The sequence below is a fragment of the Poseidonocella sp. HB161398 genome, from assembly GCF_005870025.1.
GTDB lineage: Bacteria > Pseudomonadota > Alphaproteobacteria > Rhodobacterales > Rhodobacteraceae > Mangrovicoccus.
The window spans coordinates 55632-112361 of record NZ_VATA01000007.1 but is presented as its reverse complement, the minus strand read 5'-3'; the positions used below and the strand labels follow the sequence as shown (position 1 = coordinate 112361).

General features: G+C 68.9%; 52 protein-coding genes (2 of these 52 running past the window's edge). 38 read left to right on the top strand and 14 right to left on the bottom strand.

The genetic code is table 11. The annotated features are described in order from the left end of the window. The 3 genes in view from FGX59_RS08080 to FGX59_RS08070 are tightly spaced (at most 10 nt apart) and all read right to left on the bottom strand, a layout consistent with a single transcriptional unit that may run on beyond the window. On the bottom strand, positions 1 to 486 hold the 5' portion of the coding sequence (locus tag FGX59_RS08080) for an ABC transporter ATP-binding protein (protein WP_138466020.1). The gene continues 420 nt to the left of window position 1, outside the view; the window shows 486 of its 906 coding nt (coding positions 1–486); it begins with the start codon at positions 484 to 486; its stop codon lies off the left edge, out of view. Positions 487 to 496: 10 nt separating this feature from the next. Then, positions 497 to 1333 carry a nitrate ABC transporter permease gene (ntrB, locus tag FGX59_RS08075; RefSeq protein WP_138466019.1) on the bottom strand — a complete coding sequence of 279 codons (837 nt, stop codon included), beginning with the start codon at positions 1331 to 1333 and terminating at the stop codon, positions 497 to 499. Between the two features lie 3 nt (positions 1334 to 1336). After that, entirely contained in the window at positions 1337 to 2713 is a 1377-nt protein-coding gene (locus tag FGX59_RS08070) for a CmpA/NrtA family ABC transporter substrate-binding protein (RefSeq protein ID WP_138466018.1), read from the bottom strand. Positions 2714 to 2919: 206 nt separating this feature from the next. On the opposite strand from FGX59_RS08070, the gene FGX59_RS08065 reads away from it, so the two are divergent. From FGX59_RS08065 to FGX59_RS08005, 13 genes are all read left to right on the top strand, one after another. After that, positions 2920 to 4776, top strand: coding sequence for a sigma 54-interacting transcriptional regulator (locus tag FGX59_RS08065; protein WP_138466017.1), 1857 nt, complete (start codon positions 2920 to 2922; stop codon positions 4774 to 4776). A 420-nt stretch (positions 4777 to 5196) separates the two neighbouring features. Continuing rightward, positions 5197 to 6393 (top strand): acyl-CoA dehydrogenase family protein, encoded by a 1197-nt coding sequence (locus FGX59_RS08060; RefSeq protein WP_138466016.1) that lies wholly within the window; start codon positions 5197 to 5199, stop codon positions 6391 to 6393. Continuing rightward, a complete protein-coding gene (locus FGX59_RS08055; RefSeq protein WP_138466015.1) occupies positions 6390 to 6911 on the top strand; it encodes a V4R domain-containing protein in 522 nt (173 codons plus the stop codon). The genes FGX59_RS08060 and FGX59_RS08055 overlap by 4 nt, the downstream gene beginning before the upstream one ends. A 92-nt stretch (positions 6912 to 7003) precedes the next feature. Next, positions 7004 to 7960, top strand: coding sequence for an ABC transporter substrate-binding protein (locus FGX59_RS08050; protein ID WP_171060557.1), 957 nt, complete (start codon positions 7004 to 7006; stop codon positions 7958 to 7960). Further along, positions 7957 to 8754: an ABC transporter ATP-binding protein gene (locus FGX59_RS08045; protein WP_138466013.1), complete on the top strand. Its 798-nt coding sequence runs from the start codon at positions 7957 to 7959 to the stop codon at positions 8752 to 8754. Before FGX59_RS08050 ends, FGX59_RS08045 begins: the two co-directional genes overlap by 4 nt. Continuing rightward, positions 8751 to 9557: an ABC transporter permease gene (locus tag FGX59_RS08040; RefSeq protein WP_206078313.1), complete on the top strand. Its 807-nt coding sequence runs from the start codon at positions 8751 to 8753 to the stop codon at positions 9555 to 9557. Before FGX59_RS08045 ends, FGX59_RS08040 begins: the two co-directional genes overlap by 4 nt. 98 nt (positions 9558 to 9655) lie before the next feature. Continuing rightward, entirely contained in the window at positions 9656 to 10915 is a 1260-nt protein-coding gene (locus FGX59_RS08035; RefSeq protein ID WP_138466012.1) for a Rieske 2Fe-2S domain-containing protein, read from the top strand. Between the two features lie 9 nt (positions 10916 to 10924). Then, complete coding sequence (locus FGX59_RS08030; RefSeq protein ID WP_206078312.1) at positions 10925 to 11413, top strand: aromatic-ring-hydroxylating dioxygenase subunit beta; 489 nt, start codon at positions 10925 to 10927, stop codon at positions 11411 to 11413. Positions 11414 to 11461: 48 nt separating this feature from the next. Beyond that, positions 11462 to 12409 (top strand): PDR/VanB family oxidoreductase, encoded by a 948-nt coding sequence (locus FGX59_RS08025; protein WP_138466011.1) that lies wholly within the window; start codon positions 11462 to 11464, stop codon positions 12407 to 12409. 5 nt (positions 12410 to 12414) lie between these two features. Then, on the top strand, positions 12415 to 12933 hold the full coding sequence (locus tag FGX59_RS08020) for a flavin reductase (RefSeq protein WP_138466010.1): 519 nt from the start codon (positions 12415 to 12417) through the stop codon (positions 12931 to 12933). After that, positions 12930 to 13505 carry a nuclear transport factor 2 family protein gene (locus FGX59_RS08015; RefSeq protein WP_138466009.1) on the top strand — a complete coding sequence of 192 codons (576 nt, stop codon included), beginning with the start codon at positions 12930 to 12932 and terminating at the stop codon, positions 13503 to 13505. The genes FGX59_RS08020 and FGX59_RS08015 overlap by 4 nt, the downstream gene beginning before the upstream one ends. Before the next feature lie 10 nt (positions 13506 to 13515). Continuing rightward, positions 13516 to 13737 (top strand): hypothetical protein, encoded by a 222-nt coding sequence (locus FGX59_RS08010; protein WP_138466008.1) that lies wholly within the window; start codon positions 13516 to 13518, stop codon positions 13735 to 13737. Beyond that, a complete protein-coding gene (locus tag FGX59_RS08005) occupies positions 13734 to 14834 on the top strand; it encodes an amidase (protein ID WP_138466007.1) in 1101 nt (366 codons plus the stop codon). The genes FGX59_RS08010 and FGX59_RS08005 overlap by 4 nt, the downstream gene beginning before the upstream one ends. On the opposite strand, the gene FGX59_RS08000 is transcribed toward FGX59_RS08005, so the two are convergent. Then, complete coding sequence (locus FGX59_RS08000) at positions 14824 to 15420, bottom strand: flavin reductase family protein (protein ID WP_138466006.1); 597 nt, start codon at positions 15418 to 15420, stop codon at positions 14824 to 14826. The genes FGX59_RS08005 and FGX59_RS08000 overlap by 11 nt on opposite strands. A gap of 84 nt (positions 15421 to 15504) precedes the next feature. On the opposite strand from FGX59_RS08000, the gene FGX59_RS07995 reads away from it, so the two are divergent. Together FGX59_RS07995 and FGX59_RS07990 are read left to right on the top strand one after the other, a co-directional pair. Beyond that, the gene (locus FGX59_RS07995; RefSeq protein ID WP_138466005.1) at positions 15505 to 16422 is read left to right on the top strand and encodes a LysR family transcriptional regulator; all 918 of its coding nucleotides are present in this window, start codon (positions 15505 to 15507) and stop codon (positions 16420 to 16422) included. Between the two features lie 168 nt (positions 16423 to 16590). Beyond that, the gene (locus FGX59_RS07990) at positions 16591 to 17340 is read left to right on the top strand and encodes an SDR family NAD(P)-dependent oxidoreductase (protein WP_138466004.1); all 750 of its coding nucleotides are present in this window, start codon (positions 16591 to 16593) and stop codon (positions 17338 to 17340) included. Between the two features lie 21 nt (positions 17341 to 17361). On the opposite strand, the gene FGX59_RS07985 is transcribed toward FGX59_RS07990, so the two are convergent. After that, positions 17362 to 18267, bottom strand: coding sequence for a LysR family transcriptional regulator (locus tag FGX59_RS07985; RefSeq protein ID WP_138466003.1), 906 nt, complete (start codon positions 18265 to 18267; stop codon positions 17362 to 17364). Between the two features lie 358 nt (positions 18268 to 18625). Here FGX59_RS07985 and FGX59_RS07980 point away from each other — a divergent pair, with 358 nt between their 5' ends. The 17 genes from FGX59_RS07980 to FGX59_RS07900 all read left to right on the top strand — a co-directional run bounded on the left by FGX59_RS07980 (position 18626) and on the right by FGX59_RS07900 (position 38326). Then, positions 18626 to 19705: an LLM class flavin-dependent oxidoreductase gene (locus FGX59_RS07980; protein WP_138466002.1), complete on the top strand. Its 1080-nt coding sequence runs from the start codon at positions 18626 to 18628 to the stop codon at positions 19703 to 19705. 61 nt (positions 19706 to 19766) lie between these two features. Beyond that, entirely contained in the window at positions 19767 to 20135 is a 369-nt protein-coding gene (locus tag FGX59_RS07975) for a VOC family protein (RefSeq protein WP_138466001.1), read from the top strand. A 4-nt stretch (positions 20136 to 20139) separates the two neighbouring features. Then, positions 20140 to 20940, top strand: coding sequence for an aspartate/glutamate racemase family protein (locus FGX59_RS07970; RefSeq protein WP_138466000.1), 801 nt, complete (start codon positions 20140 to 20142; stop codon positions 20938 to 20940). 77 nt (positions 20941 to 21017) lie between these two features. Then, complete coding sequence (locus FGX59_RS07965; protein WP_138465999.1) at positions 21018 to 22055, top strand: amino acid ABC transporter substrate-binding protein; 1038 nt, start codon at positions 21018 to 21020, stop codon at positions 22053 to 22055. Between the two features lie 74 nt (positions 22056 to 22129). After that, entirely contained in the window at positions 22130 to 23290 is a 1161-nt protein-coding gene (locus FGX59_RS07960; protein WP_138465998.1) for an ABC transporter permease subunit, read from the top strand. A gap of 10 nt (positions 23291 to 23300) precedes the next feature. Continuing rightward, on the top strand, positions 23301 to 24389 hold the full coding sequence (locus tag FGX59_RS07955; RefSeq protein ID WP_138465997.1) for an amino acid ABC transporter permease: 1089 nt from the start codon (positions 23301 to 23303) through the stop codon (positions 24387 to 24389). A gap of 11 nt (positions 24390 to 24400) precedes the next feature. Further along, positions 24401 to 25144 (top strand): amino acid ABC transporter ATP-binding protein, encoded by a 744-nt coding sequence (locus FGX59_RS07950; protein ID WP_138465996.1) that lies wholly within the window; start codon positions 24401 to 24403, stop codon positions 25142 to 25144. A 35-nt stretch (positions 25145 to 25179) separates the two neighbouring features. After that, a complete protein-coding gene (locus tag FGX59_RS07945; protein ID WP_138465995.1) occupies positions 25180 to 26520 on the top strand; it encodes an FAD-binding oxidoreductase in 1341 nt (446 codons plus the stop codon). A gap of 492 nt (positions 26521 to 27012) precedes the next feature. Next, on the top strand, positions 27013 to 29325 hold the full coding sequence (locus tag FGX59_RS07940) for a cache domain-containing protein (RefSeq protein WP_138465994.1): 2313 nt from the start codon (positions 27013 to 27015) through the stop codon (positions 29323 to 29325). Between the two features lie 47 nt (positions 29326 to 29372). Further along, complete coding sequence (locus FGX59_RS07935) at positions 29373 to 30014, top strand: response regulator transcription factor (protein WP_138465993.1); 642 nt, start codon at positions 29373 to 29375, stop codon at positions 30012 to 30014. A gap of 2075 nt (positions 30015 to 32089) precedes the next feature. After that, a complete protein-coding gene (locus FGX59_RS07930; protein ID WP_138465992.1) occupies positions 32090 to 33178 on the top strand; it encodes an ABC transporter ATP-binding protein in 1089 nt (362 codons plus the stop codon). 9 nt (positions 33179 to 33187) lie between these two features. Further along, positions 33188 to 34261, top strand: coding sequence for an ABC transporter ATP-binding protein (locus tag FGX59_RS07925; RefSeq protein ID WP_138465991.1), 1074 nt, complete (start codon positions 33188 to 33190; stop codon positions 34259 to 34261). A 48-nt stretch (positions 34262 to 34309) separates the two neighbouring features. Further along, positions 34310 to 35179 (top strand): carbohydrate ABC transporter permease, encoded by an 870-nt coding sequence (locus FGX59_RS07920; protein ID WP_138465990.1) that lies wholly within the window; start codon positions 34310 to 34312, stop codon positions 35177 to 35179. A 1-nt stretch (position 35180) separates the two neighbouring features. Continuing rightward, complete coding sequence (locus FGX59_RS07915) at positions 35181 to 36032, top strand: carbohydrate ABC transporter permease (protein ID WP_138465989.1); 852 nt, start codon at positions 35181 to 35183, stop codon at positions 36030 to 36032. Next, the gene (locus FGX59_RS07910) at positions 36032 to 36256 is read left to right on the top strand and encodes a DUF1413 domain-containing protein (protein WP_138465988.1); all 225 of its coding nucleotides are present in this window, start codon (positions 36032 to 36034) and stop codon (positions 36254 to 36256) included. Before FGX59_RS07915 ends, FGX59_RS07910 begins: the two co-directional genes overlap by 1 nt. A gap of 1 nt (position 36257) precedes the next feature. Beyond that, on the top strand, positions 36258 to 36533 hold the full coding sequence (locus tag FGX59_RS07905) for a DUF2160 domain-containing protein (RefSeq protein WP_138465987.1): 276 nt from the start codon (positions 36258 to 36260) through the stop codon (positions 36531 to 36533). Positions 36534 to 36607: 74 nt separating this feature from the next. Next, positions 36608 to 38326, top strand: coding sequence for an ABC transporter substrate-binding protein (locus FGX59_RS07900; protein ID WP_138465986.1), 1719 nt, complete (start codon positions 36608 to 36610; stop codon positions 38324 to 38326). A 1350-nt stretch (positions 38327 to 39676) separates the two neighbouring features. Here FGX59_RS07900 and FGX59_RS39280 read toward each other — a convergent pair. Next, the gene (locus FGX59_RS39280) at positions 39677 to 39799 is read right to left on the bottom strand and encodes a hypothetical protein (protein ID WP_255471553.1); all 123 of its coding nucleotides are present in this window, start codon (positions 39797 to 39799) and stop codon (positions 39677 to 39679) included. Positions 39800 to 40757: 958 nt separating this feature from the next. Between FGX59_RS39280 and FGX59_RS07880 the strand changes: the two genes are divergently transcribed. Further along, positions 40758 to 41363, top strand: coding sequence for a YitT family protein (locus FGX59_RS07880; protein WP_138465985.1), 606 nt, complete (start codon positions 40758 to 40760; stop codon positions 41361 to 41363). A gap of 550 nt (positions 41364 to 41913) precedes the next feature. Here the strand turns inward: FGX59_RS07880 and FGX59_RS37515 are convergent. The 3 genes from FGX59_RS37515 to FGX59_RS07870 form a co-directional block, all read right to left on the bottom strand. Further along, positions 41914 to 42081, bottom strand: a complete 168-nt coding sequence (locus FGX59_RS37515) for a hypothetical protein (RefSeq protein ID WP_171060556.1) — start codon at positions 42079 to 42081, stop codon at positions 41914 to 41916. Positions 42082 to 42622: 541 nt separating this feature from the next. Beyond that, entirely contained in the window at positions 42623 to 44545 is a 1923-nt protein-coding gene (locus FGX59_RS07875) for an FAD-dependent monooxygenase (RefSeq protein ID WP_138465984.1), read from the bottom strand. A gap of 211 nt (positions 44546 to 44756) precedes the next feature. Next, on the bottom strand, positions 44757 to 45188 hold the full coding sequence (locus tag FGX59_RS07870; protein WP_138465983.1) for a MarR family winged helix-turn-helix transcriptional regulator: 432 nt from the start codon (positions 45186 to 45188) through the stop codon (positions 44757 to 44759). A gap of 228 nt (positions 45189 to 45416) precedes the next feature. Here FGX59_RS07870 and FGX59_RS07865 point away from each other — a divergent pair, with 228 nt between their 5' ends. Genes FGX59_RS07865 through FGX59_RS07855 form a run of 3 tightly spaced genes read left to right on the top strand, consistent with a single transcriptional unit; the run spans position 45417 to position 48391 of the window. Then, positions 45417 to 46451, top strand: a complete 1035-nt coding sequence (locus FGX59_RS07865; protein ID WP_138465982.1) for a TRAP transporter substrate-binding protein — start codon at positions 45417 to 45419, stop codon at positions 46449 to 46451. Positions 46452 to 46509: 58 nt separating this feature from the next. After that, positions 46510 to 47007: a TRAP transporter small permease gene (locus FGX59_RS07860; protein ID WP_138465981.1), complete on the top strand. Its 498-nt coding sequence runs from the start codon at positions 46510 to 46512 to the stop codon at positions 47005 to 47007. After that, complete coding sequence (locus tag FGX59_RS07855) at positions 47000 to 48391, top strand: TRAP transporter large permease (RefSeq protein ID WP_138465980.1); 1392 nt, start codon at positions 47000 to 47002, stop codon at positions 48389 to 48391. Before FGX59_RS07860 ends, FGX59_RS07855 begins: the two co-directional genes overlap by 8 nt. A 659-nt stretch (positions 48392 to 49050) precedes the next feature. Here the strand turns inward: FGX59_RS07855 and FGX59_RS07850 are convergent. Continuing rightward, positions 49051 to 49950: a LysR substrate-binding domain-containing protein gene (locus FGX59_RS07850; protein WP_138465979.1), complete on the bottom strand. Its 900-nt coding sequence runs from the start codon at positions 49948 to 49950 to the stop codon at positions 49051 to 49053. Positions 49951 to 50105: 155 nt separating this feature from the next. Here FGX59_RS07850 and FGX59_RS07845 point away from each other — a divergent pair, with 155 nt between their 5' ends. Both FGX59_RS07845 and FGX59_RS07840 read left to right on the top strand, forming a co-directional pair. After that, positions 50106 to 51344, top strand: coding sequence for an aromatic ring-hydroxylating dioxygenase subunit alpha (locus FGX59_RS07845; RefSeq protein WP_138465978.1), 1239 nt, complete (start codon positions 50106 to 50108; stop codon positions 51342 to 51344). 9 nt (positions 51345 to 51353) lie between these two features. After that, positions 51354 to 52436, top strand: a complete 1083-nt coding sequence (locus tag FGX59_RS07840; protein ID WP_138465977.1) for a hybrid-cluster NAD(P)-dependent oxidoreductase — start codon at positions 51354 to 51356, stop codon at positions 52434 to 52436. A 581-nt stretch (positions 52437 to 53017) separates the two neighbouring features. Here the strand turns inward: FGX59_RS07840 and FGX59_RS07835 are convergent. The 4 genes in view from FGX59_RS07835 to FGX59_RS07820 are tightly spaced (at most 17 nt apart) and all read right to left on the bottom strand, a layout consistent with a single transcriptional unit that may run on beyond the window. Continuing rightward, positions 53018 to 54427 (bottom strand): L-serine ammonia-lyase, encoded by a 1410-nt coding sequence (locus FGX59_RS07835; RefSeq protein WP_138465976.1) that lies wholly within the window; start codon positions 54425 to 54427, stop codon positions 53018 to 53020. A 3-nt stretch (positions 54428 to 54430) separates the two neighbouring features. Beyond that, positions 54431 to 55699, bottom strand: a complete 1269-nt coding sequence (gene glyA, locus FGX59_RS07830) for a serine hydroxymethyltransferase (protein WP_138465975.1) — start codon at positions 55697 to 55699, stop codon at positions 54431 to 54433. Positions 55700 to 55716: 17 nt separating this feature from the next. Continuing rightward, on the bottom strand, positions 55717 to 56271 hold the full coding sequence (locus FGX59_RS07825; RefSeq protein ID WP_138465974.1) for a sarcosine oxidase subunit gamma family protein: 555 nt from the start codon (positions 56269 to 56271) through the stop codon (positions 55717 to 55719). A 16-nt stretch (positions 56272 to 56287) separates the two neighbouring features. Then, on the bottom strand, positions 56288 to 56730 hold the final stretch of the coding sequence (locus FGX59_RS07820; protein ID WP_138465973.1) for a sarcosine oxidase subunit alpha. The gene runs 2548 nt beyond the window's last position; the window shows 443 of its 2991 coding nt (coding positions 2549–2991); the start codon falls outside the window, past its right edge; it ends in the stop codon at positions 56288 to 56290.

Genomic DNA, 56730 nt, shown 5'->3' with positions numbered 1-56730 from the left:
CAGGAGCTTGGGGTGGTTGGCGAAGGCCCGTGCGATCGAGACCCGCTGGCGCATGCCGCCCGAAAGCTGCGAGGGCTTGCGGTGGATCGTGTCGCCCTCGAGCCCGACCATCGCCAGATAGGCGCGGGCGTGCTCTTCGACCTTGGCCTTCGGCCAGTCCGGATAGCGGGCGCGCACGCCGAAGGTCACGTTCTTCAGCGTCGAGAGCCAGGGCAGCAGCGAGTAGTTCTGGAACACCACCCCGCGGTCGAGCGACGGGCCCGAGACCTCGTAGCCGTCCATCTTGACCACGCCCGAGCTGGGCTCGGCGAGCCCGGCGAGGATGTTCATGATCGTCGACTTGCCGCAGCCGGAATGGCCGAGGATGCAGACGAACTCGCCCTTCTCGATGCCGAAGCTGGCCTTCTCGAAGACGGTCAGCTGCCCGCCCTTCCCGTCCGGGAAAGTCTGGGTCAGGTTCTCGATCGAAAGAAACGGTCTGGACATGTGCCTGCTCCTATTCCGCGTAGGCGACGGCGCGCTGGAGGATGCCGAAAGCCGCGTCGAGCAGCATGCCGACGACGCCGATCACCAGGATCGAGAAGATCACCGAGGTCAGGTCGAGATTGTTCCACTCGTTCCAGACGTAGTAGCCGATGCCGGTCCCGCCGACGAGCATCTCGGCGGCGACGATCACCAGCCAGGCGATGCCGATGGAGATGCGCATGCCGGTGATGATGGTGGGCGCCGCGGCGGGCAGGATCACGGCGAAGGCGGTGCGCAGGCTGCCCAGCTCGTGGGTGCGCGCCACGTTGATCCAGTCGCTGCGCACCCCGGCCACGCCGAAGGCGGTGTTGATCAGCATCGGCCAGATCGAGCAGATGAAGATCACGAAGATCGCGCTGGCCTCGCTGTCCTGGATCACGAAAAGCGCCAGCGGCATCCAGGCCAGCGGCGAGATCGGCCGCAGCACCTGGATGAAGGGGTTGAACGCCTTGTAGGCGACCTGGCTCATGCCGATCAGGAATCCCGCCGGGATCGCGACCAGCGCGGCCAGGACATAGCCCGTCAGCACGCGGTAGATCGAATAGCCGATCTGGATGCCGATGCCCTTGTCGTTCGGCCCGGCATCGTAGAACGGATCCGAGAGCTGCTCCCAGGCCTTGGCGAGGACCTGCGAGGGCGGCGGCACCCCGGCCTTCGGCGCGCCGCCGCCGGTCAGCCGCTCGTATTCGGTCAGCTCGCCCGCCGCTTCCTGGGCGGGAATGGCTGCCTCCCAGACGAGGAGGCCGACGATCAGCATGGCGACGGACAGCACCATCGCCCGCTGGTTCACGGAGAGCGACGGGCCCATCGCTCAGCTCTTCCCGATGGCGAAGCTCGCCACGTAGCCTTCGGGATCGGCCGGGTCGAAGGTCTTGCCCATGATCGTGTGCGACTTGTAGGTGATGTCGGGCGCGTCATAGCCCAGCTCGTTCATCACCTTCTTCGCATCGGCGGCCAGATAGACCTGCTCGGCCACCCCGGCATAGTCGACATCGCCCTCGATATAGCCCCAGCGCTTCATCTGGGTCAGGATCCACACGCCCATCGAATGCCAGGGGAAGGGGTCGAAATCGATCCGGTCGGGCACGCGCTTCACTTCGCCCAGCCCGTCGGCATAGGTCCCGGTCAGCACCTGCTCGATCACCGGCACCGGCTGGTTGAGGTAGTTCGCCGGGGCGATCGCCTCGGAGATCTCCTTGCGGTTCTCGGGGTCGGACGCGTATTGCGTCGCGTCGATGATGGATTTCAGCAGCGCCCCGTAGGTGTTCGGCAGCTCGGTCGCGAAGCTCGCCGGCGCGGCGAAGGCGCAGCAGGGATGGCCCTCCCAGATGTCCTTGGTCAGGGTGTGGATGAAGCCGATCTTCTCCCAGACGGCGCGCTGGTTGAACGGGTCGGGCGAGAGATAGCCGTCGAGATTGCCCGCCCGCAGGTTGGCGACCATTTCGGGCGGCGGCACCACGCGGATCTGGATGTCGACATCCGGGTCGAGCCCGTGCTCGGCCACGTAGTAGCGCAGCAGGAAATTGTGCATCGAGTATTCGAAGGGCACGCCGAAGGTGAAGCCCTTCCACTGCTTGGGGTCGCGCTTGTCGAGATGCTCGTTCGACAGCACGATCGCCTGGCCGTTGATGTTCTCGACCGCGGGCATGATGTAGGGCGCCGCGACCGAGCCCGCGCCCAGCGTCATCGCCAGCGGCATCGGCGTCAGCATGTGGCTGGCATCGTATTCCCCCGAAAGCGACTTGTCGCGCGCCACCGCCCAGCCGGCCGTCTTGATGACCTTGGCGTTCAGCCCGTGCCTTTCGTAGAATCCCATCGGCTGCGCCATGATGATCGGCGTGGCGCAGGTGATCGGCACGAAGCCGATATTCAGGTCGGTCTTCTCCGGCGGGCCGAGCTCGTCGAGGATGGCGGCCTTGGCGGCCTCGAGCGGGAAGACCGAGGCCAGCGCCGCGGCCACCGTGCCGCCGCCGAGCATCCCCATGAAGGAGCGCCGGCCGATCTCGCTCTGGCCGAAGACCGAACGGACCACCGCGCTCTCGACCGCGCGCTCCAGCATCTCGTCGCGCGACATGGCCGGTGCCGCCTGCGGGGCGCCGTGCCGGGCGCAGTCGCCGCAGCCGCAATCCGCGCCGTGACGCAGGTCGGTTCCGGCGGAAAACGGGTCTCCGAGGCTCTTGGTCGTCATCTTCGCACTCCCCTGTTCTGTCATTGCTTGATCCCATCGTGCCGAGACGAAACAGGCGCCGATAGAGCATGATTAATATTTGCGCACAGGAATAAACCTACTGATTTCCGTTGGTTGCGGGAACGCTCCTGTCCCGTGAATTACGAGATGTCGTAATTTACGAGATTTCGTTACCTCCCGCCGCGCCGCGGCAATAGCCTGCCGCCATGACCGCAGACGCCCCTGCTCCCGATTCCCTGATCGCCGCGCTGCCCGAGGCCGCGCTGATGCTCGACACCGCCGCCGACCGGATCATCGGCTGGAACGACCACGCCGCGCGGCTGCTCGGGCTCGGCCCGCAGGAGCGACCGGCCTTCTCGGCCTTCGTCGGCGCCGACCTGCCGCGCTTTGTCGTCTTCGTCGAAGAGGTCGACCACCGCGGCGAGGGCTGGACCCGCGAGATCTCGGTCACGCCGCAGGGACAGCCCGCCCGGCGCTGCGAGATGCGCGGCCGCCACCTGCCCGGCAGGCCGGGGATCCTGCTGCTGATGCTGATCGATCTCGAGGCCTTCGAGGCCCGCACCCAGATCGCCGAGGCCGCCGAGCTGCAGCGGGCGGGCGTGCATGAATGGAAGCGCGCCGAGGGCTTCTTCTCCGAGCTGGAGCGACAGAACCAGCTGATCCTCAACGCCGCGGGCGAAGGCATCTACGGGGTGAATGCCGAGGGCAAGACCACCTTCGTCAACCGCGCCGCGCAGGAGATGCTGGGCTGGACCAGCGAGGATCTGCTGGGCAGCGACATCCATTCGAAGATCCACCACCACCATCTGAACGGCGAGGCGTATTCCGCGCAGCACTGCCCGATCTACCGCTCCTTCCGCTTCGAGCAGGTCAACCGCATCGGGGACGAGGTGTTCTGGCGCAAGGACGGGCGGCCGATCCGGGTCGAATACGTCTCCACCCCGATCTACGACCAGCGCGTGCTGGCCGGGGCCGTCGTCATCTTCCGCGACATCACCGAGCGCCACGAGAACGAGCGGAAGCTGCGCGAGGCGCTCGGCGAGGTGGCGGCGCTGCGCGACCGGCTGGAGCAGGAGAATGCCTATCTGCAGGAGGCGATCACCAGCGAGCGGGCGCATCACGCCATCATCGGCCGCTCGGCGGGGATCCGGCAGGTGGTGGCGCGGATTGACCTGGTGGCCCGAACGGATGCGACCGTGCTGATTACCGGCGAGGCGGGCACCGGCAAGGGGCTGGTGGCGACCGAGATCCACAAGGCCAGCGCGCGGTCGCGGCGGCCGCTGATCCAGTTCAAATGCACCTCGGTCGCGCCCGAGGAGGTCGAGGCCGAGCTCTTCGGCCAGGTGCGCGGCGCCCCGAACGGCGCCACCCGCGACAAGCCCGGCAAGCTGGAGCTGGCCCATGGCGGCACGCTTTTCCTCGATGATGCCGGCGAGCTGCCGCTCGACATCCAGGGCAAGCTGCTGCACGCGCTGCAGAGCGGCGCGGTCACGCGGCTGGGGGACACGCGCGAGAAGCCGCTGGAGCTGCGGGTGATCGCCGCCACCTCCCTGCCCGGCGAGGAGCTGCGCCGCAGCGGCAAGCTGCGCGAGGATCTCTACATGTTCTTCAACGTCTTCCCGATCGCCTGCCTGCCGCTGCGCGAGCGGCCCGAGGACATCCCGCTGCTGGCGACGCATCTGCTGGAGATCGCCTGCCGCCGGCTCAACCGCGCCATGCCGGTCGTCACCGAGCGCGCGATCCAGCAGCTGCAGGCCTATGACTGGCCGGGCAATGTCCGCGAGCTGCACAACGTGATGGAGCGCGCGGCGATCGTCTCGAAGGATGCCAAGCTGGTGATCGAGCTGGCCCAGTCCGGGGCCGGGCCGCGCGCGCCCGTGGCCGGCTACCGCAGCGAGGCGCAGATGCAGGAGCTCCTGCGCGCCAACCTGATCGCGGCGCTGCGCGAGACCGGCGGCCGCATCTCGGGCGCCTCCGGCGCGGCGGCGCTTCTCGGGGTGAAGCCGACGACGCTCTATTCGCGGATGAAGGCCTACGGCATCGCGGCGTCGGACTGGGCCTGACGGGCGCCGGGACCCGCGGCGCGATTCCCCGCAGAAGGGCGCGGCGGCCGGGCCAGGCCGGCAGTCCGCCGATGCCGGCGTCCTTTGCCGGTCCAGCTCAAATATGCATCACCCAGGTCGTTTTCCGGGCAGTCTCGCGCGGATTGCATGGCATGCCGGGCGCGCCGTCCCGCTATACCCTGCCCGGCCGGCCCCTTTGACGGAGGCCCGCTATCCGGCGGCAGGGACCGCCGGAGACAGCCTGATTTCATTTGCAAAAGCCGCGCCGCGCCCGCCGGGCGGCAGGCCTTGCCCGGGCCTTGGGCATCCCGGGGCTCGCCATGGAATTAATCTGGTGCATTCTGTAAATTATAACAAGTCATTTCATTAATTCGACCTCCTGCGCCTTGATCCACATCAAGCGACAACACGGGGTTGAACATGAACAAGATCAATGTGGCGCGGCCCGTGGCCGGAGACGGGGCGGCCGGAGAGGCCGATCTCTCGCGGCTGACCGAGACGCCCGCCTTCCACGAGCTGCTGGCCGAGATCCGCGCCCGCCGAGACGAGATCCACAAGGGCCGCCACGTGCCGCGCGACATCGTCGCCAAGATGAAGGCCGCGCGCATCTTCCGCGCCGCGACCCCCTCGAAATTCGGCGGCGACGCGATGGCGCCGCACCATTTCCTGAAGATGGTGGAGAAGATCGGCGAGGCCGACGGCTCCGCCGCCTGGGTCGCCGCCTTCGGCTCGGCCAATACCTATATCGCCGCCCTGCCCGAGGAGACCCAGGCCGAGATCTACGCCGGCGGTCCCGACCAGGTCTATGCCGGCGGGCTCTACCCGCTGCAGAAGGCCGAGCGCGTCGAGGGCGGCTGGAAGGTCTCGGGGCGGTGGAAATTCGCCTCCGGCTGCATGGGCGCAGACTGGATCGGCGTCGGCATCACCGGCGGCAGCGCCGAGGGCGGCGCGCCGCAGGTGCTGATGGCAGTGGCGCCCGCCGCCGAGGTCGAGATTGTCGAGACCTGGGACGTGATGGGCATGCTGGGCACCGGCAGCCATGACACGGTGGTCACGGACAAGGTCTATGCCGATGCCTGGACCTGCGCCCGCGGCTCGCAGGGCATCTTCGCCGACCGGCTCTACCGCTACCCGCCGCTGGCCTACCAGGCGCAGGTCCATGCCGCCTGCAATCTGGGCCTGGCGCGCGCCGCGCTCGACCTCGCGGCCGGGATGGCGGGGGGCGCCAAGCTGATGCCCGGGGCCGCACGGCTGGCCGAGCGCGGCTATTTCCGCTCCGGCCTGGCAGAAAGCGAGGCCAGGGTCCGCGCCGCGCGCTCGCTCTACTACGAGATGGCCGAACAGGCCTGGGACGAGCTCGCGGGACGCGAGGAGGTCACGCTCGAGACCAACAACCTGCTGCGGCTCTCCGCGAGCCATGCCGCGCGCGCCTCGGCCGAGGCGATCCAGGCCTGCTTCCGCATCTCGGGGATGGCCTCTATCCAGGAGGGCCACCCGATGCAGCGCATCCTGCGCGACTGCCTCGTCGTCACCCAGCATGCCGCGCTGAACGACCAGACGATCGAGAATGCCGGCGCCGTTCTGGCGGGGATGCCCGCCCCGGCGGGCTACCCGTGAACGGCACCCTCGATCTGGCGGCGGGCTTCCACGCCCGGCTGGCGGTCGACCGGGCCGCGGGCGAGCTGCGCGACGGGGCGATCCGCTACCTGATGATGCGGCCCGACGCGCTGATGGGGCTCTTCGCCCGGCTCGCGCCCGAGCACCGCGCCCCGGCGCTCGAGGCGCTGGCGGCCTCGGTGGCCGAACATGGCGGGCGCTCGGCCGCGGCCTACCGCGACAGCGGCGCCGCCGATCCGGAGGCGATGATGCAGGTCATCGCCGCCACCTCCGCCGATCTCGGCTGGGGCGTCTGGAGCTTCGCGCGCCAGGGCCCGCGCCGGATCGAGGTGACGGTCGCCAACAGCCCCTTCGCGGCGGGGATCGGCCGGGCGGGTGCGCCCGTCTGCGCCCCGGTCCGCGGCATGCTGGCGGCGATCGGACCCCTTCTGCTCGGCTGCGACCGCGCCGAGGTGGCGGAGACCCGGTGCCGCGCCGTCACCGGCGAGGGCCCCTGCCGCTTCGCCGTCACCGGATGACACCCGCCCGGGACCGCCGCGGCCCCGGGCTCCAGGACAGAGACAAGACCAAGACAGACCTCTTCCCAGACAAGATACCAACAGGACATGACATGACCAAATCGCTGATCTCCCGGCGCGCCGTGCTTGCCTCCTCGGCCGGACTGGCCGCAACCGGTTTCCTGCCCGCAGCCCCGGCGCTGGCCGCCGCCCCCGCCATCCGCATCGCCGTCGGCTCCGACCCGGTCTTCGCCGGCTTCTTCGTCGCCCGGCACGAGGGCTTCTTCGAGGAGGAGGGCGTGAAGGTGAAGCTGCAGACCTATTCCGGCGGCGGCGAGGCGATGAACGCGCTGGTCGCGGGCCAGGCCGATCTGGCGGCGGCCTCGGAATCGACGATCATGGTGCGGATGAACCGCGCCGAGCTGCGGCCGCTGGCGGTGGTCTACACCTCGGGGCGCTACGTCAAGCTCGCGCTGCGCGAGGGCATCGGGGACCCGTCGCAGATCCGCAAGTTCGGCACCGTGCCGGGCTCGATCGCGGATTACTGCGCGGGGCTGACGATGAAGGCCTTCGATCTGGATCCGGCTTCGGTCGCGATGGTGCCCTCGGGCCCGCCCGAACTGCCGGCGCTGCTGGTGCGCGGCGATATCGACGCCTTCTTCGCCTGGGAGCCCTGGCCCTCCACCGCCGTGGCGCAGGGCGCGCATATCGCGCTGACCTCGCGCGACGTGGGCTATACCGACACGATCTGGGCGACGGCCTCCGCGGCGATGCTGGAAAGCGACCCCGCGGCGCTTCAGGCCGTGCTGCGCGCCGTGGCGCGGGCCAGCGAGATCACCCGGAGCGATCCCGAGCGCGCCGCCAAGGGCGTCAAGGCCGAGACCCGCATCCCGGTCGAGACCACGCTCAAGGTCTCGCAGGACATGACGCTGCTGGTCAGGGACTTCACCGACGCGGATTACGAGAGTTTCGCGGGCATCGCCGGCTTCCTGGCCGCAAATGGCGTCACCGACGCGCTGGTGCCCTGGCAGGACGCCATGCAGCGCGGCTTCTGGAAGGACGAGGCATGAGCCGCGGCGCCCAGATCAGGCTCGACCATGTCGGCATCTCCTTCGGCGACGCGCAGATTGTCTCGAACGTCAATCTCGACATCCGCCCGGGCGAGTTCGTCTGCCTGCTCGGACCCTCGGGTTGCGGCAAGTCCACGCTGCTGAACGCCATCGCGGGGTTCCTGCCGGTCTCCGGCGGGATCGCCGTCGGCGGCACGGCGGTGACCGAGCCCGGGCGCGACCGCGGCGTGGTCTTCCAGTCGGCGGAGGTGCTCTTCCCCTGGCTGACCATCCGCGAGAATGTCGAATACGGGCTGAAGCTCGCCGGGGTGCCGGCGCCCGAGCGGCGCCGCAAGGCCGACCACTATGTCGCCATGGTGGGGCTCAGCCACGCCGCCGACAAGTTCCCCAAGCAGCTTTCGGGCGGCATGCGCCAGCGCGCGCAGATCGCGCGGGTGCTGATCAACGAGCCCTCGGTCGTGCTGATGGACGAGCCCTTCGGCGCGCTCGACGCCCAGACCCGCGAGGTGCTGCAGACCGAGCTCGACCGGATCTGGCGGGCCACTGGCTGCACCATCGTCTTCGTCACCCATGACATCTGGGAGGCGATCCTGCTCGCCGACCGCGTGGTGGTGATTACTGCCGGCCCGCGGGCCGGGATCAAGACCATCGAACCGATCAGCCTGGCCCATCCGCGCGATGCGGCCAGCCCCGAATGCCTCGAGCTGTTCCGCCGCCTGCGCGACGATATCGGCGAGGAGGTCCAGCGCGCGCTGGAGCAGCAGGGGCTGAAGCAAGAGGAACCCGCAACGTGACCGATGCCACCCAGAACGCGCCCGCCCGCGGCGGACTAGCCGGGCTCGCCTTCGGCCCGAAGATGCGTCCGGTGCTGATCGGCGTCGCCTCGGTCGTCTGCGGCATCCTGCTGTGGCACCTGGGCGCGGCGAACACCTCGCCGCTCTTCCTGCCCTCGCCCGCCACCGTCGCCCGCGCGGCGGCCGAGATGGCGATGGACGGCTCGCTTTTCGCCGCGATCGGCGCTTCCGCCTGGCGGATCCTGGCGGGCTGGGTCGCGGGCGTCGTGATCGGCGTGCCGCTCGGCCTCTTCATGGGCCGGTTCCAGATCGTGCGGCTGGTCTGCGATCCCTGGATCGAGTTCTTCCGCTTCATCCCGCCGATCGCCTTCGTGACCCTCGCGGTCATCTGGCTGGGGCCGGGCGAGCTGACCAAGATCGCGCTGATCTTCTACTGCACGGTCTTCATCGTCACGATCAACACCATCGCCGGGGTGAATGCGGTCAACCCGCTGAGGCTGCAGGCGGCGCGCTCGATGGGGGCGGGCCGGCTGAGCGAGATGACCACCGTCATCTTCCCTTCCGCCGTGCCCTTCATGATCACCGGCGCGCGGATCGCGATGGGGAACTCCTTCCTGACCGTGGTCTCCGCCGAGATCGTCTCGGCCCAGACCGGGCTCGGCGCGATGATCTGGACGGCGCGGAATTTCGGCCGGACCGACTGGGTCTTCGTCGGCATCATCGCGCTCGGCGTGCTGGGCTACATCTTCGACCGCGCCTTCCGCGCGGCCACCCGCAAGTGGTTCGCCCGCTTCCTGTTCTGAGCTGACCCCCTTCCTCTCCACCCGCTTTGCCGGCGGCCCCTCCGGGCCGCCGCACGGGGAGGCTCTGCCCGCCTTTCCCCCTGACACGAGGACAAAAGATGAAAGACATCGCCACGCCCTTCGCCGAGCGCGTCCGGGACGACCGCGCCCTGACCACGCTCTATACCGACCCCGCGCTCTTCGACGAGGAGATGGAGAAGATCTTCGCCCGCACCTGGGTCTGGGTCGCCCATGACAGCGAGATCCCCGATCCCGGCAGCTACACGATGGCCAAGGTCGGGCCCGAGCCGGTCATCGTCACCCGCGACCGCAAGCGCAACGTCCATGTCCTGCTGAACCGCTGCCGCCACCGCGCCGCGACGGTCTGCGAGGTGAAGAAGGGCAAGACCAACAGCTTCGTCTGCCCCTATCACGGCTGGGCCTACGGGCTCGACGGCAGCCTGCGCGGCGTGCCCTACGAGGAAAGCTATGCCGGCAAGCTGGAGCGCGGCAAGCTCGGCCTGAAATCGCTGCGCACCGAAAGCTACAACGGCCTGATCTTCGCCACCTTCAATGACGGCATCGAGCCGCTGGAGGACTTCCTGGCCGGGGCGAAGAAATGGATCGACCTCTTCATGAAGCAGGGCGCCGGCTATCCGGTGAAGACCCAGGGCGAGCACAGGTTCACCTTCCCCGGCAACTGGAAGATCCAGCTGGAGAACACCACCGACGCCTACCATTTCCCGCTGGTCCACAAGCCCTTCCTCAAGCTGACCGATGTCGAGACCGAGGAGCAGTTCGACATCATGAACAAGGGCGGCTGGGTCGAGGATCTGGGCAATGGCCATTCGGTCATGATCATGATGCCCGAGCTCGTCGACCTGGAGGAGAACCTCGACGCGCCGGTGCCGGAGAAATTCGCCGGGCTGGCAGAGGCGCTGCGCGAAGAGGGCCATGAGGAACGCCAGATCCGCCGCATCATCCGCGCGGTCGGCGGCGCCGGGTTCAACGTCAACCTCTTCCCCAATCTCGGCTGCTCGGCCGCCTTCTTCCGCGTGCTCCAGCCGGTCTCGGTGACGGAAACCGAAGTGCGCCATTTCGCGCTCGGCATGGAGGGCGGACCGGAGATCGCCAACCGCGAGCGGCTGCGCATCCACGAGTTCTTCCAGGGCCCGATGGGCTTCGGCAGCCCCGACGATGCCGAGGTCTGGGACCGGGTGCAGCAGGGCGCGCAGGGCGGCCAGGATCTGTGGCTGCTGCTGAACCGCTCTACCGAGACCGAGGAGCCGACGCCCGAGGGCACGGTGAAGGGCGATGTCAGCTCGGAGATCGGCATGCGCGCCGCCTACCGGCAATGGAAGAAGATGATGGAGGCCTGAGAGATGGACATGATGACCCAAGCGAAGGACGCGGCGCTGTTCGAGGCGATGGCCTATGCCTGGCTCGAGGCCGACCGGCTCGACCACCGCGAATTCGATGACTGGCTGGGGATGTGGAGCGGGGACGGGCTCTATGTCGTGCCGGTGGAGCCCGCCGCGACCGATTTCGCCGCGCATCTGAACTACGCCTATGACGATGCCCAGATGCGCGCCAAGCGGGTGGAGCGGATGACCGGCGGGGACAGCGTCTCGGCCTCGCCGCTGGCGCGCACGGTGCGGTCGCTGTCGCGCTTCCGGCTGGTCTCGGATGACGGCAGCCGGCTGGAGCTGCGCTGCATGCAGAGCCTGACCGAGTACCGCCGCGAGCGGCTGAAGACCCATGTCGCCGATCTGGACTTCATCCTCGAGCGCCATGGCGGCAGCTTCCGCATCCTCCGCAAGGTGGTCCGGCTGATCAATGCCGACCACGCGCTTTCGGGCATTTCCTACATCCTCTGACAGTGCCGCGGCCCCGCCTTTGCGGGGTCGCCGGACAGGGACCGACCCATGATTGACGTCACCATCACCAGACGCGAGACGCAAGGACGGGACATCGTCGTGCTCGATCTCGCCGCCGCCGACGGCGCGCCCCTGCCCGCCTTCGAGGCCGGCGCCCATATCGATGTCGAGATCGCCCCCGGCCTGACCCGGCAGTATTCTCTGTGCGGCGATCCGGCCGAGCACGGCCGCTACCGCATCGGCGTGCTGAAGGACGCCGCCTCGCGCGGCGGCTCCGCGGCGATCCATGACGGCTTCGCGCAGGGCCAGACGGTGCGCATCGGCGCGCCGCGCAACCTCTTCCCGCTCGACGCGGGGGCGCCCGGGGCGGTGCTTCTCGGCGGCGGGATCGGCGTCACGCCGATGATCGCCATGGCCCATGCGCTGCATGCTGCGGGCACGCCCTTCACGCTGCACTATTTCGCCCGCGAGCTGGCCGGGGCCGCCTTCCTCGACGAGCTCGCACAGCTGCCCTTCGCGGCTGCGGTCACGCTCCATTCCGATGCGGGCGAGGCCACCCCGGCCTTCGATCCCGCGACCGACCTGCCCGCGCCTGGCAGCGGCGCGCATGTCTATATCTGCGGCCCCGCGGGCTTCATGGAGCACATGGAGGCGCAGGCGCGCGCAGGCGGCTTTGCGCCGGGCGCGATCCACCGCGAGTTCTTCTCCGCCGCGCCCGATGCCCAAGGCGGCAGCTTCGAGCTGGAGCTCGCCCGCAGCGGCCGCACCATCGAGGTCGCCGAGGGCCAGACCATCGTCGCCGCGCTGGCCGCGATCGGCATCAAGGTCGATGTCTCCTGCGAGCAGGGCATCTGCGGCACCTGCCTGTGCGACGTGCTCGAGGGCGAGCCCGACCACCGCGACAGCTTCCTGACCGGGGAGGAGCGCGCCGAGGGCGACCAGATGATGCTGTGCTGCTCGCGCGCGAAGACCCCGCGGCTGGTGATCGACCTGTGAGCGCCATGGACCGTCCCGCCCCCGATGCCGCCGGCTTCCGCGCGGCCATGTCCCGCCTCGGCGCCGCGGTGAATATCGTCACCACCGACGGCCCGGCCGGACGGCACGGCATCACCGCCTCTGCCGTCTGCTCGGTCACCGACGCGCCGCCGACGCTGCTGGTCTGCGTCAACCACCGCTCCAGCGCCCATGACGTGATCCTCGCCAATGGCGCGCTCTGCGTGAACGTTCTGGCCGAGGGCCATGTCGGCCTGGCCATGCGCTTCGGCCGCCCGGGCCTCGACCCGGCGGAGCGCTTCGCCGCCGCCAGCTGGCAGGCGCTCGCCACCGGCGCCCCGGCGCTCGACGGCGCCGCCGTCGCGCTCGACTGCCGGATCAGCGGCACGCGCCGGATCGGCACCCATAGCGTGATCTTCGCCGCCGTCGCCGAGATCCGCCTTGCCGGGGCCGCCAGCGGCCTCGTCTATTTCGACCGCAACTTCCACAGCCTCGGGCCGGATGCCGCCCGGAAGGACCTGACATGACCCTGACCGACCCCCAGACCGCCATCGCCGCGCTGACCGCCCGCGTCGCCATCCTCGAGGCCGAGGCAGAGGTGCGCCGCGTCCAGGCGCGCTACATGTTCCTCTGCGACACCCCGCTGCCGGAATACGGCGTCGGCGATGACGCGGAGCGGATCGACCGGATCATGGAGCTCTTCGCCGAGGAGGCCGTCTGGGAGGGCGTCGGCGAATACTACGACAGCCAGTTCGGCCGCGCCGAGGGCAAGGCCGCGGTGCGCCGCCATTTCGAAGGGTTCTGGGGCCAGAAGCAGGATCCGGCACTGATCCTGAACTGCCACTACCTGACCTCCGAGCAGATCCATGTCGCCCCCGACGGGCTGACCGCCGAGGGGCAGTGGGTGCACATGCAGCCCTGGCTCTTCTCCGACGGCAAGGCGCTGCTGCGCTCCTCGCGGCTGAACAACGGCTTCCGCAAATGCGCGGACGGCGTCTGGCGTTTCACCCGCAACCGCACCGAGAACGTCTTCGTCGCGCCCCTGCCCGCGACCTGGGCCTCGGACTACCCGTCGGCCTCCGTGCTGATGAAGCCCTGAGGCGGCGGCGATGGGACATCACACCCGGATGTGGCAGGTCTATGCCTATGGCGGGACCGAGGTCACGGTGATCCAGCAATGGACCGACCCGTTCGGCACGGCGATGCTCAGGGTCGGGATCGAGCGCGGCGGCGAGGTCCTGGCGCTCGGCATGGCCGAGGCGGAGTTCCTTGCCGAAGCGGCCTTCCTGCGCGAAGACGGGGCGGAGATCACCGAAGGGGCACGGCCATGACGACCTATGTGGAGCGGCTCGCGCTGGGGCCCGCCGACGGGATGCCGGTCGCGGTCAAGGACACGATCGACATCAAGGGCCGCCCGACGCGCGCGGGCTGCCCGGCGCTCGCGGACGCCCCGCCCGCGGAAGAACATGCCGAGGCGGTGGCGCGGATGCTCGCCGCCGGGGCGCGGATCACCGGCAAGACGGTGCTGCACGAACTCGCCTTCGGCGTCTCGGGGATCAACGACCATGCCGGGACGGCGCTCAATGCGCAGTTTCCCGCGCTGATCCCCGGCGGCTCCTCCTCGGGCAGCGCGGCCGCCGTGGCCGAGGGCAGCGCCCGCGTGGCGCTCGGCACGGATACCGGCGGCTCGGTCCGCATCCCCGCCGCCTGCTGCGGCGTCTGGGGGATGAAGCCGAGCTTCGGGCTGGTCAGCCGCCGGGGCGTGATGCCGCCCGAAAGCAGCCTCGACTGCGTCGGCCCCTTCGCGGCGACGCTTGCCGATCTGCAATGGGCCATGTCGGTCCTCGCCCCGGGCTTCGCGCCGCAGCGGATCGGCAGCGCGCGGATCGGCTGGATCGCGGGACAGGCCGAGCCCGCCATCGAGGCGGCCCTGCGCGCCGCGCTCGACCGGCCGGAGATCACGGTGGCGGAGGTGGCGCTGACGCAGCTCGGTGCCGCGTTCGAGGCCGGGCTGACCGTCATCAATGCCGAGAACTGGGCGGCGCTCGGCCCGCTCCTTGCCACCGGTCTTGTCAGTCCGGATGTCGCCGGGCGGATCCGCGCGGGGGCGGAGTTGACCCCGGCGGACCTGGCAGCGGCCGAGGCCGTCCGCGCGGCTGCCACGGCCGAGATCGACGCGGCGCTTGCCTCGGTGGACCTCCTCGCCCTGCCGACGCTCGCCGCCCCGCCGCCGTCGCTGGAGCTGGCACGGCGCGATCCGTCGGCCGTGGCAGTGACGCGCAATGTCCGCGCCTTCAACCTGATCGGCCACCCGGCGCTGGCCGTGCCGATGGGCAGCCTTGCGGGCGCGCCGCTCTCGCTGCAGCTCGTCGGGCCGAAGGGCGGCGACGCGCTGGTCTGCGCCGCCGCCGCGCTGATCACAGGGTGAAGCGGTCGCGCACGGTGGCGAAATGCGGCCCGCCCAGCCGCGCCAGCGCGTCGATCCGGCCGGCATCCACGCGGTGCCGGTCGTCGACCGCATCGGCGCGGATCGAGATGCCCAGCACCTCGCCCAGCAGGATGTCGCGCGCCGTGCCCAGATCCACTTGCGAGACGAAGCGGCATTCCAGTGCCACCGGCGCCGCGGCGATCCGCGGGCAGGCGACATGGCGCCCGGGGCGGGTCTCCAGCCCGGCCAGCGCGATCTCGTCCACGCCGGGCGCTTCGGGCGCGGCCATCCGCTCCACCGCCGCGGCCAGGGCGACATCGGGGATGTGCAGGATGAAGGCGCCGGTCTCCAGGATGTTCCGCGCCGTGTCCTTGCGCCTGCCATCGGGGCGCTTCTCGATCCCCAGCGCCACGGTCGCGGGGTCATGGCCGAGCACGCCGAAGAAGCTGAAGGGCGCCGCATTCGCCGCGCCCTCTGCCGAGCAGGTCGTCACCAGCGCGATCGGCCGCGGCAGGATCGCGCCGGAAAGCAGCTTGTAGGTCTCGGCCGGGGCAAGCGCAGCCATGTCGAAATCACGGAAATCCATGGGCGGGGCAGCGTCCTTCATCTGGGAAGCCGCACGCTAGGACAGCCGCGTTGATCGATGAACTGAATTCTCCTAATCAGACCCATGAGCCGGATTAATTTCAACACCTTCGACCTGAACCTCGTCCGCGTCTTCCTGGCGCTCTGGGAACAGCGCTCGGTCACCGGCGCGGCGGAACGGCTGCACCTGACCCAGCCGGCGGTCAGCCATGCGCTGAACCGGCTGCGCGAGCAGTTCGACGATCCGCTCTTCACCCGGGTCGGGCGGCGGATGGAGCCGACGGCGGCGGCGCGGCGGCTCTACGGCCCGTTCAAGACCTGCATCGACACCCTGCGCGAAACCATGTCGAGCCATGGCGCCTTCGACCCGGACAGCTCGGACCGGGTCTTCACCATCGCCATGTCGGACATCTCGGAAAGCTACGTGCTGCCGCGGGTGCTGGGGCCGCTGACCGAACTGGCGCCGGGGGTGCGGATCCGCTCGGTCCAGCTCGAGGCGGAGACGATCGAGGCGCGGCTGCGCTCGGGCCAGGTCGACATGGCCTTCGGCTACCTGCCCGCGCTGCAGCCGCCGGAATTCGACAGCCATTTCCTGCTCGAGGACCGCTTCCTGTGCCTGCTGCGCCGCGACCATCCCTGGCAGGGCGGCGCGCTGACCGAGGCCACGATCGGCCAGCTCGACTTCGTCGAGGTGGCGGTGCGGGCGACCGGCTACGAGATGGTCCGCTCGGTCCTGCTGCAGCACAGCCTGGAGCACAATATCCGCGCCCAGATCGAGCATTTCTCGGTGCTGCCCGAGATCGTCCGCGCCACCGACCTGGCCGCCATCTATCCCGCCTCGGTGGCCGAGCGGCTGGTGGCGGGCGGCGACTTCCGCGCCGTCGACCTGCCCGCGCTGCTGCCGGCCATCGACGTGCGGGCGCATTTCCATTCGGGCTTCCGCAGCGATCCGGGCATTTCCTGGCTCAGCGGGCTGATGCGCGGGATCTTCGCGCCGGGATGAACGGGGCGGCGGCTATCCGTTGCTTCAGAAGATGGAAGAACTTCATTCTGCCCCGGCATGGTCCTGATCTAAGACCGGTATCAGGGCCCGGCCGCGCGCCTCCGCGCCACGGCCGCCCGGTGCCTGTCCATGAGCACGAGTATCACATCAGCAGGAGAGTTGGACGGAATGAAGGATTTGTCGGTCTTGATCGTCGGCGGCGGCGCCGGCCTGGGAGCGCTTCTGGCAAGCATGGCAGTGGCGGAGGGCGCATCGGCGATCGGCGTGATCGATATCGACGCCGCGGCCGCCGGGGCGGCACTGGCGCCTGCGCTGGCCGCGGGGATCCCGGCGGCCTCGGCGGGCTGCGACATCCGCACGGCGGAGGCCAGCCATGCCGCCTTCGGCGAGATCGCGGAAAAGCTCGGGCGGATCGACACGCTGGTCAATTCCGCCGCCGTCTATCCGCGCCGCCCGATCCTCGAGATCAGCGACGAGGACTGGGACATGGCCAATGCGGTCAACGTCAAGGGCACCTACCACATGATGGTCGCCGCGGTGCGCCACATGCAGGCCCGCCCGCCCGAGGGGCTGGTGCGCGGGCGGATCGTCAACATCACCTCGGTCGACGCGTTCAAGGCGCATCCGCAGAACGCCTATTACGCCGCGACCAAGGCGGCGGTCGCCTCGCTGACCCGCAGCATGGCCCATGCCGTCGCCGCCGAGGGCATCCTGGTCAATTCCGTGGCGCCCGCGGGCATGGCCACGGAGAAGGCGCGCCAGTCGGGCTTCCTGGCCGAGCTCGCCAAGGCCAGCCCGGTCGGCCGCGCCGCCGAGCCGGAGGAAATCGCCCAATGGGTGATGATGGCCGGCGGGCCGCGCAACACCTACATGACCGGCGAGAACATGATCGTCTCGGGCGGCTACATCTACGCCTGACCCGGTCTCCGGCCGCCCGGGCTATTCCAGGAACATCTCGGGCGTGCCGATCCGCGCGGCATCGTCGCGCATCGTCGCGCAGGCATCGACGAAGGCCTGCACCGCCAGGCTGCGCGGGCCCGAGCGGTTCCACAGCACCCCGATCTGCCGGTACCCGCCATCGGGCAGGACCCGCTTGCCCAGCTTCAGCCCCTCGGGCCAGGGCGGCGCCCAGTCGGGCACCACCGCCACGCCCAGCCGGCGGCTGACCAGCGAGGCGATGGCGTCGAGCGCGTCGAGCTCCAGCCATTCCTTCACTTTCAGCTGGTTCTGCCGCAGGTAGCGGTCGACGATGCTGCCGCCCCACTGGCTGCGGTCGTAGCGAATGAAGGGGTGGCTGGTGATGACCTCGTGCGGATTGTCCAGCGCCACGCCCTCGGGCGCGATCAGCAGCAGCGGCTCCTGCCGGATCGCCATCCAGCCGGTCGATTTCGGCATGGCGAATTGCGGCTGCACGATCAGCGCCGCGTCGATCTTGCCCGAGGCGACCTCGTGATAAAGAGGGATCGAGGCGCCGGGCTGCACGAAATACTCGATCCCGGGATAGAGCCCGCGCAGCTTGCCGACGATCTCGGGTAGCAGCCCGGTCAGCGCGCTGGCCGTCGCCCCGATCAGCAGCCGCCCGGCCGGCTCGTCATTGGCGGCGATCGAGGACAGGTCGCGGGCGCTTTCGATCAGGCTGCGCGCATGGGGCAGGATCGCCAGCCCCGAGGCCGTCGGCCGCACCGTCCGCCCGGCCCGCACCACCAGCGGGCGGCCGAGGATCTGCTCGAGTTTCTGCAGTCTCTGCGCCAGTGCGGCGGGCGTCAGGTTGAGGCGCCGCGCGGCCTCCGCGATCGAGCCGCATTCGGCGACCGTGACGAAACTTTCCAGGAAACGGATATCCATAACGAAAGCATATATTTCTTTTAAACTCACAAAGACTAGGTTTTTTTTCGCTCCCGGCCATGCGTAGCTTGCAGGAATGCTGCAACCGCGAAATCCGCGGCGACGGCAGGCGAAGACATTCTGGGATCAGAATATCCATCTATTGCAGCCTGTTGCACCTTACCTGTCGTGGCAAAGCCCCGCGGCGGGGCGGAGTTTCACTGCGGTAATTCTGCGGCACAGCATGGCTGGCGCCGCAACAGCGAAACCATTGTCCGCCCGACGCGCGGGCAATCCGGACCCGCGCGTCCGGGACAGGGAAACAAAGAGATTGCGGGCGGCCCCAAGGTCGCTGCCGCAGCACGAAAAGGAGATATCCATGAGATTCGGCCTGTTCTGCCTGATGTCCGTCCACGACAATCCGGGCGGCGTCGGCGGCGTGATCCGCGACGCGGAGCGCCTGGTGCAGATGGCGGACGAGATCGGCTTCGAGACCGCATGGTTTGCCGAGCACCACTTCTCGAACTACTCGATCTCGGTCTCCCCGCTGATGATGGGCGCGCGCTTCAGCGGCCTGACCAAGCAGATCCGCATGGGCACCGGCGTCATCGTGCTGCCGCTCTACCATCCGATGCGCGTCGCGCAGGAGATCGCGCTGCTCGACCAGATGACCGAGGGGCGGATCGCCATCGGCATCGGCTCGGGCTACCAGCCCTACGAGTTCAACCGCTACGGCCAGGACGTGGCGCGCAAGACCGACATCTTCCTCGAATACTGGTGCGTCCTGGAACAGGCGCTGACCACCGGCGAGGTCGAGTTCGACGGCGAATTCGTGCAGATCCCCAAGACCTTCCTGACCGCCCGCCCGCGCCAGGGCATGCCCGACCTCTACCTGACAGCCGCCGATCCGCGGGTGCTCAAGCGCTTCGACCGGCACAAGCCGGTCTCCTTCGCCACCGCCGGGGCGGCGGGCTCCCCGAAGCTCTACGGGCTCTACGACAATCTCTGCAACGCCTGGAAGGCGGCCGAGATGGACAGCCCCATGGCCTTCGCGCCGCAGCAGTACATCCATGTCACCGACAGCCGCGAGCAGGCGCTGAAGGCGGCCGAGCATGCCCGCCGGGTCGCCCGCGGCGTCGTCCTGCTGCGCGATCCCGACCTGGAGCTCGAGGGCTCGCACCTGGTCAGCCGCCCGGTGCCGGGCGAGGTGCCGCTGGAGGAGACCGCGCAGAACATCATCTGCGGCGACGCCCATCACGTGGCCGAGCAGATCGTCGCCGATGTCCGCCGCATGGACCCGGTCCATTACAGCACCTTCTTCAATTTCGGCGACATGCCGATCGAGATGGCCGCCGGCTCGCTGGAGCGCTTCGGCAAGGAGGTGATCCCGCTGGTGGAGAAGGAGGTCGGCCCGCTCGACGCCTTCGGCACCCAGCCCGCCCTGGCCAAGGCCGGCTGATGGCGGGCCCCCGCGCCGCGTCCGGCGCCGCCCCGGCGGCGCCCCGCCGGGGGAGGCGCCCATGCGGCTGATCACCGGCATCCGCACCTGCTATGTCCCCGCCGAGGACGTGCCCGCCATGCGGCAGTTCTACGAGGAGACGCTGGGCCTCTCGCTGCGCTTCGCCGACGAGGACCACTGGGTGCAGTATGGGCTGAAGGGCACGGATTTCGCCATCGCCGGCCCGCGCGAGACCCCGAGCGGCCCGCCCGGCCATGTCGTGGTCTTCGACGTCTCCGACATGGCGGCGCTGGTCGAACGGCTCGAGGCCACCGGCCAGACCCCCGACATCCGCGACATGGGCGGCCACGGCAAGGTGCTGACGGTGTTCGACCCCGCCGGCCAGCCCGTCCAGTTCTTCGCGCGCAACGCCCCCGGGCCAGAGGAGTGACCCCTTGAGGATCTGCTGGATCAATACCGACAGCCGCAATCCCGCGCTGGAGCCGATGTACGCGAAGGTCGATGCCATGGTGCGCCAGCCGCTGCATCCGGGCACCGAGGTGAAGTGGCGCTTCCCGGTGAAGGCCGGCGACTACCTGCGCTCGCTCTATGCCGAGCATCTCAACTCGGTGCTGGTCGTCGAAGAGGCGATCCGCGCGGAGGAAGAGGGCTTCGACGCGGTCTTCATCGCCTGCTGGAACGACCCGCTCTGGGAGGCGCGCGAGATGCTGTCGATCCCGGTCGGCTCGGTCAGCGAGCAGGCGATGCTGGCGGCGCTGACGATGGGGCGGCGCTTTGCCGTCGTCACCGTCTCGGACAAGACCACCGTCGCGATCGAGCGCGACATCCGCGCCTATGCGCTCGGGGACCGGGCGATAACCCGTCCGGTCCGCGCGATCGCGCCCGAATCCGATCTCGGCGCGATCCTCGCGGCCACCGATCCCGAACGCGTCGCGGCGGAGATCGTGCCGCGCTGGAACAAGGTGGCAGAGGAGTGCGTGCGCGACGGCGCCGAGGTGGTGCTGATCGGCTGCACCTTCTACGGCCCGCTGCTGCGCGCGGCGGGCTATACCGAGGTGCCCGGCACCGGCGTTCCGGTTGTCGATGCTGCCACTGTCGGGCTGAAGCAGACCGAGACCATGGCCGAGATCGCCCGCGCGACGGGCTATGTCAAAAGCACCCGGCTGGCGCTGCGCCCGCCGGTTCCCGAGCGCATTTCCAACGCCCGCAGGAAGCTGGGCCTGATCGGCGGCTGAGCCCGTCCCGGTGCCCGTCCGGCCGCGCCGGGCGGGGCAGACAACAAAAAAACAAGCTAGCCAACAGAGAGTGACACATGAAGAAACCCGCCCTGCGCGCCCTCGCCGTCCTATGCGGCGCGGCGCTGAGCCTCGCCACGCTCCTGCCCGCCTCCGCCGACACGCTCGACGAGGTCAAGGAGCGCGGCGCGCTGAACTGCACCGGCCATAACGGCTCCTATCTCGGCCTGGCCGAGGTCGACGACACCGGCAACTGGAAGGGGCTCGACATCGATTTCTGCCGCGCCCTGGCGACGGCGGTCTTCGGCACCTACGAGGGCCATCTGAACATCGTGCCGATCAGCTGGGCGCAGCGCTGGCCGCTGCTGCAATCGGGCGAGCTCGACGTGGTGGTGAAATCCTCCGACTGGACCGCCAGCCGCGATTCCGAGCTGGGCCTGCAGTTCAGCAGCGTCTATGTCTTCACCTCGCAGAAGGTCATGGCCCACAAGGAGCTGGGCGCCGAGACGCTGGCCGATCTCGACGGCGGCTCGATCTGCGTCCCGGCGGGCACCTCGACCGAGAAGCTGCTGGCCAGCTACCTCGCCGCGCATGGCATCGACATGGAGATCATCGCCTCGGAGAAGACCGAGGAGAGCCAGGCCGCCTATCTGTCCGGGCGCTGCGACGCCTATGCCGAATGGGACGTGCAGCTTGCCGTGGCGCGGCTGAACGCCGAGAACGAGGCCGACCACGTCATCCTGCCCGACACCTTCGCGGCCGGTCCCTGCGGCATGGTGGTGCGCGAGAATGACGACCACTGGCTCGACATCGTCAACTTCACCCTCTCGACCATGCTGACCGCCGAGCAGGCCGGCGTCACCCAGGCCAATGTCGACGAGATGAAGGCCAATCCGCCGACCCCGGACATCGCCAAGATGCTGGGCGTCACCCCGGGCTATGGCAGCCGCGTCGGCCTGTCGGACAGCTTCGGCTACGACATCATCAAGGCGGTCGGCAACTACAACGACGTCTGGGAGCGCAATCTCGGCCAGGGCTCGCCCTACAAGCTGGCGCGCGGCCCGAACGAGCTGTGGCAGAACGGCGGCGTCCTCTTCCCGATGATCATGGACTGATCCGGAGCCCCTCCGCCAAGCCCCATGTCCCGCCCCGGCGGGACATGGCCCGGGACCGAAGAAGAGGAGAGCCCATGTTCCAGACCCGGCACCAGAGGGCCTTCTGGCTCCAGGCCGCCATCGGCGCGGCCCTGATCGCCGCCGCCCTGCTGCTCGTGCGCGCCATCCACATCTCGCTCGAGGCGCGCGGCCTGTCCTCGGGCTTCGCCTTTCTCGAGCGCTCCACCGGCTGGGACGTCGCCTTCAGCCTGATCCCCTACACCCCCGCCGATCCCTACTGGCGGGTGCTGCTCGTGGGGCTCCTCAACACCGTCTTCCTCGGCGCGATCGGCCTGTCCCTGGCGACGCTGATCGGCATCGCCGTCGGCATCCTGCGGATCTCGAAGAACCCGGTCATCGCCTTCCTCGGCACCGCCTATGTCGAGCTGCTGCGCAACGTGCCGCTGATCCTGCAGGTCTTCTTCTGGTACGCGATCTTCATCCACCTGCCGCGCCCGCGCGAGGCGGTCACCGTGCTCGAGGGCATCATCCTGACCTCGCGCGGCGTCTTCCTGCCGGGGCTGAACCTGCAGCCGGGCATCGCGCTGGCCGCGGCGGCGGTCTTCCTCGGCCTGCTGCTCGCCGCGCTCGTCCTCGCGCTCCTGCCGCGGCCGTCGATCGGCGCGCGGATCTGGCTGCCGCGCGCGGTCCGGGCCTGCCTGCTCGGCGCGGTCCTCGGCGCCGGCGCGCTGCTCTGGGCGGGACGGATGCCCGAGATGCCCTTCATTCAGGTCGCCTACCTCAAGGGCCTGAACTTCAGGGGCGGCATCCGCCTCTCGCCCGAGCTGGCGGCGCTGATCACCGCGATCGCGCTCTATGGCGGCGCCTTCATCGGCGAGATCATCCGCGCGGGCTTCCTGGCGGTCGGCCATGGCCAGATCGAGGCCGCCCAGGCGCTGGGGCTGGGCCCCTGGAAGGTGATGGCGCGGGTGCGCCTGCCCCTGGCGCTGCGCAGCGTGCTGCCGACCCTGACGAACCAGTATGTCTGGCTGCTGAAGGCCACCACCATGGGCATCGTCGTCGGCTTCTCGGATCTCTTCCTGGTGATCTCCACCGCGATCAACCAGTCGGGCCAGACGCTGGAGCTGATCGGCATCCTGATGGCCGGGTTCCTGATCCTCAACAACGCGCTGGCCGCGGCAATGAACCTGGTGAACCGCCGCATCGCGCTGCGCGGCACCCAGATCCGGACATGAGAGGCCAGCCATGAGCGAAGTTTCCGGCGACCTTCCCCTCGACGCCCCGGCCGGGCGCGGCAGCGCGGTCTACGACGACCTGAAATCGCGGTTCTTCCCGACGCCGCTCAGCGGGCTCGCCACCCTCGCGGGGCTGGCGCTGGCGGGCTGGATCCTGTGGCACGCGCTGCAATGGGCGCTGTTCGACGCGGTCTTCACCGGCCCGCCCGAGGCCTGCCGCGAGGCCGCCGGCGCCTGCTGGGCGGTGATCCATGCGCGCTGGCGGCTGATGTTCTTCGGCCTCTACCCGCATGAGGAGCACTGGCGCTCGGCGCTGGCCTGCCTGCTTTTCCTCGGCGTCATCGGGGCGAGCTGCATGCCGCGCCTCTGGCAGGCCGGGCGGCTGGCGGTGCTGTGGATCGCGGGCTTCGCGGGGTTCCTGCTGCTGATGCGCGGCGGGGTCCTCGGCCTCTCCTACGTGCCGCAGGAGAAATGGGGCGGGCTGACGCTGTCGATCTTCATCTTCGTGGCGACCGTGCTGATCGGCATGCCGCTGGCGGTGGCGCTGGCGCTCCTGCGGCGCGCCTCGCTGCCCTTGGTGGCGCGGCTCGCGGGGCTCTTGATCGACGGCATCCGCTCGCTGCCCTTGATCACCATCCTCTTCGCGCTGGCCGTGGTGCTGCCGATCCTGGCGCCCGGCGCGCTCGGCTCCAAGCTGACGCGGGTGATCCTCGGCATGGCGCTCTTCTTCGCCGCCTACCAGGCCGAGATCATCCGCTCGGGCATCCAGTCGCTGCCCGCGGGCCAGGAGGAGGCCGCCAAGGCGCTGGGGCTGCACTACTGGCGGCGGATGGCCAAGGTGATCCTGCCGCAGGCCTTCCGCCGCGCCCTGCCGCCGACGATCAGCCAGCTCGCCATCATCTTCATGGAGGTCGCCATGGTGATGATCGTCGGCATCTTCGACTTCCTCGCCTCGGGCAATGCCGCCTACGGATCGGGCGAGTGGAACTTCGCCAATGTCGAGGTCTATGTCTTCATCGCCCTCGTCTATTTCGTCTTCGTCTTCAGCCTCTCGCGATACGGCGCCTATCTGGAACGCCGCATGCGGGTCGGCAAATAGGAGCCTCCGGAATGACCGCGCAGCCCGCCATCCGCATCGACCGGCTCGACAAGTTCTACGGCCACTACCAGGCGCTCTCGCAGGTCTCGCTCAGCGTGGCCAAGGGCGAGAAGGTGGTGATCTGCGGGCCCTCGGGCTCGGGCAAGTCGACGCTGATCCGCTGCATCAACCGCCTCGAGGAGCATGACGCCGGCACGATCGACGTGCTCGGCACCCCGCTCGACGACCGCACCGCGCAGATCGACGGCATCCGCCGCGAGGTCGGCATGGTGTTCCAGAACTTCAACCTCTTCCCGCACATGACCATCCTCGAGAACTGCGCCATGGCGCCGATGCTGGTGCGCCGCCAGCCGCGCCGCGAGGCCGAGGCGGCGGCGATGCATTTCCTCGAGAAGGTGCGCATCCCCGAGCAGGCGCTGAAATACCCCGGCGAGCTCTCGGGCGGCCAGCAGCAGCGCGTCGCCATCGCCCGCGCCCTGTGCATGCGGCCCACGATCATGCTCTTCGACGAGCCGACCTCGGCGCTCGACCCCGAGATGGTCTCGGAGGTGCTCGACGTCATGGTCGCGCTGGCCAAGGAGGGGATGACCATGGTCTGCGTCACCCACGAGATGGGCTTCGCCCGCCAGGTGGCCGACCGGGTGATCTTCATGGACCGCGGCACGATCGTCGAGACCGCCCCGCCGGGCGCGTTCTTCGGCAATCCCCGCCACGAGCGCACCCGCGCCTTCCTCTCGCAGGTGCTGGCGCACTGAGCGCCCCGCCGCCTTCCCCTCCAGGAGACCCGAAGATGTCCACCGCCGATTGGATCGATACCAGCATGCAGGGCGTGGCCTGGCTGCGCACCGCGAAGGAGGCGCATCGCGACCGGCCGCCGCTTGCCGAAGACATCGACGTCGATCTGGCGATTGTCGGCGGCGGCTTCACCGGGCTCAATGCCGCCATCGCGGCGGCCCGCGCCGGGCTCTCGGTCGCCGTGCTCGAGGGCGGGATCACCGGGGTCGGCGCCTCGGGGCGCAGCGGCGGCTATGCGGTGCCGAACCATCCCCACGGGCTGACCCCCGCCCAGGCAGAGGCGCATCTGGGCCCGAAGAAGGGCGCGGCCTTCAACGCGCTGGTGCTCGAGGGGCCGGATCTGCTGGCCCGCACAGTCGAGCGCTACGGCATCCGCAGCGACTACCAGCAGCGCGGCTGGATCCTGCCGGCCCATTCAGAGAAGTCGCTGAAGAAGGTGAAGACCGCCCATGACCAGTGGACCGCGCTGGGGGCGCAGCTCGACTGGCTCGATGCCGGCGAGGTGCGGGCGGCGACCGGCGCCGCGGGCTATCTCGGCGGCTGGCGCAACGCCTCGGGCGGGACGGTCAATCCCTTCGGCCAGTCGCAGGGCCTGGCCCGCGCCGCCGAGGAGGAAGGCGCCCGCATCCACGAATCCTCCCGCGTCGTCAACGTCGCGCAGAAGGCGGCGGGCGAGGTCCTCCTCGAGGTCCGCGTGCCGGGCGGGAGCCACACGGTCCGGGCCGCGAAGGTGCTGATCGCCACCAATGCCTATACCGACGATGTCACGCCCGGGCTCTCGCGCAGCGTCATCCCGGTCTATCTCTATACCTGCGCGACCCATCCCCTGCCCGAGGAGCTGCGCGCGGCCATCGTGCCCGGCTGCAGCTGCTTCACCGACCTGCGCGACGCCACGGGCTTCGCCCGGCTCGACCCGGCGGGCCGGCTGATCGCCGGCGGCGCGGTCTTCGCCTCCTCGACCGATCCGCGCGGCTACGGGCTGAGGCATTCGCGCGAGACGGTGCTGCGGCTCTTCCCGCATCTCGCCGCCATCGGCCCGGACTTCCAGGACTACTGGGAGGGCCATGTCTGCATCACCGAGCCCTATATCCCGCATGTCCAGCGGATCGACCGCGACGTCTTCTCGCTGCTCGGCTGCTCCACCCGCGGCGTGGCGCTGATGCAGGCGCTGGGGCGGATGATGGGCGAGGTCTTCGGCGGCACGCGCGAGCTGGGCGAGGTGCCGGTCGAGATCGTCGAGGGCACCCGCACCATCCGGCTGCATGGCGTCAAGACCCGCGCCGGGCGCAACATCTTCCCGCTCTACCGGATGAAGGACCGGCTCGGCCTGACCTGAGCCCGCCATCCGCCGGAAAGACGCCCCCCGCCCTCCGCCGAGAACGGGGCCGGGCGCGCATGCCTCCGTGACCGGTGATCCCCCTGCCGGCCCGTCCGGCCCTGCCGGTGCGGGCGCCCGGCGGGGGCCGTCCACATGCGCTCTGCACCCCTTCCGGCGGCGCTTTCCGCCCGTCGGGTTCCGCCCCTCTGCGGCATAGGCAATTCTGCCTACGCAATCACGCCAATGGCGGTGCCCGGGGGGCGGAGGTATTGTGACGCCTATTGAAATAGTAAACAACGCTTGGTTTTTAGGGCGCCTTACCGGCTCCGAAATGGATTTCCTGTCAGTGTGTTGTTCATGTCGTGCACTCCGCCTTTAGGGGCGGAGTGCACTTTTTGTGTCGATGGGGCTGCCGCGCCCGGCTACGAGGGCCGGACGGACAAGACAATGAAGCGCCTGCCGGGAACCGCGTGCCCCGAAGGCCAGACATGCCAGAGGAGGCATACCGAAGTGAGAAAGTCGCTTGGCGTCGTGCTTGCGCTGGCTCTGGCCGGCCTGCAGCTCGTCGCGGTGACCTTCGTCGTCTTCTCCTCCTACTTCACCTCCGAGCGGACGCTGCTTGCGCATGCCCGCAGCCAGCTGGTCGATGTCGGCGTCAACGTGATCCAGAATGCCAGCTGGTTCCTGTCCCCGGCCCGCGGCGCGAGCGAGCTCTCGACCGCGCTGGCCGAGAACCGGATCGTCCGCCGCGAGGAAGTCGGCGACCTCGAGGGCCTGCTCTTCCAGCAGCTGCGGACCGCGCCGCAATTCGCGGGCGCCTATTACGGCGACGAGGAGGGCAACTTCCTCTATGTCATGCGCCGGGGCGAGGACCGCTACCTCACCAAGATCATAGATGCCGATGCGCCGGCGGCGACCCGCACCGAGCTGATCCGCCGCTCCGGCGACTTCTCCGAGCTCGACCGCCGGTTCGATCCGCTGGACGACTACGACCCGCGCACGCGCCCCTGGTACCAATCGGCCCGGGCCGAGCTGCACAGCATCTGGACCGATCCCTACATCTTCTTCACCTCGCAGGTCCCCGGCATCACCGCGGCCACCCCGGTCGAGGGCGCGGGCCACAATGTCCAGGGGGTGATCGGCGTCGATATAGAGATCGACGAGCTCTCCCGCTTCCTCGCCAAGCTGCAGATCGGCGTCACCGGCGCGGCCTATGTGCTGAACCGCAACGGCGATGTCATCGCCCATCCCAATCCGGCGCTGCTGAAGACGGTCGGCGCGGCGGGCGACCTGCGCTTCCCCTCGATCCGCACGATCGACGATCCGCTCGCCCGCGCCGCCTTCGGCAACCGGCCGATCGAGAACGGCATCGACTTCGAGACCCGGATCGAGAGCGATTTCGAATATGGCGGGCTGCAATATGTCTCGCTCATCATGCCCTTCGGCCTCGACGACATCCCCTGGACCATCGTCGTCTACGCCCCCGAGAACGACTTCATCGGCACGCTGAAGAAGAACCGCGCGCAGAACACGCTGATCGCGATCGGCATCGCGGCGATCACCGCGGTGATCGGCCTGGCGCTGGCCAACCGGATCTACGCGCCGGTCCGCGCCTTCGCCGTCCGTTCGGCGCTGATCTCGCAGGGCGAGATCTCGCCCGACGAGCCGATGCCCGAAACCTACCGCGAGCTCGAGGATGCCAATACCGCGCTCGTCAACCAGATCCGGCAGCGCAAGAAGACCGAGACCGAATACCGGATGACCTTCGAGCTGGCCTCGCGCGGGGTGGCCTATATCGACGGGGCCAGCGGGCGCATCCTGCGCGTGAACACCCGCTTCGCGGAAATCCTCGGCCATGGCACCGAAGAGCTCGAGGGGCGGCCCTTCCAGTCGCTCCTGGCCGCCGACGAGACCGATCTGCTGGCGCGGGTCGGCGCCAACACGGAGAAGCACCATGCCTTCAGCTTCGAGGCGCGCGCACTGCGCCGCGACCGGGCGGCGGTCTGGATCCGCCTGAACGGCATCTGCTTCGACGATGCCAGCGGCGGCAGCGGCTACATCCTGGCGACGATCGACGACATCACCAAGGTGCGCGAGTCCGAGGAGAAGATCGAGAAGCTGAACCAGGAGATCGCGCTGGTCTCGCGCCAGCAGCTGATGGGCGAGCTGGCGACCGGGCTCGCGCACGAGCTGAACCAGCCGCTGACCGCGATCACCCAGGACGTGGATGCCGCGCTGTTCCTGGTGGAGAACTGGCCGGAGCGGACCTGCGAGATCCGCGAGCTGCTGACCGAGATCGACCAGTACGCCCATCAGGCCGGCGACATCATCCGGGCGCTGCGCGCGCTGATCCGCAAGGACGCCACCAGCGCGACGGATTTCGGCATCTTCGAGCTGCTCGAGCAGGCCAAGCGCCTGATCCAGACCGAGGCGCGGCAGAACGGGCTGGAGATCTCGGTCTCGGGCGGCGCCGAGATCGGCGTCCATGCCGACCGCGCGCAGATCGGCCAGGTGGTGGTGAACCTCCTGCGCAACGCGGTCGAGGCGATCTCGGCGGGCGATTGCGCCGAGCGCCAGATCCGGGTCTCGGCACGGATCGCGGGCGATCTGGCCGAGGTCACGGTCGAGGATACCGGGCCGGGGATCGCCGCGAATTTCGATCCCTTCGTGCAGTTCGAGTCGACCAAGCCGGACGGGCTGGGCCTCGGCCTGTCGCTCAGCCGGTCGCTGGTCGAGGCGAATGGGGGGACGATCTGGCATGACGCCGCGAAGCAGGGGGGATGCTTCACATTCACGCTTCCACGGAAAGGACTGTCCGCATGAAAGGACTGGCTTCATGAAAGGACTGGCCTCATGAAAGGACTGGCCGCATGATCGACGATCCGGACGCCGGCCCCCTCATCTACCTGGTGGATGACGACGAGACCATCCGCACCTCCCTGTCGCGCGCGCTCGACCTGCGCGGCTACAGGGTCCGCACCTTCGCCTCCGCGCAGGCGTTCCTCGACGGCTATGACGGCACGTCGCCGGGCTGCCTGCTGCTCGATTACGGCATGCCGCAAACCAACGGGCTGCAGCTGCAGAAGCACCTGCGCGAGAGCGGGATCGACCTGCCGGTGATCTTCATCACCGGCCATGGCGGGGTGCCGGAGTCGGTCCAGGCGATGAAGATGGGCGCGATCGACTTCCTCGAGAAGCCGTTCAAGCAATCCGCGCTGATCGACCGGATCGAGACCGCGCTGGAGATCGGCCGCGAGCGCAGCGCCGCCAAGCGCGCGCGCCAGGAGTTCCGCTCCCGGTTCGACTCGCTGACCGAGCGGGAGCGGGAGATCGCCAGCCGGATGGTCGCCAACCCCGCACAGTCCTCCTCGAAGGAGGTCGGCCGCCAGCTGGGCATCAGCCCGCGCACGGTCGACCACCACAGGGCGCGCATCTTCGAGAAGATGTGCGTGAACTCGATGGCGGAGCTGCTGGAGATCAGCCTGAAGGCCGCGACCTCCGGCGATCCCTGATCCCGCCGCGCCCCTGCCAGGCGGCATGCGGCCCCTGCCCCGCGCCGGGGCGCTGCCGCCTTCGGCCCGTCCGCCAGGGCCATCGCCGACGGCGTCCTGCCCCGCGCGAGATGAAGCACCGTCCGGCCCCGTGACGAAAGAGCTGACGGAGGGACTGGATGCCGCGCTTGAAGATGTCGGCCTGACCGTCTTTCGCGGGCGCCTGTCGCGATCCGCCGCAGCCGCGCGGACCGGAACGCGCTCCGCCCGGGAGACGGCCCGCGTGCCGGACGGAGCGCGTCCGCTGCCTGAGCCGCTGCCAGGGCCGGTGGCCGCCGCGAGCGCAGGGTCCGCGCCCGGCAGGACCATCAGCCTCTGCATGCCGGAAGCCGTGGCCAGCGCCCTGGCTCCGGCGCCGATGGCCGCCATCCGGCCGTTGCCGCCTTCCGCTCCGAGGCCATGCCGGACAGGCGCCTGCGCCTGCGATGCCGAAGGCCGCCGCTGCCCTTCGCGGGCAGGACGGCTAGGTCCGTCCGGATGCCGTGGCGGCCGGTTCCGGCCCGGATGCCACGTGCCATGCGGACGCCAAGACCTTGACTGACCAGCCACCTCCGACCGCTCCCGCGCCCGGTGCAGGGCCTGAAGATGGCGTTGCCCTTCCGATTTGATGGCGGCGAACGGCATCGCAGGCGCGCCGCGGCGTCGGCCGTCGCCCCGGCCTCCCGGTTATCCCTTCGCCGGGGCTTTCATCCATTGGATGAACGCCTGATCGGCTCCGCCGTGCACCTTCGCACAGGGCCCGGCAGATAGCGGCGGCTCATGTCCTTACCCGCGACAAAGCCGCCCGAAGTGATGCGAGCCGCCATAAGCTCTCTCGCGGCGGCGCAGGACGGAAGCCCGGCCGGAAGACCGGGCATGCGATCCAACCCGAGACGCTTGCGGAACACGACCGCCCCGGCGGCGTCCAGTCCCGCAGGACGGCGAACGCTCTTGCCCGGAGCCATCCCAGAGCCCTGATGTCCCCTGCATGCTCTGCTTTCCAAACATGCACGCCAGGATCTCCACGGATCGGCGGCAAGGGTGGTCATCCCTGTTGCTCGCGGGCGTTTTGCCAAACGGGATTGGCGGACAGCCAGCCCCGGTCGCAGTGCCACGCCGCATGCCGGGCCGCGCATTGGAGACGCCACGGCTGGCGAGCGCCCCTGCGTACCGCCGCCGAAACCCGGCCGTTTCGCGATGTGCAGGCGCGGAATTTGAGATCCCCCATGGCGTTCCGGGGATCCGCCCCTCTGAGGTCCCGACCCGCCGCGGAAGCCGGGCTGCCGGGGCCTTCGATACGGCGGCGGTTGCGGTTCCAGCCAGGGTGCCTGTCCGTTTCAGCCGCCGCTCCCTTGCAGGCAACCAGTGACAGCCGCGCCGCACCTATTTGCCTGTACCCTCCTTGCGCGGGACCGGCTCCGCCAGGAGAGGGCGGCCCCCGGGGAAGGCCCGGAGCCGTGGCCCGAGGCCCGCTCGGCCTCGGCGCGGAGGATGGCCGTGCACGCTTCTGCCGAACGAGGTGCGAACCCGCCGATCCCGAAGACAGGCGCAGCGGCGGGCGGCATCCATGCGCGGCGAGACGGCGGGGCGCGGGGCGTGCAGAGGGTCGCGGCCGGTCCGGGATGCGGCCGGCGCCAAGATCGCCGCCGGTGGCCGGGACGGGGCCACTTTCCGCAGGCGGGACGCAGCGGCACAGCCGGTAAAACGAAAATAACCGAAAGAAGCTTGTTGCGTTCTTGCGCGCTTTCGGACAGCGTATCGGCAAGCAGGCTTTGAGGAGAGGACCTGTGATACATGTCATGACAGGCACAGGACCGGCAGGCCGGACCGCGCGCGCCGGGCCGGGCCCGGGCGGGGCTGCCTTGACGTGAACGCGAAGCGGCCTTGACGGCGGCCGGGCTCCGGTGGCTGATGAAAAGGCGAATATATGCGCCGCGCCGGGCTCTTGGCGCGGGGCCGCGCCCGGTCCGGAACGCAACCGCCGCAGAAGCGGATCGCGACGGACCGGAAAGAGGAGCGCCGCCCGGCAAGGGGCGGCGCAGCAAGGGAGGGGACCGATGACGCTCGAACTCAGGGGCGTGTCCAGGGTCGTGGAGGGACAGATCCATGTCCACCCGGCCGATCTGGTGCTGGAAAAGGGCACGATGAATGTCCTTCTGGGGCCGACCACGGCGGGCAAGACCTCGCTGATGCGGCTGATGGCCGGGCTGGACGTGCCGACGTCGGGCCGGGTGATCTGGGAGGGCAAGGACGTCACCGGACTGCGCGTGCAGGATCGCGGCGTCGCCATGGTCTACCAGCAATTCATCAACTACCCGTCGATGAGCGTCTACGACAACATCGCCTCGCCGATGCGGCTCCTCGGCCTGCCGAAGGACGAGATCGACGCGAGGGTGCGCGAGACAGCGGCGCTGATGAAGCTGTCCGAGATGCTCGGCCGCCGCCCGCTGGAGCTGTCGGGCGGGCAGCAGCAGCGCTGCGCTTTGGCCCGGGCGCTGGTCAAGAATGCCGGCCTCGTGCTGCTCGACGAGCCGCTGGCCAATCTCGACTACAAGCTGCGCGAGGAGCTGCGCGTCGAGATCCCGCGGATCTTCGAGGCCTCGGGCAGCATCTTCGTCTATGCCACCACCGAGCCCGAGGAGGCGCTGCTGCTCGGCGGCAATGTCGCCACGCTCTGGGAAGGGCGGATCACCCAGTTCGGGCCGACGCCCGAGGTCTACCGCCAGCCGGTCGATGCGGTGACCGCGCGGGTCTTCTCCGATCCGCCGATGAACTTCCTGCAAGTCGAGAAGCAGGGCAGCCGCCTCGGCTTCGGAGACGGCCAGGGCACGGAGGCGAAGGGCAGCCTCGCCGCCCTGCCCGACGGGCGCTACACCGCGGGCTTCCGCGCCAACCATCTGGAGATCCGCCAGCACGCGCCCGACGCGATGCGCTTCACCGCGACGCTCTCGGTGACCGAGCTGACCGGGTCGGAGACCTTCGTCCATCTCGACCATCACGGCGAGCGCTGGGTCGGGCTGATCCACGGGGTGCATGACCTGGGTATCGGCGAGCGGCTCGATGTCTGGCTCGACCCGCGCCATGTCTACATCTTCGGCGAGGATGGCGGGCTGATCGCGCCCGCCTCCTACGCCCTGGCCGCGTGAGGGGGACCCATGGCGCGCATCACGCTCGACAATCTGGCCCATAGCTACAAGCCCGATCCCGCCTCCGAGGAGGACTACGCGCTCAAGGAGCTGAACCATGTCTGGGAGGACGGCGCGGCCTATGCGCTGCTGGGCTCTTCGGGCTGCGGGAAATCCACGCTGCTGAACATCATCTCGGGGCTGCTTCAGCCCTCGCAGGGGCGCATCCTCTTCGATGACCGCGACGTGACCCATGCCGAGACGGCAGAGCGCAACATCGCCCAGGTCTTCCAGTTCCCGGTGGTCTACGACACGATGACCGTGCGCGACAACCTGGCCTTCCCGCTGAGGAACCGCGGCCGCGACGAGGCCTATGTCGCCGGGCGCGTCAACGAGATCGCCCGGATGATCGGCATGGAGCACATGCTGGACCGCAAGGCGCGCGGGCTGACGGCGGATGCCAAGCAGAAGATCAGCCTCGGCCGCGGCATGGTCCGGAAGGACGTCAACGCGCTGCTCTTCGACGAGCCGCTGACGGTGATCGACCCGCACATGAAATGGGAGCTGAGGACCCAGCTGAAGAAGCTGCACCACGAATTCGGCCACACGATGATCTATGTCACCCATGACCAGACCGAGGCGCTGACCTTCGCCGACAAGGTGGTGGTGATGTATGACGGGCGCGTCGTGCAGATCGGCACGCCGGAGGAGCTGTTCGAGACGCCCGGGCACACCTTCGTGGGCTATTTCATCGGCTCGCCGGGGATGAACCTGCTGCCTGCCGAGGTGGAGGGCGCGACGGCGCGGATCGGCGGCACCACCGTCGGGCTCGGCCGGGGCTACGGACCGCTTACCGGCAAGGTGGAGATCGGCATCCGCCCCGAGCATGCGCGGCTGACCCGCGGCGAGGGGCTGCCAGTGACCATCCGCCGGATCGAGGATGTGGGCCGCCACCGCATCATCCGCACCGAATTCGAGGGCCGCGAGATCAATGTCATCGCCGGCGAGGACGAGCCCGTCTCGGCCGACATGACCCGGGTCGCCTTCGATCCGGCGCGGATCAATGTCTATGCCGATGGCTGGCGGGTGGACGCGGCCGGCTGAGCCCTGGGCAACGAGGTCCGGGGCGGGGAGGCTCCGGGGGAGGAAAAGATGAACAAGACGCTGAACAACAAGGCGTGGTTCCTGGTGCTGCCGGTGCTGGTGCTGGTCGCCTTCTCGGCGGTGATCCCGCTGATGACGGTGGTGAACTACTCCGTGCAGGACACGTTCGGGAACAACCAGTTCTTCTGGGCCGGGCTCGAATGGTTCCAGGAGATGCTGCACGAGGACCGGATGTGGAACGCGCTGCAGCGGCAGCTGCTGTTCTCGGCGATCATCCTGGCGATCGAGGTGCCGTTGGGCGTCATCGTGGCGCTGAACATGCCGAAATCGGGCATCTGGTCCAGCTTCTGCCTGGTGGTGATGTCGCTGCCGCTGCTGATCCCGTGGAACGTCGTGGGCACGATCTGGCAGATCTTCGGCCGCGTCGATATCGGCCTTCTGGGCCACACGCTGGCGGCGATGGGGATCGACTACAACTACACGCAGAACGTGGTCGATGCCTGGGTGACGATCATCGTCATGGATGTCTGGCACTGGACCTCTCTGGTGGCGCTTCTGGCCTTCGCCGGGCTGAAATCCATTCCCGACGCCTACTACCAGGCCGCAAGGATCGACCAGGCCAGCCGCTGGAAGGTCTTCCGCTACATCGAGCTGCCGAAGATGTCGGGCGTGCTGATGATCGCGGTGCTGCTGCGCTTCATGGACAGCTTCATGATCTATACCGAGCCCTTCGTCGTCACCGGCGGCGGTCCGGGCAATGCGACGACGCTCCTGTCGATCGACCTGGTGAAGATGGCGCTCGGCCAGTTCGACCTCGGCCCGGCGGCGGCATTCTCGCTGATGTACTTCCTGGTCATCCTGGCGATCAGCTGGGTGTTCTACACGGTGATGACCAATCTCGACAAGAAGGGGATGTGAGATGGCCGACGCAACGCTTGCCCCCGCTGCCGCCCGTCCGCGCTTGCGGACCGGGATCAGCTCCCGCGCCGTGGTGATGACGCTTTACCTGCTGTTCCTGATGCTGCCGATCTACTGGCTGCTGAACATGAGCCTGAAGACCAATGCCGAGATCCTGGGCGACTTCACCCTCTGGCCGCGCGAGCTGACCTTCCGCAACTACGTCACGATCTTCACCGATCCCGCCTGGTACATGGGCTATGTGAACTCGCTGATCTACGTGGTGATGAACACGGTCATCTCGCTCTCCGTGGCGCTGCCGGCCGCCTATGCCTTCTCGCGCTACACCTTCATGGGCGACAAGCACCTGTTCTTCTGGCTGCTGACGAACCGCATGGCGCCCCCGGCGGTCTTCGCCCTGCCCTTCTTCCAGCTCTATTCCTCGGTCGGGCTCTTCGACACGCATATCGCGGTGGCGCTGGCGCATTGCCTCTTCAACGTGCCTCTGGCGGTCTGGATCCTCGAGGGCTTCATGCGCGGCGTGCCGAAGGAGATCGACGAGACCGCCTATATCGACGGCTACGGCTTCGGCGCCTTCTTCGTGAAGATCTTCATGCCTCTGATCGCGTCGGGCATCGGCGTCGCGGCGTTCTTCTGCTTCATGTTCTCCTGGGTGGAGCTGCTGCTGAGCCGCACGCTGACCACGGTCGACGCCAAGCCGATCGCGGCGATCATGACGCGGACGCAGGGCGCCAGCGGCATCGACTGGGGGCTGCTGGCCGCGGCGGGGATCCTGACCATCGTGCCCGGCGCGCTGGTGATCTGGTTCGTGCGCAACTACATCGCCAAGGGCTTCGCCCTGGGGAGGGTGTGATGACCGGCACCGACCGCGCCCGCATCGCCGCCGCCCTGGCCGCGCGCCAGCCGGGCGAGTTCCGCCTGCCCGAGCTCCTCGCCGACTGGGAGGACCGCCCCATCGGCGAGAAGGTCCGGCTTGGCAACGACTTCCTGCGCGAGGTGCGCAAGGGCGCCTTCGCCGGCATCCGCGACACCGGCCGCAAGGCCCCGCGCGGGCATCTCTACCGGAAGGAGGACTGACATGGCCTGGATGGCATGGACCTGGCCGACGGCGATCTTCTTCATGGTGATCGCGGCGCTGCTGGCGATCTTCACGATCCTCGCGATCAAGTTCCCCGAGACGCCGAGGAGGGGCGTCCTGCGGATCGAGACCACGCGGGGCGACCGGCTCTTCATCACGCTTCTCGGCTCGGCCTTCATCAACCTGGCCTGGCTCGGGATCATGGGGCCGGGCACCCAGCCCTGGGCGCTGGCGGTCTGCCTCGCCTATGCCGCAGCGGTCTTCCGCTGGGTCTGAAACCGGGCAGCAAGCCCGGACGGCAAGAACAGCCAAGAACAACAACGACGACAAGTTCGAAAGGGAGGAAACTTATGAACTTGAGAAGCACGACAGCCCTCGCGCTGGCCCTGGGCCTCACGGGCTCGGGCGCCTTTGCCGACATGGACGCGGCGAAGGCCTTTCTCGATGCCGAGATCGGCGATCTCAGCACGCTGAGCCGCGCCGACCAGGAGGCCGAGATGCAGTGGTTCATCGACGCCGCCGCGCCCTTCGCCGGCATGGACATCAAGGTCGTCTCCGAGACCATCACAACGCATGAATACGAAAGCCAGGTGCTGGCCAAGGCCTTCAGCGAGATCACCGGGATCAACCTGACCCACGACCTGATCGGCGAGGGCGACGTGGTCGAGAAGCTGCAGACCCAGATGCAGTCGGGCGAGAATGTCTATGACGCCTATATCAACGACTCCGACCTGATCGGCACGCATTGGCGCTACCAGCAGGCGCGCAACCTGACCGACTGGATGGCGAACGAGGGCGCGGACGTGACCTCGCCGACGCTCGATCTCGACGATTTCATCGGCACCCAGTTCACCACCGCGCCGGACGGCAAGCTCTACCAGCTGCCCGACCAGCAATTCGCCAACCTCTACTGGTTCCGCTATGACTGGTTCAACGACGAGAAGAACAAGGCGGACTTCAAGGAGGCCTATGGCTACGACCTGGGCGTGCCGGTCAACTGGTCGGCCTACGAGGACATCGCCGAGTTCTTCACCGGCCGCGACATGTCGCATATGGGCGTGACCGACAAGGTCTACGGCAACATGGACTACGGCAAGAAGGACCCGAGCCTCGGCTGGCGCTACACCGATGCCTGGCTGTCGATGGCCGGCGTCGGCTCGAAGGGCGAGCCGAACGGCATCCCGGTCGACGAATGGGGCATCCGCGTCAACGAGGCCTCCCAGCCGGTCGGCTCCTGCGTCGCCCGCGGCGGCGCCACCAACGGCCCGGCCGCGGTCTATGCCGTCACCAAGGCGATCGACTGGCTGGAGAAGTACACCCCGCCCGCCGCCATGGGCATGACCTTCTCCGAGGCGGGCCCGGTCCCGGCGCAGGGCAATATCGCCCAGCAGATGTTCTGGTACACCGCCTTCACCGCCGACATGGTGGGCGACGGCGCAGATGCGGTGCTGGATGACGACGGCACGCCGAAATGGCGGATGGCCCCCTCGCCGCATGGCGCCTACTGGGAGGAAGGCACCAAGATCGGCTACCAGGACGTGGGGTCGTGGACGCTGATGAAATCCACCCCCGAGGACCGCGCCAAGGCGGCCTGGCTCTATGCCCAGTTCGTCACCTCGAAGACCGTCGACGTGAAGAAGTCCCATGTCGGGCTGACCTTCATCCGCGAGTCGACCATCCAGGACGAGAGCTTCACCGAACGCGCGCCCAAGCTCGGCGGGCTCGTCGAGTTCTACCGTTCGCCCGCCCGCGTGGCCTGGTCGCCGACCGGCACCAACGTTCCGGACTACCCCAAGCTGGCGCAGCTCTGGTGGCAGAATATCGGCGACGCGATGTCGGGCGCGAAGACCCCGCAGGAGGCGCTCGACGCGCTCTGCGAGGACCAGGAGAAGGTCATGGAGCGGCTCGAGCGGGCCGGCATCCAGGGCGATATCGGGCCGAAGCTGAACGAGCCGCAGGACCCGGAGGTCTGGCTGGCCGAAGCCGGCTCGCCGAAGGCCAAGCTCGCCAGCGAGGACGAGGAGCCCAAGACCATCGCCTATGACGACCTGATCAAGTCCTGGCAGTGACCTGACCCGGCCGGGGCCGCAGCGCGGCCCCGCGCCCCCTCCGCGGCAGCGCATCCTGCGGCCCGTGCCGGAGGCCGTCCCGCCTGCAAGGCTGGATCTTCCGCCTGGCCCCCAGCGCCCGCACCCCGTCGCTGCCATCAGGTCCCCGATCGCCGCATGGCACCGCGCATGACGGGACCCGCGGTCCGCTCCAGCGGCAGCGCATCCCGACCAGCTTCCCCGCCCGGACCGGAGACCTTTCCGCACGCGAAAGCAGCTTTGCATCGCCCCCGCGGACTCCGCTCGGGGCAAGCCGCTAATCCGGAGGCCCCTGCAGGCAAGCGCCCGATGAGGGCGGCGGTTGCTGCAGAGCGAGGCCGCGAACGCCACCGGTCCGAGAGAGTGGCCGGACAATCCAGTCGCCGATGACGCGCATGGCATGTTGAACGCTCTCTCGGCGACGGCAGTCGCACTCCTCCTTCGGCGCCCGGAAGACGCGCTCGACCATGCCGTTCTGGCTCGCGGGCAATGAGGGGTGATGAACGCCTGCTCCCCGTAGCTGCGGACGATGGCCGTGAAGTGGTGGCTGGCCAAGAATGAGCCATTGAGGCGCCATTGGTTCGAGCCCAATGGCGAATGCCATTGTGCGAGCGCTGCAGGAACTCCGCCTCGACGCGGCCGAGCGTCCCGAACCTCGCGATCAGGGCATGCCCCTGCGCGGCGCTGGCGGTCGTGGCCTTGCTGGATTTCGACAGGTGCCAGCCCAGCTGCGCGCGCGTGTGGCAGTCGATCACCAGCGCCAGGGAGGCCCAGCCGTCCTTGCCTGTCCAGATACGCGCGAGATCGGTCGACCACCTCCCGTTCGGCGCGGCGGCGGCGGACGGCACGGCCTGGATGCGGGGCCGGATGCCCACGGCGCGCTTGCAAACCTGCCACCCCTTGAGCCGGAGCGAGGCATCGAACGGCTGCCCATCGTGGCGCCATCGGTTCGAGCCCGATGGGCGACGGTCCGGGAGAGATGCCGAACCCGCTGCACCGTCGTTCGGCCTTCTCAACCGGACCAGTGGCGTTCGGGGCCTCGCTGTTGACGCCCGGGAGCCAGGCCATGGTCCGATTGCCGAAGGACGGCTCCTCCTCGATCATTTTCCTGATCGGCTCGGAGAACCGCGGATCGACCTTCGGCGCGGCTTTCAACGGCTTGCAGAAGACCGTGCGCCAGGGAATGCCGGACCACGTGCAGAGCTTGGCGACCGACACGGTGCCGCCCTCGTTCAAGAGGCCCTGCAGGACGCCTATGGCGAGGCCATGCCTCACTCCTGCGCATCCAAGAGGGCCTGCAACCGTTCGATCGTTCTCCCGGACCGGTGGCGTTCATGATCTCGCTCGGGCCCGCGGCTCCAGCATAGCCGCGCCATGGGCGTCCTGCAGGTCCCGGAGCTGCTTCTCGCATTGCTCGCGGATGTCGAGCGGGTTGGCGCGCAGCGCGTTCTCCATGCCGGTTTTCCATCCTCGCCCCCCTCGATCTCGGAGGGCGTCAGGTCAAAGGACCGGCTCGCCTCCGGCACGGTCCTTGATCGGGCTTTCGCGGCGCCACTGGCGCCACGGGCCCCTTCAACTCCGCTTCGCCGTCCACTGCTTGACGCTGTCGTCCATCGTCATGCTCATCGCTACGTTCTCCCTTGTCGCATGAGCAGGTTTTCACCGGCGGGCTACAGCTTTTCCGCCAATCCCGAACGCGCACCGCAGCCCCTCCCTTCGCGTCCCTGCGGCCAGAGCCCCGATCCCCGCACGGCACCGCGCGTGACACAAACCGCGGTCCGCTCCAGCGGCAGCGCATCGCGCCCAGTTTCCCGCCCGGGCCGGAGGCCCTCCGGCCGGCAAGGGCGCATTCTCCGCCAGCCCCGAATGTGCACCGCAGATGCCGGCCTGCCTCGCCGCGGCCAGATCCCCAATCTCCGTACTGCGCCCATGACCGGGGCCGCGGTCCGCTCCAGCGGCAGCTGTGAGAGGAAGGCACATTGGCGGAGCAAGCCGTGCAGCCGTAGAGGCACTCCCTTTGCCGTCGCGGCCGATGCGCATGCGCCCGTGCGCCCTCGGCCGCCGCGATGGCCGCTCCGCAGCGAAAGCGGGGGCGCAACCGGCAGTGGCCCGACCGGGCATCGACCTCAGCCGACGGTCCCTGCGGCGGAGGTCGACGCCCGGCACATCCCCCGGGTTCTTCGCCTGACCGTGCGCCGCCACACGACAGGCCTGCCGGCGGCCCCGCTCGCCGGCGTTGCGGGCATCGGCGCCGTCCGTGCCGCGGCCGCCATGCTGCAGGTGCGGCAATCTTCGGACTGACAGCGGCGCCGCGGTGTTCCATAAGAGGACCCGGACGCTGCCGGAGCATCGCAGCCCGGCGCCACCCGCCCCATCCGCACGCAAGTCGACCGTCCCGCACTGGAGTCCCGCCATGGCCCTGAAATCCCCGATCTCGCTCTATGACGCGCAGGGACTGCTCTACGGGGTGGTGATGACCAGCCTCGGCGTGAGCTTCCTGAAGGCGGCGGGGCTGGTCACCGGACAGACGGCGGGCCTCTCGGTGCTGCTCTCCTACGTGCTGCCGCTCGGGTTCGGCACGCTTTTCGCGATCGTCAGCCTGCCCTTCCTCGGCGTCGCCTGGACCCGCCGCGGGGCGGGCTTCGCGATCCGCACCGGGCTCGCGGTGATCGGCATCTCGGTGCTGACGCAGCTCTTCGGGCGCTGGATCCAGTTCGAGGCCCTGCCGCCGCTGCTGGCGGGGATCCTGTCGGGCTGCTGCAGCGGCATCGGGCTGATCGCGCTCTTCCGCCACAATGCCTCGGCGGGCGGGCTGGGGATCGTCGCGCTGATCGTCGAGGAGAGGACCGGCCTCAGGGCCGGCTGGGTGCAGATGGGCTTCGACGCGGTGGTCTTCGGGCTGGCGCTGGTCTTCCTGCCCTTCGACCGGGTGGTCTGGTCCTTCATCGGCGCGGTGGTTTTGAACGCGATCATCGCCTGGAACTTCCACATCTCGCAGGCGCGCCCCGCCAACGCCTGAGCGCAACCCGGCAGACCACTTGACTGGACCCGCGGAAGCGGTCGCCGTGCCGCAGGCCCCGCGTCCCGTGTGCCCGGACCGCGGGCAGAGCCCTTCTGCGCCGCGCCGAGGCGTCCGGGCGCAGGGAGGCCAGGCATTCGAGGGCCGCACCGCAAGACCAGGGCCGATCCGGCGATGGCGGGCCGCTGTCGGGTCCCGGACCCGGACCTGGCCGTCGCGTCCCTCCCCGGCCGGCGGCCGGGGGATCAGCCGTCCGCGAGACAGGTCCGGACCAGCGCCCCGGCATGCCCGCCGCGGTCAGGCGGCCCGGCACCAGGCCGTTGACCACCCGCACATGGCCAAGCTGGCGCGCCGCGGCCATGCGTCGCGAGTTCTTGAGGGCATCCTCAACTTCCGGCGTCATGAGCGGACGCCCGGTCTTTGCGCTCCTGGCCGCGCGCGCCATGTCGTCGGCAAGTAGCACTGCCTGGTACTGCTCCTTCGCCGCCGTGGAGAGCGTGGGCTTGCTGGCGGCTTCGCGTGCTTCAAGAAGCTCGCGGGCCTCGTCGAGCTAGGCGAAGGATCGGTTGATGACCGCGTGAGCCTGCCGCTCACGCGCTCTCGTTTCAGGCGGAAGGCCGTCCTCGCGCAGCTCTGTCTTGCCGATGATCTCGACAAGCTCGCTCGGAACGACCATCCGGACGCACCACTTGCCACGTATGTTCTGGACGTACTTCATGCCCACCTCGAAGACCTGTTTTGTAACAGCTCTTGTAGCAGAGTTTGTGGCGCATGCCCTTGGAAACCTGGGGGTTTCCAGAATTTTCAATCTGCTAAGAGGGGGTATGGTGAGAGGCTGGACCGCGGCCACGGCGGCGGCCGGAAGTCCCGGATCTGTCACCGCGTGCTCCATGAGACGCGCCGCCAGCTCCGTGGTTGACGGGGCCGCGGGGATGGCGTCCCCGTCGCTGGTCGAGAGGAAATTCGGCTCGGCAATGGCCGACCCGTTTACGGCCGCCACCCAAGCTGCCGCCACGAGGCCCGGCCCTTTGCCCGGAGGGGCGGGCCAGGCGAAAACTGCCGGCCTTCCCTTGCGCAAGGCCGCCCCGGTCCGGACTGCCCGATCCGATCGGGAGGCGCAGGCGCCCCGGAGAGACGACCGCTCTCCGGTCCCGGTCACTGATCCCAGAGGCCCGGAACGCCCGGCCGACGGCTTGATGGCGCCCGGGACGCGACCCGTGGGCCCGGTGCAGCCCGGCGCCGGGCCCGCCGGGCGGGCGTCAGGCGGCCGCCACCGGCAGCAGGAAGCCGTCAAAGAAGGCAGCCAGCTCGGCACGGGCGCCGAGCGGCAGGACATGGGCGATGTACTGGTCGGGGCGCACGACAACCATGCAGCCGCCCTCGCGGTCGATGCCGCGCATGTCGAAGATGTCGCCCTGCCCCTTGTGGTCGGTGCAGAAGACCTTCTCGTAATCCTGCAGGCCCAGCCGCCCCTTCACCGGCTTCAGGAGCGCGGGCATTTCCTCGTAGGCGAGCTGGTCGAAGGTCTGCTGGAAGACCGCGCGGAAATCGATCAGCGCGTCGATATCCTCGCCGGGCCGGGTGTAGCGGACCACCGGCGAGGCGGGGTCGCTTTGCAGCCAGTCGGCCAGCGCGTGGATCGCCGAGCCTGGCGCCGAGCTGTCCGCCCGCCCGGCGAAGGCGTAGATCCGCCAGCGGCCGTCGGCCTCGGCGGCATGGCCAAGCTGCATCTGCATCGCGTCCGAGACCCGTACGACCGGCGCCGAGTGGAAGCGGCGGCCGATGCCCAGACCGGTGGCCAGCTGCTGATGGACCGGCTCGGCGACGATGGCCGAGGGGACATATTCGACCGCGAGCCCGCCGGTGAATTCCAGGTTCTCTACGAACTGCTTCTGCACCCGCGGCACGTCGGAACCGTCGAGCTCGGACTCGCCCGGCGGGGCCGACATGATCCGCGCCCATTTGTGGTCGGTCTCGACCAGCCGCTTGGCCTCGAGCCAGCGCTCGGCGGAATAGCTGCGCAGCAGGCTGGCATCGGCGCGGCCCTGGAAGACATGAGCGAGCTTCCAGCCAAGATTGAACGTGTCCTGCATCGAGACGTTCATCCCCTGCCCGGCCTTCGGGCTGTGGGTGTGGCAGGCATCGCCCGCGGTGAAGACGCGGGGATTGCGGTCCTCGCCCGCGGGCACGTCGTCGAACCGGTCGGTCATGCGGTGGCCGATCTCGTAGACGGACCACCAGACGACCTCCTTCACGTCGATCGTGTAGGGCGCCATGATCCGGTTCGCCGCGGCGATCATGTGCGCCGAGGTCAGGTTGCGCGAGGCCACCCGCTCGTCGGGGGCGAGCTTGTCGAGCTCGACATACATCCGGAAGAGATAGCCGCCCTCGCGCGGCAGGATCAGCACATTGCCCTCGCTGGCCGAGGACACGATGCATTTCTGGCGGATGTCGGGGAAATCGGTATTGGCGAGGATGTCCATCACCCCCCAGGCCTGGTGCGCCGCGTCGCCATGCAGCGCGCCGCCGATCGCCTTGCGCACATTCGAGCGCGCGCCGTCGCAGCCGACCACGTAATTGGCGCGCACCGTCGCCGTCGCCCCGGCATTCACGCCCGCATTCTCCAGCGTGACGGTGACCGGATGGTCGTCGCTGTCCGGATCGACCGAGACGTCGGTCACCGACCAGCCGTAATCCGGCTCCAGCCGCGCGGGCGACTTGCGCATCACCTCCAGGAACAGCTCGTGGATGCGCGCCTGGTTGATCAGCGTATGCGGCATCTCGGAGGAATCGTCGGCCACGTCCTGCACCCGGCCGATCCGGCGGACATGCTGCGGGTTCTGCGGATCGGGCGTCCAGAAGGCGGTCTGGTTCACCCAGTAGCTCTCGCGCTTGACCTTCTCGCCGAAGCCGAAGGCCTGGAACATCTCCATCGTGCGGGTGTTCACGCCGTCGGCCTGGCCCTTCTCCATCGGCCCGGGCTTCCTCTCGACGATCATCACGTCGATCTCTGGAAAGTGCGACAGCTGCGCCGCAAGGCAGAGCCCGGCCGGGCCGCAGCCCGCGATCAGCACGTCGACCTCTGCGGGAAGCGGCGCGAAGGCGCTGCGGTCGCGGCGGCAGGGCGCCGCGTTCTTCAGGTCGGGATCCCCTCCGCGGAAGCCGTCCACATAGTACTGCATCGTCGCTCCTCCTAGCCGTGCAGACATGAGCATGCGCTCGTCACGGCATATAGTAGCTACACTTATCATTTTTGGTCAAGAATAAATATGCATGCTTATTATTATCCGCAATATACTGATTAGCTGTAGTTTTCCTGTCCACAGCCCGGAGGATGCGGTTCGGACGCTCTTGCAGGAAGGGGAAGAGTCGCCGCGGGCGGCGGGCCGGGCGCTAGCTGCGCGGGGCCTCGGCCGTGGCCTTCCTGGCGAGGGCGAGGAAGATGCCCCGCTCCTCGTCGGAGAGGCCGGGAAGGATGTCGGCCTGGAGGCTGCGGACGACGGGCAGGATCCGATCCAGCATCGCCCGCCCCTCCTCGGTCAGCGCCACCACGCGGGAGCGGCGGTCCTTCGGACTGACGCTGCGCGAGAGCCAGCCCTTCTGCTCCAGCCGGTCGATGACCCCGCCGATCGTGGCGCGGTCATAGGCGATCTGCGCGGCGACGCTGGCCTGGTCCATGCCGGGGGTCTCCAGGATGGCGCTCATCGCGGCGAACTGCACTGGCGTCACGTCGAGCCCGGCCTCCTTGGTGCGCTGCGCGAAGACATGCGCCGAGGTCTGGTGCAGCCGGCGGATCAGGTGCCCCGCCATGTCATGTACTTCCAACGCGCTCTCCTCCGCTGCTACACTCGGGCAGGCGCGGCCCGGTCCGGCAAGCTGCCGCCACATCCCGGCCGCGCCGTGTTCCGGCAGGATAACCCATTCTGTCAAAGTGGTTAAGCGATATAGTATGTACTCTTACGTATGTGTTGACGCATACCGATAAGTATGCATATTATATGAACACATATCGCTGGGCGCGCCCGGCGGAGACATCCAGACGGGAGGAAATGGATGCCTGGACTTTCAAGACTGCTTTTCACGGCCGCAACGGCGATCGCCCTTGCCGGCCCCGCAACCGCCCAGGACGTGACGCTGATCCTGCACCACTTCCTGCCACCGGTTTCCAACGCCCACAAGGACATGCTGGAACCCTGGGCCGAGAAGATCGAAGCCGAGAGCGGCGGCCGCATCGCCGTGGAGATCGCCCCGTCGATGGCGATGGGCGGCAAGCCGGGCGAGCTCTACGGCCAGGTCCGCGACGGCGCGGCCGATATCGTCTGGACCATCCTCGGCTACACGCCGGGCGTGTTCCCGCGCTCCGAGGTGTTCGAGCTGCCGCTGGTCCATGCCGGCTCCGCCCGCGACACGACGATCGCGCTCAATGCCTCGCTCGACCTGCTGGCGGAGGATTTCAAGGACGTGCATGTCCTCTTCCTGCACAGCCATGACGGCAACCTGATCCATACCGCGACAAAGCCGGTGCGGAGCTTCGAGGATGCCGCCGGGCTGAAGCTGCGGACGCCGGGCCGCACCGGCGCCTGGGAGATCCAGGGGATGGGCGCGGAGCCCGTCGGCATGCCCGCCCCCTCGCTGCCCGAGGCGATGGCGAAGGGCGTGGTCGACGGCGCGCTGACCACCTACGAGATCGTGCCCGCGCTGAACCTGCAGGAGCTCGACAAATACGCGACCGAGCTGCCGGACGGCGACCGCTTCGGCACGGCCGTCTTCATGCTGGCGATGAACCAGGATGTCTATGACGGGCTCGACGACGAGCTGAAGGCGGTGATCGACGCCAATTCCGGGATGAACGTCGCCGCCGAGATCGGCGCGCTCTGGGAAGGCTTCGAGGAACCCGGCATCGCCGCGCTCGACGCGGCCGGGGTGGAGCGGATCGTGCTCTCGCCGGAAGAGGCCGCGAAGTTCAACGCCGTCAGCGAGACCGTCGTCCAGCAGTGGATCGACGAGGTGACGGCCAAGGGCATCGACGGCGCCGCGCTGGTCGAGGGCGCCCGCGCTGCCGTCGCCGCGGCGGCAGCCACGCGCTGAACCCGTCCGGAGGGGCCCCGCGCCCCTCCGCCATGCACGCAAACCCAGGGAGGAAGAGATGCGCGCAGCGCTCCTGCGGACGGCCGATGCCTTCGCACTGCTCGGCGGCGCGATCCTGATCGCCATCGTCGCCGTCACCACCACCAATACCGGGGCCTTCATCCTCGACCGCATCGGCGGCCTCGCGGGCATCGACGTGCCCGGCCTGCCCGGCTACGAGGATTTCGTCCAGCTCGCGATCAGCGGCGCGGCGCTGATGTTCTTCCCCTATTGCCAGGCGCGGCGCAGCCATGTCGCGGTCGAGCTCTTCATGGAGCGGCTGCCGCTGTGGTTCCAGCGCAGCGCCGACCGGCTCTGGCTGGCGGTGACGGCCGCGGTGGCGCTCTTCCTGGCCTACTGGATGGTCTTCGGCATGCTCGAGACCCGCAGCGACAGCGCCGTGACCGCGGTGCTCGGCTGGACGGTCTGGCCCTTCTACCTGCCCGGCATCCTGTCCATGGCGCTCTGGGCGGTCATCGCCCTGGCGCAGATCTCCGGAGAACTCGGCAATGGCTGATCCCATCACCATCGGCATCCTCGCCCTCGTCCTGCTCTTCGTGCTGCTGGTCTTCCGCATGCCGGTCGGCATCGCGATGATCGTGGTCGGCATCGGCGGCACCTGGGTGCTCAGCCTCGCCGTGCCCTTCGTCCGCTTCGTCCCCTATATCCGCCAGTTCAAGACGCTCCTGTGGGAGAATGTCGCCAGCTACGACCTCTCGGTCGTGCCGCTCTTCGTGCTGATGGGCTACATCGCCTCCGAGGCGCGGCTCTCCTCCGATCTCTTCAAGGGGCTCGAGGCGCTGATGACCCGGCTGCGCGGCGGTGTGGCCATGGCGGCAGTCGCGGCCTGCGGCGGCTTCGGCGCGGTCTGCGGCTCCTCGCTCGCCACCGCCGCCACCATGGGCAAGGTCGCCCTGCCCGAGCTGCGCGAACTCGGCTATTCGCCGCGGCTCGCCTCCGGCGCGCTGGCCGCGGGCGGCACGCTCGGCATCCTGATCCCGCCCTCGGTCGCGCTGGTGATCTACGCCATCATCGTCGAGGGCTCGATCCTCAAGATGTTCCAGGCGGCCGTCCTGCCCGGGCTGATGGCGGTGGCGGGCTTCATCCTGGTGATCGCCCTCTCGGTGCGGCTGAACCCGTCGCTGGCGCCCGAGCCGAAACCGATGGAAGCCGCCGCCCGCCGCGTCGCGCTGCGCCGCCTCGTCCCGGTGATCGCGATCTTCGGCGCGATCATCCTCGGCCTCGGCTTCGGCCTCTTCACCCCCACCCCGGCCGCTTCGATCGGCGTCTTCGTGATTGCCGCCTACGGCTTCCTGCTGCGCTGGCGCACCGGCGAGGGGCTGGGCGTCGCCGGGCTCCTGCGGGCGATCCGCGCCACGGCCGGAACCGCGGGGATGATCTACCTGATCCTCTTCGGCGCCGAGGTGCTCAAGGGCTTCTTCACCCGCACCGGCCTGCCCCAGGCGCTCAGCGACTGGGCGGCGTCCAGCGGACTCGACCCGATGCTGGTCCTCGTGATCATGCTGGCGATCTTCATCATCCTCGGCTGCTTCATGGAGAGCCTGGCGATGATCCTCGTGGTGGTGCCGTTCTTCTGGCCGACGCTGATCGCGCTCAATGGCGGCGACTACGTGACCGCCCAGAGCGCCGCCTTCGGCATGGACAATGACAGCCTGAAGATCTGGTTCGGCATCCTGGCGCTGATCGTGGTGGAGCTCGGGCTGATCACCCCGCCGGTCGGGCTGAACGTCTTCATCATCGCCTCGCTGGCGCGCGACACGCCGATGGCAACGGTCTTCCGCGGGGTGCTGCCCTTCCTCGGCGCCGAGATCGTCCGGGTCGCGCTGCTGCTCCTGCTGCCGGGGATCGTGCTCCTCGTCCCCCGGCTGATCGGCGGCTGAGCCGGGCGGTCCAGGCACATGACAGAAACGGGATCCGGTCCATCCGGGTCCCGTCCCGTTCCGCAGGCCGCCTCGCATTGCCTCCCGCCGGAACGCAGATGCCGACAGAACGCCGCCCCGGCTCTGGCCCGAGGCAACGCTGCGACGTCCCCGGTCCCGCCCGGGCGCAATGTCAGAAATCATGGTCGCGCCGGAAATGCGGCGACGTGAAATCCGGTCGAGGCAATGAAATCAGCCTGCGCCGGAAAGAACCGGAAAAATCCGGAAAGTCGCTGGACCCGAGTAGCGGGCCTCCTCCGTCTCCCGGGCTGTCCGGGAGACGGAGGAGGGCGTGAAATATGCACCCGCTGCTTCGGCAATCTATCCTGTCCGGAGTGCCGCGGAGACCTGCCCCGCCGCGTCCGTAAAGTCTTTGGTCAATCGAACTGTCCCCTGTCTACCCCCGGACCGCCCCTGCCTTGAAGGCCCGAAAAGGGGTTGCTGCGACGGCAAGACGGATCGCGCTCCTATCCTTCCGGATAGGCCGCGGCCGCTGACGGGTACCCGATCCCGGCGCTTCCCGAACGGCACTGCCGCCGGGGTGGCGCGCGGGCCCGATCCGGCCGGCCCCGGGCCTCCGGGCGCAGCGGCAGCCGGGTCGGGCCCGGGTGGCCAGCGCCCTAGCCCTCCGTGTCCGGCGCCACCAGCCAGTCGGCGAAGAGCCGGGCATTGGCCGAGGCATGGGCATGGATGCGCAGGTAGAACGGACAGGGCGAGATCATCGTCTCGGGCACCAGCTGCACCAGCCGCCCGCTCTGCAGGTGGCTGCCCAGCAGCCCCTCCCAGCCCAGCACCGCGCCGACATGGTCCTCCGCCGCCTGCAGCGAGATCAGGTAGTTGTTCAGCGCGAAACCCGGCCCCTGCGGCGGCGGCCAGCCCAGCGTCTCGAACCATTCGCGCCAGTCGGTCCAGGCATGGGTGCCCGAGATCGTGTGGATCAGCGGCGCCCGCAGCAGGTCGGGGATGCCGGTGATGCCATGGGTCTCGGCGAATTGCGGCGTGCCGAGCGCCAGGATGCGGTCATGGAAAAGCTGCCGCGTCTCGTCGGCCTCGCGCTCGGGCCGACCGTAATGGATGCTCAGATCCGGCGAGCCCGCCGCGGGCCCCACCGGCACGCCCGTATCCTGCACCATCTGCGAAATCGCGATGCCCGGATGCGCCCGCCAGAAGGCCGCAAGCCGCGGTGTCAGCCAAAGTCCGCTCATGGCAGTCGTGGCCGCGATCGTCACCCCGGTCTGGTCGTTGAGATAGCGGATCCGCGAGACCCCGTCGGAAATCGTCTCGAAGCCGCGCTGGAGCGACACGAAAAGCAGCGCCCCGGCCTCGGTCAGCTCCACCCCGCGATACTGCCGGGTGAATAGGGACTGGCCCAGATCCAGCTCCAGTGCCTTGATTCTATGGCTGACTGCCGCCGGAGTGACGTTCAGCTCGGCGGCAGCCAGCTTGAAGCTCAAATTTCGGGCAGCTGCTTCGAAACAGGCAAGGTCGCCGAGAGAGGGCAGATCATAGGGCTTGGGCACGGCGATGTCGCTTTTCGGACCGGGAATGCCGCTCCTGCGACACCGGTGTATTGAGATTATCTCATCTAATCTGACATGAGATTTTTGGGAATTGTCAACCATGCCGCGCGATGGCTTCGTCCCGCCAGACCAGCTCCCGACCAGGAACGCCCGCCATGACCCAGACCGAAGCCACGCTCTCCGACCTGCTGCTCCAGCACAAGCCGGGCCACTCGCTGGCCCAGCCCTTCTATGCCGCGCCCGAGATCTACCAGCACGACCTGGAGACGATCTGGTACCGCGAGTGGCTCTTCGCCCTGCCCGCCTGCCAGCTGGAGAAATCCGGCAGCTACCAGCGGCTGAAGATCGGCGCCTATGACGTCATCGTCATCCGCGACGCCAAGGGCAATATCCGCGCCTTCCACAACACCTGCCGCCACCGCGGCTCGATCATCTGCCGCGGCGCGCAGGGCCGGGTCGCCAAGCTGACCTGCCCCTACCACCAGTGGACCTACGACCTGGACGGCAAGCTGCTCTGGGCGCGCGACATGACCGGCGATTTCGATCCGTCCCAGCACGGGCTGAAGATGGTGCACTGCCGCCAGGTCTCCGGGCTGGTCTATATCTGCCTGGCCGACGAGGCGCCCGATTTCGACGCCTTCGCCGAGACCGTCACCCCCTATCTGGGCGTGCATGACCTGTCGAACGCGAAGGTCGCGCACCAGTCCTCGATCATCGAGAACGGCAACTGGAAGCTGGTCTGGGAGAACAACCGCGAGTGCTACCACTGCGCGGGCAACCACCCCGACCTGTGCCGCACCTATCCCGAAGATCCCTCGATCACCGGCGTGTCGCCCGACGGCACCTTCCCCGAGAAGGTGGAGAACCACTTCAACCGCCTCGAGGCCGCAGGCGCGCCCTCGCGCTTCAAGATGGCCGATGGCGGCCAGTACCGCGTCGCGCGCATGCCGCTTCTCGACGGGGCCGAGAGCTACACGGTCAGCGGCAAGATCGCCGTGCAGAAGCGCCTGGGCCAGGTGCCCTTCCTCGATGCCGGCACGCTCCTGCTGTTCCACTACCCGACGACCTGGAACCACTTCCTCTCCGACCACTCGATCACCTTCCGCGTGCTGCCGATCAGCCCGACCGAGTCGCAGGTGACGACCTGGTGGCTGGTCAACAAGGACGCGGTCGAGGGCACGGATTACGACCTGGAGAACCTCACCAAGGTGTGGATCAACACCAATGACGAGGACCGCCGCGTCGTCGAGGAGAACCAGCAGGGGATCAACACCCCCGCCTACCAGCCCGGACCCTATTCGCCGACCCACGAGGACGGCGTGATGCAGTTCGTCGACTGGTACCTCTCGCGCCTGCGCGCCGCGCAGGCCCCCGCCACCATCGCCGCGGAGTAAGTCCAGACAATGGCAAAGAAAGATGCAGCAGCCGCCGGTCCCTGGACCGACGAGGAGGAAATCGAATGCGTCTCGGTGCTGCCCGAGTCGCCGGATGTGGTGACGGTCTGCTTCCAGGCGCCGTCGGGACGGCCCTTCGCCTTCGAGGCGGGTCAGTTCATCACGCTGGAGCTGCCGGTTCCGGGCGGGCCGCTCTACCGCACCTACACGATCTCCTCGCCGCCCTCGCGGCCCCTGTCGCTGACGATCACCATCAAGGCGCAGCCGGGCTCGATCGGCACGCGCTGGATCATCGACAACATGCGTCCCGGCATGATGCTGAAGGCGACCGGCCCGGCCGGGCGCTTCACCTCCGCCGCGCATCCGGCGAAAAAGCACCTCTTCATCTCCGCGGGCTCCGGCATCACCCCGATGATGTCGATGACCGGCGAGATCTACGACCGCGGCCGCAACTGCGACATCGTCTTCGTCAACTGCGCCCGGCGCCCCTCGGAGATCATCTTCAAGCGGCGGCTCGAGCACATGGCCACCCGGATCGAAGGGCTGGAGCTGAAATGGGTCGTCGAAGAGCATGACCCGTTCCAGCCCTGGACCGGCTTCCAGGGCCGCTTCAACCAGCTGATGCTGGGCCTGATGGCGCCCGACTACCTGGAGCGCGAAGTGTTCTGCTGCGGGCCCGAGCCCTTCATGCAGGCCGTGCGCGAGGCGCTGGCGGGTCTCGGCTTCGACATGGAGCACTACCACCAGGAGAGCTTCCAGGCGCCGCAGAGCACGGTTGCCGGGCTGATCGAGGCGCCGACGCCGGAAGACGAGCGGCCCGAAGAGGACCAGATGGCGGAGATCACCTTCGACATCTCGGGCGTCACCCAGTCGGTGCCCCAGACCGAGACGGTACTGGCCGCGGCGCGCGCCGCCGGGCTGAACATCCCCTCGGGCTGCACCTTCGGCGTCTGCGGCACCTGCAAGGTGATGAAGACCGAGGGCCATGTCCACATGGTCCATAACGGCGGCATCACCGAGGAGGAGATCGAGGAAGGCTACATCCTCGCCTGCTGCTCGCATCCGATGGGCAAGGTCACGGTGGAAATCTGATCCCTCCCGGGTGCCGTCCAGGGACCGGAGGGCACCCGCTGCAGGGTGACTGACATTAAAGTGACCTATGGTCAGCCGCGCCACCGGGAGCACCGGGCGCGGCTGTTCCCTTTCCGGCTGCCTCCGCGCGGCAGCAAGCGGCGGCGTCCGGGGCCCGGGACGGTTGCAGAACCGGACCGGCGGACCTGCAGAACAGCGTGCCACACGACCGTCGGCGCTTCTTTCCGGCCCGTCCGGCCGGCTCGCCGTGATGGCTGCGGGACGGGGCTGACAGGTGCCGCGCGATGGACGCGGGCCAGCTTCCGGTCCTTCCGCGCCATGTCCGGGACCTGCACTTCCCCCCGCAGGCATGCCGGTTCTCCTGCCAACCGGGAAAGACATGGTGCGCCCTCCTCCGAGCGGCACCAGAAGCACGCCTCTGCCGGGGACAACCGGACCGGGCCTCCGGCCCTTTCCATGGACGGCAGCGCGGGCGCGGCCTCCTCCGTTTTCAGCGCACAGCCATCACCCGGACGGAAAGAACCCGGCGCTGCGGAGGGCGGCGCCGGGCGGGAGGTGTCAGGCTGCGGCGCGCGCGGCGCTCAGCATTCGGGCAGGTTGACCGCGATGCCGCCCTGCGAGGTTTCCTTGTACTTCTCGCTCATGTCGCGGCCGGTCTCGAGCATCACCCGGACGCAGTTGTCGAGCGGCATGAAATGCTCGCCGTCGCCCCTGAGCGCCAGCGACGCCGCGGAGACCGCCTTGATCGCGCCGAGCGCGTTGCGTTCGATGCAGGGCACCTGGACCAGCCCCGCGGCCGGATCGCAGGTCATGCCGAGATGGTGCTCGAGCGCGATCTCCGCGGCATTCTCGATTTGCTCGTTGCTGCCGCCGAGCGCCGCGCAGAGCCCGGCCGCGGCCATGGCGGCGGCGGAGCCCACCTCGCCCTGGCAGCCGACCTCGGCGCCGGAGATCGAGGCATTGTGCTTGATCAGCCCGCCGATCGCCGCGGCCACCAGGATGTAGTCGCGCAGCCCCTCGCGGGTGGCGCCGACGCAATGGTCGAGATAGTAGCGCCCGACCGCCGGGATCACGCCGGCCGCGCCATTCGTCGGCGCGGTGACGACCTTGCCGCCGGCCGCGTTCTCCTCGTTCACCGCCATGGCATAGACCGACATCCAGTCATTCGCCTGATGCGGCTGCGCCAGGTTGAGCCCGCGTTCGCCCTCGAGCTTGGCGTGGATGCCCTTGGCGCGGCGCCGCACCTTCAGCCCGCCCGGCAGGATCCCCTCCTGGGTCAGGCCGCGCTCGATGCAGGCATCCATCGCGTCCCAGATCCGGTCGATCTCGGCGTCGAGCCCCTGCCCTAGCGTCACCGTCTCGTTGGCGCGCTTCATCTGGGCGATGCTCCGGCCCGAGCGGCGGCCCATCTCCAGCATCTCGGCAGCGGAGCCGAAGGGATGCGGGAAGGCATGGGCGGCCTTCTCCTCGTGCAGATCCTGCGGGCCCGCCTGCTGCTGGGCCAGCTCGGCCTCGGTCAGCACGAAGCCGCCGCCGACCGAGTAGTAGACCTGCCGGTGCCAGGGATTGCCCAGCCGGTCGAAAGCCTCGAGCACCAGGCCGTTGGCATGCCCCGGCAGCGCCGGGCCGTAGTCGAAGACCAGGTCCGTTCCGGGATCGAAGGCCAGAGGCGGCAGGCCCTCGGCGCGGATCTCGCGCGCTTCGCGGATCGCCGCCTCGATGCCCTCGGCCGCGTCGGGGTCCAGCGTCTCGGGACGGCAGCCCGCCAGCCCGAGGATGACGGCCCGGTCGGTGGCATGCCCCTTGCCGGTGAAGGCAAGGGAGCCGTAGAGCGTGGCTTTCAGCGCGTGGAGCTCGCCCGAGCCGGGGATCTTCTCCACCCCGCCGCGGAGATCGTCGAGGAACCGCGCGGCGGCCACCATCGGCCCCATCGTATGCGACGAGGAGGGGCCGATGCCGATCTTGAAGATGTCGAAGACCGAGAGGAACAAGGCTCAGCCGCCGTAGATCGGGAAGGCGGCGCAGAGCGCCTCGACCTCGGCGCGGACCGCGGCCTCGACCTCCGGGCTGCCCTCGGGATTGTCGGAGAGCGCGTCGATCACCTTGAGGATCAGCGAGCCGATCTGCTCGAACTCGGCCTCGCCGAAGCCGCGGGTGGTCCCGGCGGAGGTGCCCAGCCGGATGCCCGAGGTGACGAAGGGCTTTTCCGGGTCGTTCGGGATCGCGTTCTTGTTGCAGGTCAGGCCCGCCCGCTCCAGCGCGATCTCGGCGGCCTTTCCGGTGACGCTCTTCGGCTGCAGGTCGACCAGCACCATGTGGCTGTCGGTGCCGCCCGAGACGATGCCGAGCCCGCCGACGCGCAGCACGTCGGCCAGCGCGCGGGCATTCTCGATCACCTGGCCTGCATACTCCGCGAAGGAGGGCTGCAGCGCCTCGCCGAAGGCCACGGCCTTGGCGGCGATCACGTGCATCAGCGGCCCGCCCTGGTTCCCCGGGAAGACGGCGGAGTTGATCTTCTTGGCCAGCGCCTCGTCATTGGTCAGGATCACGCCGCCGCGCGGACCGCGCAGGGTCTTGTGCGTGGTCGAGGTGGTGACATGGGCGTGCGGCACCGGGTTGGGGTACTTGCCGCCCGCGATCAGCCCCGCATAGTGGGCCATGTCGACCATCAGATAGGCGCCGACCTCGTCCGCGATCTTGCGGAAGCCGGCGAAGTCGATGACCCGCGGATAGGCCGAGGCGCCCGCGACGATCAGCTTGGGCTTCGTTTCCAGCGCCTTCTCGCGCACCTTCTCCATGTCGATCAGGTGGGTGACCGGGTCGACCTCGTAGGAGACCACGTCGAACCACTTGCCCGACATGGTCACGGGCGAGCCGTGGGTCAGGTGGCCGCCATGGGCGAGCGACATGCCCATGATCCGGTCGCCGGGCTGCAGCAGCCCGAGGAACACCGCCTGGTTGGCCTGCGCGCCGGAATGCGGCTGGACGTTGGCGAAACCGGCGCCAAAGAGCTCCTTGAGCCGGTCGATGGCGATCGCCTCGACCTTGTCGACATACTCGCAGCCGCCATAGTAGCGCTTGCCGGGATAGCCCTCGGCATACTTGTTGGTCAGCACCGAGCCCTGGGCCGCCATCACATCGGCAGAGACGATGTTTTCCGAGGCGATCAGCTCGATCTGGGTCTTCTGGCGCTGGAGCTCTTCGGCCACAGCTTCTGCAATCGCGGAATCGGAGATCGCCGCGGCGGGAAGTTGGTCGTACATGTCGGACTCCGTAGGGGTCAGAGGGTCTCGGCGGCCAGTTCCCGGCAACCGGTTTCAAGTAGGCCCAGCAGATGCGGGGCGAAGCTGTGCCACATGTCGATGCGGAACTTGCTCTCGGCATCGCGCCACAGGATCACCGTCTGCCCGTCGAAGAACGTGCGGCGGCCCTCGCCTGCGGCGACGGTCTCGGGGTCCCGGGCCAGGCCCAGGGTCAGCAGATCGACAGCGCGCGGCCCGTCGATGGCGACGGTGGTCTCGCGCCCCGAGATGTCGACGAGGCTGTGGGGATGCGCTTCGTAGGCGGCGGCCCCGGCGGCCTCGACCGCGGCGACGTTCTCCGGCGCGGTCAAGAGCACCCATTCGTCCGGGCCGAGGCAGAGCGCCTCGATCCCGTTGGCCTGGGCGCGGCTGCCGATCTTGGCCGGCAGGGTCACCCCCAGCGCCGTTTCCAGCGCCGAGAGGTCGCCGCGGGCGCGCAGCGACAGGCGGCCCGGCGCTGCGGTGACAGTGACCCGGGCGGCGGCAGTGTCTGCCAGCGTGCCGGGGGTCAGGATATTGGCATGTGCAGTCATCGGTCTTGCCTCCGGCTCAGATCTTCAGCTTGGCGTTCTCGGGATCGTAGAACACGGTCCCGGTGATCGTGGCGGCGATGGTGCGGTCGGGCATCGGGATGTGGACGGTCTGCCCCATCCGGTCATGCCCGCCCTCGACCAGCGCCAGCGCGATCGGCTTGCCGGTGGTGCCGGTGTCGTAGGAGGACGTCACGTGGCCGACCATGGTCATCGGCACCGGCTGGGCCGGGTCGAAGACGATCTGCGCGCCCTCTTCCAGCTTGGAGCCGTCCTCGGTCAGGAGCCCGACGAGCTGCTTGCGGCCCTCGGCCACCAGGTCCGGACGCGCCAGGCCGCGCTTGCCGACGAAGTCGGGCTTGGCCTTGCCGATCGCCCAGCCCATCCCGCAGTCCTGCGGCGTGACCGTGCCGTCCGTGTCCTGGCCGACGATGATGAAGCCCTTCTCGGCGCGCAGCACGT

Excerpts from the sequence above, each read along its gene's own strand:
- FGX59_RS08065 (WP_138466017.1), top strand. The coding sequence starts at position 2,920 with ATGACCGCAGACGCCCCTGCTCCCGATTCCCTGATCGCCGCGCTGCCC.
- FGX59_RS07965 (WP_138465999.1), top strand. The coding sequence starts at position 21,018 with ATGAAGAAACCCGCCCTGCGCGCCCTCGCCGTCCTATGCGGCGCGGCG.
- FGX59_RS07875 (WP_138465984.1), bottom strand. The coding sequence starts at position 44,545 with ATGCAGTACTATGTGGACGGCTTCCGCGGAGGGGATCCCGACCTGAAG.
- FGX59_RS08030 (WP_206078312.1), top strand. The coding sequence starts at position 10,925 with ATGATGACCCAAGCGAAGGACGCGGCGCTGTTCGAGGCGATGGCCTAT.
- FGX59_RS07985 (WP_138466003.1), bottom strand. The coding sequence starts at position 18,267 with ATGGATATCCGTTTCCTGGAAAGTTTCGTCACGGTCGCCGAATGCGGC.
- FGX59_RS07990 (WP_138466004.1), top strand. The coding sequence starts at position 16,591 with ATGAAGGATTTGTCGGTCTTGATCGTCGGCGGCGGCGCCGGCCTGGGA.
- FGX59_RS07925 (WP_138465991.1), top strand. The coding sequence starts at position 33,188 with ATGGCGCGCATCACGCTCGACAATCTGGCCCATAGCTACAAGCCCGAT.
- FGX59_RS07930 (WP_138465992.1), top strand. The coding sequence starts at position 32,090 with ATGACGCTCGAACTCAGGGGCGTGTCCAGGGTCGTGGAGGGACAGATC.
- FGX59_RS37515 (WP_171060556.1), bottom strand. The coding sequence starts at position 42,081 with ATGAAGTACGTCCAGAACATACGTGGCAAGTGGTGCGTCCGGATGGTC.
- FGX59_RS07935 (WP_138465993.1), top strand. The coding sequence starts at position 29,373 with ATGATCGACGATCCGGACGCCGGCCCCCTCATCTACCTGGTGGATGAC.
- glyA (WP_138465975.1), bottom strand. The coding sequence starts at position 55,699 with ATGTACGACCAACTTCCCGCCGCGGCGATCTCCGATTCCGCGATTGCA.
- FGX59_RS08005 (WP_138466007.1), top strand. The coding sequence starts at position 13,734 with ATGACGACCTATGTGGAGCGGCTCGCGCTGGGGCCCGCCGACGGGATG.
- FGX59_RS39280 (WP_255471553.1), bottom strand. The coding sequence starts at position 39,799 with ATGGAGAACGCGCTGCGCGCCAACCCGCTCGACATCCGCGAGCAATGC.
- FGX59_RS07900 (WP_138465986.1), top strand. The coding sequence starts at position 36,608 with ATGAACTTGAGAAGCACGACAGCCCTCGCGCTGGCCCTGGGCCTCACG.
- FGX59_RS08000 (WP_138466006.1), bottom strand. The coding sequence starts at position 15,420 with ATGGATTTCCGTGATTTCGACATGGCTGCGCTTGCCCCGGCCGAGACC.
- FGX59_RS07945 (WP_138465995.1), top strand. The coding sequence starts at position 25,180 with ATGTCCACCGCCGATTGGATCGATACCAGCATGCAGGGCGTGGCCTGG.
- FGX59_RS07845 (WP_138465978.1), top strand. The coding sequence starts at position 50,106 with ATGACCCAGACCGAAGCCACGCTCTCCGACCTGCTGCTCCAGCACAAG.
- FGX59_RS08020 (WP_138466010.1), top strand. The coding sequence starts at position 12,415 with ATGGACCGTCCCGCCCCCGATGCCGCCGGCTTCCGCGCGGCCATGTCC.
- FGX59_RS07905 (WP_138465987.1), top strand. The coding sequence starts at position 36,258 with ATGGCCTGGATGGCATGGACCTGGCCGACGGCGATCTTCTTCATGGTG.
- FGX59_RS08010 (WP_138466008.1), top strand. The coding sequence starts at position 13,516 with ATGGGACATCACACCCGGATGTGGCAGGTCTATGCCTATGGCGGGACC.
- FGX59_RS08025 (WP_138466011.1), top strand. The coding sequence starts at position 11,462 with ATGATTGACGTCACCATCACCAGACGCGAGACGCAAGGACGGGACATC.
- FGX59_RS07865 (WP_138465982.1), top strand. The coding sequence starts at position 45,417 with ATGCCTGGACTTTCAAGACTGCTTTTCACGGCCGCAACGGCGATCGCC.
- FGX59_RS08015 (WP_138466009.1), top strand. The coding sequence starts at position 12,930 with ATGACCCTGACCGACCCCCAGACCGCCATCGCCGCGCTGACCGCCCGC.
- FGX59_RS07880 (WP_138465985.1), top strand. The coding sequence starts at position 40,758 with ATGGCCCTGAAATCCCCGATCTCGCTCTATGACGCGCAGGGACTGCTC.
- FGX59_RS08050 (WP_171060557.1), top strand. The coding sequence starts at position 7,004 with ATGACCAAATCGCTGATCTCCCGGCGCGCCGTGCTTGCCTCCTCGGCC.
- FGX59_RS07980 (WP_138466002.1), top strand. The coding sequence starts at position 18,626 with ATGAGATTCGGCCTGTTCTGCCTGATGTCCGTCCACGACAATCCGGGC.
- FGX59_RS07955 (WP_138465997.1), top strand. The coding sequence starts at position 23,301 with ATGAGCGAAGTTTCCGGCGACCTTCCCCTCGACGCCCCGGCCGGGCGC.
- FGX59_RS07915 (WP_138465989.1), top strand. The coding sequence starts at position 35,181 with ATGGCCGACGCAACGCTTGCCCCCGCTGCCGCCCGTCCGCGCTTGCGG.
- ntrB (WP_138466019.1), bottom strand. The coding sequence starts at position 1,333 with ATGGGCCCGTCGCTCTCCGTGAACCAGCGGGCGATGGTGCTGTCCGTC.
- FGX59_RS08035 (WP_138466012.1), top strand. The coding sequence starts at position 9,656 with ATGAAAGACATCGCCACGCCCTTCGCCGAGCGCGTCCGGGACGACCGC.
- FGX59_RS07960 (WP_138465998.1), top strand. The coding sequence starts at position 22,130 with ATGTTCCAGACCCGGCACCAGAGGGCCTTCTGGCTCCAGGCCGCCATC.
- FGX59_RS08045 (WP_138466013.1), top strand. The coding sequence starts at position 7,957 with ATGAGCCGCGGCGCCCAGATCAGGCTCGACCATGTCGGCATCTCCTTC.
- FGX59_RS07920 (WP_138465990.1), top strand. The coding sequence starts at position 34,310 with ATGAACAAGACGCTGAACAACAAGGCGTGGTTCCTGGTGCTGCCGGTG.
- FGX59_RS07840 (WP_138465977.1), top strand. The coding sequence starts at position 51,354 with ATGGCAAAGAAAGATGCAGCAGCCGCCGGTCCCTGGACCGACGAGGAG.
- FGX59_RS07950 (WP_138465996.1), top strand. The coding sequence starts at position 24,401 with ATGACCGCGCAGCCCGCCATCCGCATCGACCGGCTCGACAAGTTCTAC.
- FGX59_RS08070 (WP_138466018.1), bottom strand. The coding sequence starts at position 2,713 with ATGACGACCAAGAGCCTCGGAGACCCGTTTTCCGCCGGAACCGACCTG.
- FGX59_RS07975 (WP_138466001.1), top strand. The coding sequence starts at position 19,767 with ATGCGGCTGATCACCGGCATCCGCACCTGCTATGTCCCCGCCGAGGAC.
- FGX59_RS07855 (WP_138465980.1), top strand. The coding sequence starts at position 47,000 with ATGGCTGATCCCATCACCATCGGCATCCTCGCCCTCGTCCTGCTCTTC.
- FGX59_RS07860 (WP_138465981.1), top strand. The coding sequence starts at position 46,510 with ATGCGCGCAGCGCTCCTGCGGACGGCCGATGCCTTCGCACTGCTCGGC.
- FGX59_RS07995 (WP_138466005.1), top strand. The coding sequence starts at position 15,505 with ATGAGCCGGATTAATTTCAACACCTTCGACCTGAACCTCGTCCGCGTC.
- FGX59_RS07910 (WP_138465988.1), top strand. The coding sequence starts at position 36,032 with ATGACCGGCACCGACCGCGCCCGCATCGCCGCCGCCCTGGCCGCGCGC.
- FGX59_RS08060 (WP_138466016.1), top strand. The coding sequence starts at position 5,197 with ATGAACAAGATCAATGTGGCGCGGCCCGTGGCCGGAGACGGGGCGGCC.
- FGX59_RS07825 (WP_138465974.1), bottom strand. The coding sequence starts at position 56,271 with ATGACTGCACATGCCAATATCCTGACCCCCGGCACGCTGGCAGACACT.